A 52178-nucleotide genomic window follows, 5' to 3' on the forward strand; every position below is an offset into this window, starting at 1 on the left:
GTCTTCGACGGCACCGCCGAGGTGCATGACGAGGACGAGCCCCTCAGCCCGCTTTCCGTCTACGGCCAGACCAAGGCGGCCGGCGACATCGCCGTGGCCGGGTGCCCGCGCCACTACATCATGCGCTCCAGCTGGGTCATCGGCGAGGGCCGCAACTTCGTCAAGACGATGAAGGGGCTGTCCGAGCGCGTCGCCGACCCCGAGGATAAGCTCACGCAGGTCACGGTCGTTGACGACCAGCTGGGCCGCCTGACCTTCACGCGCGACATGGCCGAGGCCATCTTCCACGTGCTGGGGACGCACGCCCCCTACGGCACCTACGACTGCACCGGCTCCGGCACCGTCAAGTCCTGGGCCGATATCGCCCGCGCCGTCTTCGAGGCCGCCAACGGCAACGGGGACAGGGTCGTGCCGGTATCGACCGCCGACTACTACGCGAGCGCCGAGGGCCCCGTCGCCCCGCGCCCGGTCCACTCCGCGCTCGACCTGTCCAAGCTCGAGGCTGCCGGCTTCCACATGCCCGACTGGGAGGAAGAGCTGGGGGAGTACATCAAGACGCTCTAGCCGCTATTAACTTTTCGAGAGTAAAAGCCGCCGTTCTTTAACGGCGGCTTTTCTTGTTGGTGGCTATCTGCGCAGTGGTGCCAATAGTATTTTGCGGAAGATCTACCTCTCGCTTGGCATGGAAGTAGGGTGGCCGGGCTGGTCGTCGTAGGCGTATTTGCTGTACACGTTGACCTCCCACTGCTTTTTTTCGACCTTTGCTACAGAATCTAGGATGAAGCCGGTCGCAAGGCTCAGGCCGCACAGGAACATAAACGAGGCGGCGAGCACAGCGGTGGGGAAGCGCGGGACGAGGCCGGTCTGGAAATATTCGACAACGATGGGCATGCCCAGGGCGAGGCCGAATACCGCGAACAGAAGCGCAACGAGGCTGAAGAACTTCAGCGGGCGGTAGTCCTTGAACAGCGTGCCGATCATCGCAACGACTTTAATGCCGTCGCTCACGGTGTTGAGTTTGGACTCGGAACCCTCGGGACGGTCGCGGTACTCGATGGGCACATCTTTGATGCGCCAGCGGTGGTCGACGGCGTGGATCGAGAGCTCGGTTTCGATCTGAAAGCCCTCGGAAAGCACTGGGAAGGTTTTAACGAACGGGCGGCTCATGGCGCGGTAGCCTGTCATGACGTCATCGAAGCTGTAGCCATAGATCCACTTGATCATGGCGCGGACCAGATTATTGCCAAAGCCGTGGAAGGCACGCTTGTTCTCCTCGGCGTAGGTGCCGTTGGAAAGGCGATCGCCTACGGTCATGTCGGCCGTGCCGTTAAGGATGGGCTCGCAGAGGGCCTTGGCCGCCTCGGCGGGGTAGGTGTCGTCTCCGTCGACCATCAGGTAGCAATCGGCGTCGATATCGCGAAACATCTGGCGGCACACGTTGCCCTTTCCCTGACGGGGCTCAAAGCGGACTGTGGCGCCGTGCTCGGTGGCAATGCGTGAGGTATCGTCCGACGAGTTGTTGTCATAGACATAGACCGTCGCCTGCGGAAGCTCGCGGTGAAAGTCGTCGATGACTTTGCCGATCGTGAGCGCTTCGTTGTAGCAAGGGATGATGACGGCGATGGATTCAGAATTCACTTATTGCTCCTTATACATTCAATCCTAGAAAGTATAGCCGTTTGGGCCTGGCATCCTAAGATGTGGGTTAGTTCTCCAGTTTTGTTGCGCGAATCGTTTGCATGGCCGTCGGGTCTATACTGTTCGTTTGTCAACGATTACGAGTAAAGGAGTTGCATCCGTGTCGGATCAGACAAAGCAACAAGAAACTCGCAGTCTGCCTGCGACGTTTGCTAAGAACGAATTTGAGAAGGACGCGTTTATCCTTCGTCAGCTGGTTACCAAGGATTTTAAGATCAAGTATCGCCGTAGCGTTCTGGGCGTCGCATGGTCGGTGCTCAACCCGCTGCTGATGATGATCGTCATGGCCATCGTGTTCTCGACGATTTTTGGCCAGGGCCGCAATGGCTCAATGACGCCCGAGATGTACCCGCTGTACTTGATCGTGGGTAACATCACCTTTGCCGTCATGTCTGAGTCTACTAACCAGGCCCTGACGTCGATCGTGGGCGCTGCCCCTCTGCTCAAGAAGGTTAAGGTGCACCGCTGGGTTTTCCCGGTGCAGAAGGTGCTCTTCTCGCTGGTCAACTTTGCCTTCTCGCTGGTCGCCGTCGCCATCGTCATGCTGTGGTTCCGCGTTATGCCTTCTTGGCACCTGATTCTGTTGCCGGTCTGCCTGCTGCTGCTTATGTGCTTCTGCATGGGCCTGGGCATGATGCTCTCTGCCCTTACGGTCTTCTTCCGCGACGTTATGCATCTGTGGAGCGTCGTCATTACGGCGTGGACTTACATTACGCCCATCTTCTGGACGACTGACTATATTGCGCAAATGCCGCATCTCGTGCGTATCTTGATGTATGCGAACCCCATGTTCAACTACCTGCAGTTTATGCGCGATATCTTCCTGTTCCAGACTACGCCCTCGCTTATGACGTTTGGTATGTGCGTCGCTTGGGCGGTTCTTGCGCTTATTATTGGCTATACCGTGTTCCATAAGTCCGAGCGCAAATTTATCCTCTACATCTAAGGAGTGCTGTGATGACTGAATCTGTTGTTGATTACAGCGAGCAGCCTCTGGCTGTCGAGGTCGACGACGTCACCATGATCTTTAACATGGCGTCCGAGTCGCTGACCAACCTCAAGGAGTACTTCATTAAGCTTGCCAAGCACGAGCTGTTCTTTGAGGAGTTTAGGGCGCTTAAGCACATCTCGTTTGATATTCATCGCGGCGAGGTTGTGGGTCTGGTCGGCACCAATGGCTCCGGCAAGTCTACGATGCTCAAGATTATCGCTGGCGTTCTTGAGCCTAGCGAGGGCAGCGTTAAGGTGCACGGTAACATCGCGCCGCTGATTGAGCTTGGCGCCGGCTTTGACCCCGAGCTGACCGCCCGCGAGAACATCTATCTGAACGGCGCCCTGCTCGGCTATACCAAGGAGTTCATCGACGCCAACTTTGACGGCATTATCGAGTTCGCTGAGCTGCAGAACTTTGTCGATATGCCGCTTAAGAACTACTCTTCGGGCATGGTGGCGCGTATCGCCTTTGCAATCGCGACGATTACCGAGCCCGATATTCTGATCGTTGACGAGACGCTGTCCGTCGGTGATGTGTTCTTCCAGCAAAAGTGTGAGGCCCGCATCCAGCACTTTATCCAGAGCGGCGACGTGACGGTTCTGTTCGTTTCGCACTCTATGGAGCAGGTTGAGCGCATCTGCCAGCGTGCCGTTTGGATTGAGAAGGGTGACCTTCGCATGGACGGCCCGGTCGATGAGGTCTGCAAGGCGTACCGCGAGCAGTTCAACTAGGTTATAATTACTTGCGCCTGACAGGCTTGTGCTTGCTTGGGCGTGCGGTTATTTGCTCCATTAGCTCAGTTGGATAGAGCAGGGGACTTCTAATCCCAAGGTCGACGGTTCGAATCCGCCATGGAGCACCATCGTTTATTAAGCCCAGACCGCTTGGTGGTCTGGGCTTTTTTCATCTTGTGTGTTGCTGGAGCCGAGCGCGAGCAAGCCGCTGCTGTTTGTTGGGGTTGGCATTTTACTTTTCGAGATGCTCTTTCAGCAGTTCCAACGCGTGGGCGTAGCCCTTCAGGCCCTCTCCGGTGATGGTGGCGAAGCAGGCCAGACGGGCGTAGCTCACCTGGCGGAAGTCTTCGCGGGTCTCGACTGCGCTAATGTGGACCTCCACAGCCGGGATGGCGACGGCTTTGAGCGCGTCCAGGATGGCCACGCTTGTGTGCGTGTAGGCGGCCGGGTTGATGACGATGCCGTCGACCTTTCCGTAAGCCTCCTGGATCTTGTCGACGATGCTGCCCTCGTGGTTAGACTGGAAGACCTCGACCTCGTCGAAGCCCTGTGCGGCACCCGCTTCCTGGCAGATCTGCACTAAGCGATCGTAGTTGTCGCTGCCGTAGATGCCTGGCTCGCGAATGCCGAGCATGTTGAGGTTGGGGCCGTTAATGACGAGTGCTTTCATGGTTGCTTCCTTTGCAGTTGAAAAACCACCACAAAGGTGCCTGCCCCCTTTGTGGTGGTTTTGGTTAGAGAGCGGGTGGGAGGGTGTCGAGGAGGGCATGGGCGGTGTTGGCGGCGCAGTCGCGTGAGTCGATGATGTAGTCGGCCCAGGCGCGGTAGCGCGGCATACGCTGCTCGGCCAGCTTGTCGATGCCGTCGCGCGCGGTGATGGGGCGGCCCTTGTGGGCGAGCTCGTCGAGCTTGCGGTTGAGCATCACGATTTGGCTGTTTTGGTGCAGCAGAGGGTAGTTCTCGTCGCGCGTAACCACGCCGCCGCCGGTGGAGAGCACCAAGCCGCTGCGCCTGGAGATGTCGGCCAGCGCTGCCGTCTCCTGCTCGCGGAAGGCCGCCTCGCCGCACTTGATGATAAAGTCGGCGCAGGGCATGCCCAGGCGCTCCTCGAGGGCGCGATCGAGATCGATGTGCTCGCGGCCCGTGAGCTGGGCGATCTGCTCGCCCACGCGGGTCTTGCCCGAGCCCGGCATGCCGATCAGCGCGATGTTCTGTTCGCGGCGTGACAGGCGCTCCGTTACGTCCAGGATCCTCTCGCGCGGGGTGGCTTTGCCGGTATAGCGCTCGACAGCTTGTGCCGCCTGGGCAACAAGCATAAGCAGGCCGCCGATGCAGGGGATGCCGCGGCGCTCGGCCTCGAGCATCAGGCCCGTGCGGGCGGGGTTGTAGACAATGTCGATGACGCCCTCGAGCGCATCGAGGCCTTCGAGCGTGCAAGGCGCGTCGGGGCAATGGGGGAACATGCCGGCGGGCGTGCAGTTGACGAGTAGGGAGGCGTCGGACTGCTGCGCGATATTGTCGTAGTTGACCTCGCTCGTGCGACCCACGGGTACGACGATGGCGCCCATGTCTCCCAGCACCATACTTGCCGTGGTGCCGGCGCCGCCGGTGGCACCGAGTACGAGGGCCTTCTTGCCGGCAACCTCAACGCCCAACTCCTCGACCAGGCACTGGAAACCGAAGTAGTCAGTATTATCGCCGTGCAGGCGGCCGTCGGGCAGGCGCGTGATGGTGTTGACGTTGCCCATGCGCTCGGCGAGCGGGCTCAGCTCGTCCAGGTATTCCATGACGGCGCGCTTGTAGGGGATGGTCACGTTGGTGCCCTCCCATTCGTCGCCGGTCATAAAGGCCGCGAGGTCCTCGGGCTCGCGCTCAAAACGCACGTACTCAAGCCCCGCCAGCTCCTTGTAGATGGTCGGGGTGTAGCTGTGGCCCAGCACGCGGCCCAGCACGCCGTAGGGGCGGGTTGCGGCGGTATCGGTCATCTAGAGCACCTCCGTGTAGCTGCCAAAGTAGGTGAAGCTCTCGCATACGTCGTCGATCGAATCGAGCAGGTCGTCGAGGGCCTTGCTGCCAAAGGGACAGTCCAGGTCAAAGTAGAACATAAACTCAAAGTCGCGACCGGGGATGGGGCGGCTCTCGAGCTTGATGAGGTTGATGTTGAGTGCGTAGAAGCGCTCGAGCACGCGATAGAGGGCGCCCGGCTCGTTGGCCGTGGTGATCATGAGCGAGGTACGGTTGGCACCGGGATAGACGCGTGGCTCGCGGCTGATGACGACAAAGCGCGTGTAGTTGTTGTCCGAGTCCTGGATGTTGGACTCCAGCACCTCCAGGCCATAGAGTGCCGCGCAGCTGCGCGATGCGATGGCGGCAACATCGGTGCGGTCGGAATTGGCGACCATCTCGGCCGACATGGCGGTGTTGGGGTACTTGGTGGCGTGCAGGTCGTGGGACTCGATAAAGCCCACACACTGGGCAATGGCTTGGCCGTGGCTGTAAACCTCGCGCACGTCGGCGAGCTTGGTGCCGGGCTTGACGAGCATGTTGTGGTCGATCTTGAGGCGAAGCGAGCGCACGATGTGGAAGTCGAACTGGGCGAGCAGGTCGTAGACGGCGTTGACCGAGCCGGCGGTGGAGTTCTCGATGGGCAGCACGCCAAACTCGCAGAAGCCGTCGCGCACAGCGCGCATAACGCCTTCGAAGGTCTCGAAAAACGCGATGTCGGGCACGTCGAAGAGTTTGCACGCGGCGATCTGGCTATAGGCACCTTCCACGCCCTGGCAGGCAACTGTGGCCGTTTGAGGGAAGGGCGTGTCAAAGGCTGCAGCCGTGGCGTGGGCCTTTTGCGAGACGGTGATGCCCTTGAGCTCGTTGATGTAGCGCTGCTGCTCGGCCTTGCTCATGCTCATAAGGAGGCGGAACAGGGTGATGGTCTGCGCCTCGTAGCGCTCGGGCGCGCGGCTGGCGAGGTTGTTGAGTTTTGAGCGCTCGCGGGCGGGGTCAAAGACGGCCTTGCCCATCTCGATCTTTGATTTGGCGACCTCGGTGGCAATGTCCATACGCTCGACAAAGCTATTGAGGAGCGTGGTGTCGATGCCATCGATGGTCTGGCGAATATCGGCAAGGTCCATGGAGGCCCCTTTCACGTAATGGCAGAGTTGACAGGCAACCCAGGTGAGTCGGGTTAGAGCTGGCCTGCGTCCTCGAGGAGGGCGTCCCAGATGGCCAGCGCTGCGGCTGCTTCGGCTACGGGGACAGCTCGGGGGACGATGCAGGGATCGTGACGACCGTGGACCGAGAGTTCGACATTTTCCATGGCGTCCATGTCCACGGTCTGCTGCTCGAGGCCGATGGAGGGCGTCGGCTTCACGGCCATGCGCCACATGACGGGCGCGCCGGTGGAGATGCCGCCCAAGATACCGCCGGCGTTATTGGACTCGACTTCGATCTTGCCGTTCTCGGCATCGATACGATACGGGTCGTTGTTCTCGCTGCCGCGCATGGCGGCCACGGCAAAGCCCATACCAAACTCCACGCCCTTTACGGCGGGAATGCCAAACGCGATGTGCGCGATGCGGTTCTCGATGCCGTCGAACATGGGGTCGCCGATGCCTGCAGGCAGACCGTAGATGCCGCACTCCACGATGCCACCGATGCTGTCGAGCTCGTCGCGCGCGGCCAGAATCTCCTCGCGCATGCGGCCGGCAGCAGCGGCGTCAATGCAGGGCAGGTCATTTGTAAGGATCGCCTTGCGGTCAGCCTCGCGATAGACCATATCATCCATGGGCAGGTCGGAGATGCCACCGATCTGCGCGACGTGCGCCATGACCTTGATGCCACGGGCCTCGAGTGCCTGCAGCGCAATACCGCCGGCGATGCACAGGGGGGCCGTCAGGCGGCCGGAGAAGTGCCCGCCGCCGGCGACATCGTGCATGTTGCGGTACTTCACACGCGCCGGGTAATCGGCATGTCCCGGACGGGGCTTGCGGCGCAGCTCGGAATAGTCCTTGGAGCGCGTGTTGGTGTTCTCAATGATCGCTGCGATGGGTGCGCCGGTGGTGTGTCCATCGACCACGCCGGCGATGATGTGTGCGGCGTCGGCCTCGCGGCGCTTGGTTGCGGTCTCGTCGCGACCGGGGGCGCGACGATCCAAAAAGGCCTGTAGCTGCTCCTGGTCAACGGCAATGCCAGCGGGTATGCCATCAAGCGAGCAGCCGATGGCGGGGGAGTGCGACTGGCCGAAGATGCTCAGGTGCAATACGTTGCCAAAGGTCGAGGACATGCTATTCCTCCTCGAGCGTGACTTTGCCGCCCAGCAGGCGGTAGTGGTCGAAGAAATCGGGATAGGACTTGTTGACAGCCTCGGCGCCGTGGATCACGACTTCGCCGGTGGCACGGCTCGCGGCGATGGCGGCCATCATGGCGATGCGATGGTCGTTGTGCGAATCGACCTCGCCGCCGGTAAAGGCATCGACGCCCTTGATGATGAGGTCGTCGCCGGCAATGCGCACCTGTGCGCCCAGCGCGGTGAGCTCGCGGGTGGTGGTGACCAGGCGATCGGATTCCTTGATGCGCAGGCGGGCGCAGTCGCGGATGAACGTGCGGCCCTGGGCCAGCGATGCCACGGCAGAGATGACGGGTACCAGGTCGGGAATGTCGTGGGCGCTCATCTCGAAGCCGGCGAGCTTGTCGGACTGCACGGTGGCGGCGTTGGTGGAGCGCACGATGCGGGCGCCAAAGCGCGAAAGCGCGGCGAGCACGTTGCGGTCGCCCTGCGCGGAGCTCAGCGATACGCCTTCCACGGTGATGGGGTCGGAGCCGATGGCGCCGGCGCACAGCCAAAAGGCCGCATTGGACCAATCGCCCTCGACGGCCACGCTGCCGGGCGTGCGGTACGAGCCGCTGCTCACTCGGAAGTTTGTGACCTCGGGCTTGCCATTCTTGGCGGGGATGCGCTCGACGTTGACCTCGACGCCGAAGGCCTTCATGGCCTGGATCGTGAGGTTGATGTAGGGGCGGCTTTCGATGAGCCCGGTCACCTGCACGCAGGAGGGCTGGGACAGCAGCGGGGCCGCCAGCAGCAGGCCCGAGATGTACTGCGAGCTCACATTGCCCGGCAGCACAAAGGTGCCCGGGCGCATGCGGCCGCTCGTCTTGAGCGGAAAGCCGCCCAGACCCTGCAGGTCGCAGCCGGCGGCGATGATCTCGTCCGAGAGCGGGGAGAGCGGGCGGGCGCCCAGACGGCCCTGGCCCACAAATGTGGCCTCTGCTCCCAGCGCGCAGGCGACGGGCAGCATAAAGCGGAGCGTGGAGCCGCTCTCGCCGCAGTCGAGCGTGCCGCCGGCAAGTGCCTTGAGCAGGCCAAACTCAATACTCTTCATGGTTGGATGGACCTGGAATCCGTCCTCGACGGTCTCGATGCGGGCGCCGAGTGCCGTAAGGCAGCGGACCGTGGCCTCGATGTCGGCGCAGGTGGTATTGCAGGCGACGTGTGTCTCACCGTTGGCGAGTGCTGCGCAGATGATCAGGCGGTGCGCCATCGACTTGGACGCGATGGCGGGAACGGTGCCCTTGAGCGGGGACGGGGTGATGCGGGCTAGCATGCGGAAGCGTCTCCCTTCTGGCCGAGGCCCTCGGCAATTAAATCGTGGAAGGTGGAAAGCGGCGTGCGGTCGATGCTGCAGCGGCCGATGCCGTGCGGAATCACCAGGTCGATCGTGTCACCGGTGCGTTTTTTGTCGTGCAGCGCCTCGGCAAAGACGGCGTCGGCATCCAAGTCGCAGCGGGTCTTGAGACCGTGGCGCGCACAGAGCTCTTCGATGCGCCCCGGCAGCTCGGCGTCGCAAATGCCATGCAGCGCTGCGGCGCGCGTGATAATGCCCATGCCGATCGACACGCAGTTGCCGTGGCCGAGCTCAAAGTGCTCGCAGGCTTCGACAGCGTGTCCGGCGCTGTGACCAAAGTTCAGGAGCTTGCGCTGGTTGGTCTCGCGTTCATCGGCGACAACCACGGCGCGTTTAATGTCGATATTGCGGGCGATGATGAGCGCCACACGGGCCACGTCCTGGTTGAGGAGCTCCAGCGTGAGCGGGGCCTTCTCCAGCTCGGTGAAAAGCTCGGGGTCGGCGATCACGGCGTGTTTGACGACCTCTCCGCAGCCGTCGGCGAACTGCTCGGGCGTGAGGGTGGCTAGGCATCCCACGTCGGCAATGACCACGCTCGGCTGCCAAAAGGCGCCGGCCAGGTTTTTGCCGGCAGCGAGGTCGATGGCCGTCTTGCCGCCCACCGACGAATCAACCATAGCGAGCAGACTCGTGGGGATCTGCACAAACTTGCAGCCGCGCATGTAGGTGGCGGCCACAAAGCCGGCCACGTCGCCCACAACGCCGCCGCCGAGTGCCACGATCACGTCGGAGCGGGAAAGCTCATGCTCGGCCACAAACTCCAGGATGGCAATGTAGGTCTCGGCACGCTTGCGTGCCTCGCCAGCCTCGAAGGTGCAGATGCTCACCGCATAGCCTGCGGCCTCCAGGCTCTGCTTAACGGGCATCTGGTAGAGCGGGCCCACGTTGGTGTCCGTCACAATGACGGCGCGCGACCCGCCAGCGGTGGCGCGGACGAGTGGGCCCGCCTGCTCCAGCAAAAACGTGCCGACATGCACCTGGTAGGGGCGTGCGGTGTCGATATCGATGGTAATCGCCATAAGCTTCGGTCCTTTCGACCTGGCGTGGTAGATGATCTAGCGGGAGGCCTCGTCGTCGAGCGCGCGCTTGATGCGGTCGCCCTCGGCAAGGAGATTTTCCAGATAGCGCTGGTCGCGGTCTTTGAGCGCACGGCTGTAGGCTCCGAGTGCCTCGATCAGATGGTCGATCTCGAAGGCGAGCGCGTCGGCGTCGTCGATCATGAGCTCCGACCACATCTGGGGGTTGAGGTGCGCCACGCGGGTAAGGTCGCGGTAGCTACCGGCCGAAAAACCGTGGTGAACCTGGGCGGTCGGGCTTTTGACGTAGGCGTTTGAGACGACGTGCGCGAGCTGGCTCGTAAAGGCGATGACGCGGTCGTGCTCGGCAGCGCTGGTCACGCTGAACTTGCCAAAGCCCAGGGGGCGCACCATTTCGCGCACCTGGCCTAAAAGCTCGAGCTTAAGGGCGTCGTCCACCGCGGGCGGTACGAGCACCAGCGGGGCGTCCTGGAACAGGTCGGCACGGGAGTGGGCGTAGCCCGAGAACTGGGTGCCTGCCATGGGGTGAGCGCCCACAAAGTAAAAACCGTGCTCGCGGGCGAGCTCAAAGGCACGCTCGCACACGATGCCCTTCACGCCCACGGTGTCAATCACCACGGGCCCCATGATGGCCTCGGTATCGGTGGCGTCGGCGAGCGCTTGGGCGTGCGCCTCGAGCCACTCGATGCAGGCCTCGGGGTAACAGGCCAGCACGATGATGTCGCACTCGCCGAGCGTCTCGTCGTTGAGCTCGCCGGCGACGGTGCCCATGCTGGCGGCCGTCATGACGTCATCGTCGGGGTCCCAGGCCAGCACGCGGACGCCCGCCTGCGCATAGCCGCGGGCAAAGCTGCCGCCGATGAGGCCCAGGCCCACGATGCCGGCGCATTTGGGACCGCCCTGGTTAACGCGCGCGTTTCTCACCGTACCCATGGGCTACTCCATGGTCTCTTGGCAGACGACCTCGCGGATGGCGCGGATACGGCGCATGGTGTCGTCGAACTGGTCGGGGGTGAGGGCCTGAGCGCCGTCGGACCATGCGCGGCTGGGCTCGTCGTGGACTTCGATCTCCAGACCGTTGGCGCCGCAGGCGGTCGCCGCGAGCGCCATGGGCTCAACGTAGCGGGTGTAGCCGGTGGCGTGGCTGGGGTCGGCAACGACGGGCAGGTGCGACAGGTGGTGCAGCACCGGCACGGCGTTAAGGTCGAAGGTGTTGCGGGTGCGGGTCTCGAAGGTGCGGATACCGCGCTCGCACAGGATAACGTTGTCGTTGCCCTCGCTCATGATGTACTCGGCAGCCATGAGCAGCTCGTCGATCGTGCCGGACATGCCGCGCTTGAGCAGAATCGGGGTCTGGGTCTTGCCGACCTCCTTGAGCAGGGGGAAGTTCTGGGCGTTGCGGGCGCCGATCTGCATGACGTCAATCTTCTTGTCCAAGAAGACCTGCACGTCGCGTGGGTCCATGATCTCGGTGACGATCGGCATGTCGAGCTCGGCCGAGGCCTCGCACAGCAGGTCCAGACCGGCGGGGCCCATGCCCTGGTAGGCGTACGGGGACGTGCGGGGCTTGTAGGCGCCGCCGCGCAGCATCGTGGCACCGGCGGCCTTCACGCGACGGGCGATGCGGATGAGGTTCTCGCCCTCGACGGAGCAGGGGCCTGCGATGACCTGGAACTGGTCGCCGCCGATTTTGACGCCGTGGCCGCAGTCGATGACGGAGTCCTCGGGGTGGAACTTGCGGTTGGCGCGCTTGAACGGCTCGGAGACGCGCTGCACGCGCTCGACGACGTCCATGGACTCGAGCAGGAACGGGTCGATCTTGGTCGTATCGCCCACCAGGCCGATGATCGTCTCGTTCTCGCCGCGCGAGACATCGGTCTTCAGACCCTTTTTCTCAATCCAGCTGACGATATGGCTTACGGCCTCGTCGCTGGCGCTCTGCTTTAAAATTGCAATCATGGTGTGCCTCTCACCTCGATGGATAACTTTTGCAAAAACGGCCCGCATCGCGAGCCGTGTATATGGTGCATGTGAGTTTATACTATCTGACTCGCTTTTGCCTTCTAAAGTGGGCCGTTGCGCCTCGTCTCCCACGGAATTGCAAAGCTTTTTCTTTTCTTTTGTTAGCCCATGACGCACTTGGGTATAATGCCAGTCGTTCGCCCTATTAGCTCAGGGGATTAGAGCGTCTGCCTCCGGAGCAGAAGGTCGTTGGTTCGAATCCAACATGGGGCACCATTCCAATTTTGCTCGAACCCGCTGGATGTCCAATCTGGCGGGTTCGCCCTTTTTGTCGTAGTTCAGCGTGACCAGTATCTCGTCCTCCGAGACGACAGCCTGCCACACGAACGCCTTCAGCAGCGTCGCGTCGTCGAGCGCCGTCCCGCACTGCAGGAAGTCGGCGAAGCGCTCCGGGTCTATCCGCTCGTCCGTGATGGCCTCGAGGTCGTACCTCGCGCGCGCCTGCTGCTCCTCGAGCTCGGCTATGCGCTCGTTCACGCCCGGCGCTATCACGCCCTGCTCGATGGCGTTGAGGATGTTCCTCAGGCCCCTCTCCGCGGCCCTGAGCGAGTCCTCCGCCTGCCTGCGGCGCGCCCTCACCTCGGCAGTGTCCGCGCGCTCCGCTACCATGTTGGCTATCTGCAGCGCCTCGCCGCGGTCGCGCAGCAGCTCCCTCAGCGCCGAGGCTATGGAGCCCTCGAGCTCCTCGCGCCTGATGTTGCGGACGCACGACCCCGGGCAGCTGTAGTACTCGTACTTCACGTTGTTGCGGCCCCTGCCGCTCACGCCCTGCAGGTTCCTGCCGCATTCCGCGCACAGCGCCGCCCCCGCGAGGGCGAAGTCGCCCCAGTTCTCGCTCGAGCGCTGCTTGCGGCACTTGATTCCCTGGACCTCCATGAACGTCACCTCGTCCACGATCTGCGGCATCCCGCCCTCGCGGACGATGCCTCCCCACTCGTACCTGCCCGTGTACCTTCGGTCGCGCAGCATCTGCTGCACCATCGCCTGGCCGCACGGGTTGCCCTTGCGCGTCCTGAGGCCGCGCCGCGCGAACTCGCGCGCTATCGCGTTCATGGACATGCGCTCGAGCCTCAGCGCGAAGGCCTCGCGCACCCACGCCGCCTGCGCCTCGTCGACCTCGTACTCGTCGTCCCCGTTCCTGCGGTATCCGAAGATGCGCACGCCGTTGGTCTTGCACTTGAGGGCGTTGCCCTCCATTCCGCGCTTGGTCCTGATGGCGGTCTTCCTCGACTCGCAGGCGGCGAGCCCCTCGAGCAGCTTCTCGTAGATGATGCCCTCAGGGCTGTCGGGTATCTGCTCGAGCGCCGAGACCAGCTTGACCCCGTGCGTGGCGAGCTCGCGCTTGTATATCGGCGCGTCGTACTCGCCGCGGCTGAAGCGGTCCATCATGTAGACGAGGACGATCTCGCTCTCGCCGGCGTTGGCTATCATCCGCTGGAACTCGGGGCGGTCGTCGGTGCGCCCCGACACGGCGCGGTCGCAGTACTCCGCCGCGACCTCGTAGCCCTCGCGCGCGCACCACTCGCGGCAGACGCGCAGCTGGTCCTCGATGGATGCCTCGCGCTGCCTGTTGCACGAGAATCTCGCGTATATCACTGCCCTCTTTGGCATAATAGATATGTCACCCTTCCTTCAAGTTGAGTTTGCATGGGTGCACTGGTTAGATGCCCCGTCGGCAGCGCTGGTACCGCTTTAGCCGACGGGGCTCTTTTATCTTCCGAGATAGACAACGGTCACCCTCCATATGGGAAAGCCGTCGTGACCTTCTCGCTTTTGGCAGCAGGCGAAATAGGGGCGTTCGCCGGCATGCTCGGCGAGGGTCTTGTAGTGCACGCACCTCGCGCTGACATCGGCCGCCATCGCCCCATCCACAAAGACGGCGACATGCGGTTTCGCCGTTGACCCGCGAGGAGTCGGGATCAGCTCCGTGGAGACCTCGACCGGAAATACCCCGCTTTTTCTCATGCCGGTCCACTTGTCATCCTCGATGTAGACGCAGTCTCCGTCCACGCCCACCGGCAGTTCTCGCCCGCACGCCTTCGACAGTTCAAGCCTGGTGCGCTCCGATAAGGCGGCCGACTCGCATTCGGGGGAATGCCTTTCCTCGAAGCTGACGTCGCGTCCAAGGCCCTTGCAGGCATCGAGCCACGCGAATATCTCCTCGGGCTCGTCGATCATCATGACGACGGTTGGGATTCCCTTGGCGTACCATCCCGTCATTCTGCACGACACGGTGATCCTGAATCCGAGCTCCGTAATGTCCTTGAACGTGTTTCCGAGAGCCGACGCTGCCCCAAACACCTTTCCTTTGTACGCGAGCGCGAAGCCATTGTCCGTAGTGTCCCATACGCCACCCGTGAGCTCGCTTCTCAGCCGCATTGACTTCGTCACGACTTCGGCATCGAACACATCACCTTTACGAATCTTCCTCAACGGCTCGCCGTAATAGACGTATACGGTGCGCTCGCACTCACCGCGAAACGATATGGACTTGCCAACGCCAACCTGCTGGCCAATCTTAGCGGCAGCAGCGTCCCCTATCATATCTTTCGCCGTGCTGAGAGCGGCGTTAGCGGCGGCTCTCGCAATGTCACCGAACAGACCCATAGGTCATTCCCCCTCGTCCCACGAACCAGTCCCAAGCAACTCATCGACAGAGCACCCATAGAATCTGGCGAGCTTCACAAGCTTCGTTCCATTTATCTCGCGCTGCCCGTTTTCAATCATCGAGTACATGGGTACGCCGATGCCGAGTGCGCTGGCAACCTCTGGCTGCTTCTTCTTGTATTTGAGCCTCGTTTCTTTGAGGCGAAACTTCATGCCCACGGTTACCTCCTGTTTCTAAGCGTGAGCATATTGTACAAAAAGATTTACAAATAGTGAAATCATGCTTGCAAACAGCTGGGCACTAATCTATATTCACGTATTGTGAAGTTCACAAATAGTGAAATGGAGGTGCAAATGAATCCCATTGCTAGCGAACGTGTCCGCATTGGTCTCAGTCAAGAGGACCTGGCAGAGAAGATCGGCCTCAAGAGTCGAGCTACTGTCGCCAGTTATGAGAATGGAGGAGAGATCCCCGGCTCGAAACTGGTGGCGATGACTCGCCTGTTTAAGTGTTCGGCTGACTACCTACTCGGTCTTACCGACAACCGGACGGTGTCCTAAATGGACGCCAAAGAACACGAGGAGAAGCCCAAGACCCCGCGCGAGATAGCGCTCGACACCATGTGCTCGACGCTTCGGGCGGCATACCGGGAATGGGAGAGGAAGGAGGGGAGCAAGAGACAGTGAGGCCATGGTCGACACGTGAGATCCGGTACCTGAGGGAGCACGCCGGCGACGGAGCCAAGGAGATAGCCAAGGCGCTCGGACGGACTACCGAGGCCGTGAAGCTCCAGGCGAGGAAGTGCGGCATATCGCTCCGGCAGCGCTGGATGTGCCCGAAGTGCGGGCGCATGACGTTCAAGCCGCTCAACAAGGCGAACGGCTGGTGCGCGGAGTGCACGAAGGAGGGCCACGTGGCAGACCTCAGGGAGCAGGCCAGCGCGATGCGCGAGGAGGCTGCGAGGTCCAAGCGGAACGACCGCGAGCGGCAGAGGTGCTACAGCGCCAAGAGCCGCGCGAAAAAGTCCCAAAAATAAAGACCCTAAAAAGCACCCTAGCCCTGACCTGCGGAAACATCAGAAGGGAACACAAGATGTACACATACAAAGAAGCGAGCGCCCCCAGCTACCAACTTGTGAGCACTCGCCGAAACAGCCCCAGACATGAGGCTCAGACCATCATAGCACCCAAGCCATATCGACCGACCGTCCGCGAGCAGCTCGACTCCGATGCGTTCAGGGCGGGGGCCATGGTCGGCTTCATCGCCGCCGCGGTCCTGTTCGCGGCGATCCTGACCGTCTTCGTCCTCCCGACGATGGACGGCGCGGTCCAGGCGGCAAAGGCGGCATGCGCGGCGGGAGCGGTCAATGCGTAACGACGAGAGGTACCGCCAGAAGCCGATGAGCAACCAGCTCGAGATATTCGGCCTCGGCGCGGACGGCGAGCAGGACATGGCGGACGCGCGCGCGTGGATAGGCGAGCACCCGCGGGCGTGGGACTTCATGGTCGAGCAGGCCACCCGCCTCAACCGCAAGGGCTACGTCTCGATCAACTACCTCATCCACATGGTGCGCAACGAGCTGCACGTCGGCGTGAAGAACGGCCTCGCGCCGAGCCTCGCCCGCATCATGGAGGCGCGCTACCCGCACCTGAGGCACGCATTCAACAAGCACCGCTCGAAATCGGACGGTTTTGTCGATGAGTAGGAGCAGGAGGACCGCCAAGGACGCGGGCACGAGGTTCGAGCGACTGGTCGCCGACTACCTCGCCGGGAGGCTGGGGAGCGACATCGACAGGCAGGTCAAGACCGGCTCGCACGACACGGGAGACATCCGCGGCGTGTCGATGGCCGGGCGGGGCATCGCGATCGAGTGCAAGGACTACCAGGGAAGGCACGAGCTGCCCAAGTGGCTGCGCGAGGCGGAGACCGAGCGCAGGAACCGCGGGGCCGAATACGGCGTGGTCGTCTGGAAGCGCCGCGGGACCGCCATCCCCGGCGAGCAGTTCGTGACCATGACATTGGAGACGTTCGCGGCGATGCTCGCGGGCGCAGGCAGGGAGGAATAGCAATGGAGAGCACAAACATACCGGTGGAGATCGAGGCCAAGTTCAAGCAGGCCACCGTTAAGGGCGGCGTCGCCGTCCTGCAGTTCGAGGTCGACACGGAGGACAGCGCGGCGTTCGAGGCCATCCGCAAGAGCGGCGAGGAGGTCTGGCTGTCCATCCAGAGCAAGCAGCCCCAGATCCTGTTCGTGAGCCACGACGGGGAGGTGACCGAGTGATGGAGGACTACAAGGGAATGTTCGCCGAGCTGGCCGACCTCGCCACGGAGGAGCAGGCGATGTTCACCATCTCGGTCATAACGAAGTCCGACGAGGCGTTCGACAAGTTCATGGACGCGCGCGAGAGGCTCGCCAAGTGGATCGTCGAGCACGCGGTGGTCATCGACGAGGCGCTAACCGAGAGGAAGTACAACCGGATGCTCAACGAGGAGGTCAGGTAATGTCCGAGGAGAACGGGGCCGAGGAGGTCGTGGCCGAGGTCATCGAGGAGCAGGGGGCGCCCGACCTCGTCGTCACGTACTCGCCGTCCGTCATCAGCGCGAACTTCGACGCGATGGAGGACAGCATCCGCGCGAAGGTCGCGGACTACGAGGGCGCCAAGTACGACCTGACCAAGGACGAGTCCATCAAGGAGGCCAAGAACGACCGCCTCTACCTCAACGGCCTGAAGAAAGAGATAGAGGAGCGCCGGAAGGCCGTGAAGCGCGAGTACAACAAGCCGCTCGCCGCCTTCGAGAAGCGCTGCAAGGAGATCACGTCCATCATCGACGGCGCGTCGGACGGCATCAAGGCGCAGCTCGACCAGGCCGAGGAGGACCGCAAGTCCCGCGCAATGGCCAAGCTCAAGGAGCACTACGAGACGTTCGCGGAGCTGCTCGCGCCGGTCGTGCCGTACGAGCGCCTCCACGAGAAGCAGTGGCTCAACAAGGGCTTCGGCGAGGTCAAGGCGAAGAAGGCGCTCGAGGCCAAGGTCTCAGCCGTCGCGCGCGACTGGGACACGCTCAAGGCCCAGCGCGACTCCATGGCCCACTACGAGGTCGCCGAGCGCGAACTGTTCCGCACGCTCGACCTTGGCTCGGCGCTCAACGCCGCCCGCGCCGCCGACGAGGAGGACGCCCGCATCGCCGCCATGCGCGAGGCGGTAGAGTCCAAGCCCGCGCCGCGCCCCGCGCCGAGGCGCCGGGCGGAACCCGCCGTCGCGGCGCGCCCCGAGCTGTCCTGCGCGTGGACGGTCGAGATTCCGTCCGCCACGCGCTCGCAGATGGAGCTGCTCGCCGCGGCGCTGCGCGAGCGCGGCATCACCGGCACCATCAAGTGCAAGGGGGTGTGCTAGATGGACGACGAGAAGATGACGCTCTCCCAGGCGATAGCCAAGGTTCAGCGCTCCGTGACCGTCCCCAAGGCGCGCTACAACGCGTTCGCGAAGTTCAGCTACCGCTCGTTCGAGGACATCGTCGCCGCGCTCAAGGAGCCCTGTAAGGAGGCGGGCGTGGCGTTCACGCTCCACGACAACATCTGCAAGGTGGGCGACCGCTACTACGTCGAGGCCACGTGCACCCTGTTCTTCGTGGACGGGCACGGCGAGAAGAAGGAGTTCAAGGCCTACGCCCGCGAGGCGGAGCACAAGAGCGGCTCCGACGACGCGCAGGTGACCGGGATGGCGTCGAGCTACGCGCGCAAGTACGCGCTTTGCGGCCTGTTCGCCATCGACGGGCAGAGCGACCCGGACGCGCTGTCGGACAAGCCCGAGAAGAAGCCGCCCGAGAGCGGCGGCTTCACGGCGAAGTGCAAGGCCTGCGGCACGGCCTACGCCTTCGAGTCGAAAGAGCAGTACGAGGAGTTCAAGAAGCATCCCGGCTGCTGCGCCACCCCGACGTGGCGCGTCCTGTAGGCCATGCAGGACATGTACGCGCAGCGCGAGGAGCTGTTCGAGCGCCTCATGGCGGAGCTGGACACGCTCAGGCGGACCGGCCAGCAGTACGCCGAGAACGAGGCGGACTACCGCAAGGCGCTGCGCATCGCCATCCTCGAGGAGCGCTCCAAGGGCACGCCGGTGACTATCATCGGCGACCTGTGCCGGGGGCGCGAGGAGATAGCCGAGAAGAAGCAGCTGCGCGACTGCGCCGAAGCCCTCTACAAGGCATCGAGCGAGGCGATCATGGCGCTGAAGCTGCGAATCAAGACAGTAGACGCCGACATCCAGAGGACATGGACGAGCGGCGGAGAGGAGACATACAGATGAGCATCAACAGAGTGGTCGTGTCGGGCAATTTGACCCGAGACCCCGAGCTGCGCGTCACGCCGGGCGGCACGCAGGTGCTGGGCTTCGGCGTCGCGGTCAACGACCGCCGCCGCAACCAGCAGACGGGGGAGTGGGAGGACTACCCCAATTTCATCGACTGCACCATGTTCGGCAACCGCGCCGAGGCGCTCTCGCGCATCCTGCGCAAGGGCATGAAGGTCGCCATCGAGGGGAAGCTTCGCTACAGCTCCTGGGAGGACAAGAACGGGGGCGGCAGGCGATCGAAGGTCGAGATCATCCCCGACGAGGTCGTCCTCATGAGCCAGAACCCCAACGGGCAGCAGGCGCCTCAGCAGTACGCGCCGCAGGGCTACCAGCAGCAGGCGTACCCGCCCCGACAGGCGCCGCAGCCCGCGCCGCAGGCGTACGCCCCGCATCCGGCGCCCCAGCAGCCCGCGCCGCAGTGGAACGCCCAGCAGGCCTACCAGCAGGCCCCGCAGGCGGTACCGCAACCGGCACCGCAGCAGGCAGCGCCGCAGCCGGCACCCGCCCAGCAGCAGCTGGACGTGTACGACGAGGACATCCCGTTCTGATGGGGCGCTTACCCGACACCATCCGTGACCACTGGGAGGCGGCCCTTTTCGCCGCCTCCTTCTCCTCGGGTTTCCTGTTCTTCTCTTCGCTTCTTTGGGGGTGGTTCTGATGGCAAGCAAGTTCACGTGGTTCCCGAAGCTCACCGCCGCCCTCGAGCGCGTGCCGGAGGGGCCGCGCGGGGAGCTGTGCTGGGCCATCATCCAGTACGGCACCAACGGCATCGAGCCGGAGTTCGCCGACTGGGCGCTCAGTGCCGTGTTCGAGAGCCTCCGCGAGGACATCGACAACAGCCTCGCCGCCCGCAACAAGAACAAGGGCGGCAGGCCGCCGAAGTCCAGTAAGGCCGAAACGGGGGTTTCGGAGGATGCGGAAACCTCGGAAACGGGGGTTTCGGAAAACGGAAACGGGGGTTTCGAGGTTTCGGAAACTACCGAAACGGGGGTTTCGGAACCTGAAAACCCCTCCTTATATACCAATCCATACCAGTCCATACCAAGCCAGGCCATTCCAGTGCAGGGCAGTGCGGACGCGTGCGCCGCGCCCGAGGGCTTCGAGCCGCCGACCGCCGAGGAGGTCGCCGCGTACTTCGGGGTCAACTGCCTCAACGGCGACCCGCAGGCGTTCTTCGACTTCTACGCGTCTCAGGGCTGGCGCAAGTCGAACGGTATGCCTATCTCGGACTGGCAGCCGCAGGCCCGGCAGTGGCACCGCCGCCAGCGCGAGCTCGACGCCGAGGCCCGCAGCCGCGGCAAGCCCACCGCCTCGGAGGTCGAGGCCGCGACGTTCAGGCCGACCAGGACGCCCGAGGAGGCACTGGCCGAGCAGGAGCGAAGGTGGGCGTCCGAGCACCCGGGCATCGACCCGGCCAAGGTCGAGGCCCCGCGGGGCACGACCGCGGGCAGGGCGGAGTTCGGGCTATACCAGGACGCGCGGAGGCTGCTGGCCGCACGCGCCGCGTGCGAGGGGAGACCCCGATGACGGTCGACGCGGGAGTCCTCAGGGGCTGGTCCAAGGAGCGCGCCGAGCTGTACGGCAAGCCGCACCTCGGGGCGAGGTACACGCACGACACGGCATACGAGCCGACGCAGGCCCGGTGCGCGGTGTGCGGCAGGCGCGCCTCCAACTGCCACCACGTCGCCCGCAGGTCGTGGGGAAAGACGTTCAGGCTCGTCACGCTAAACGGGGTGTGGGAGCTGCGCAGCCCGCTGTTCGCCCTGTGCGGCTCCGGCACGACCGGGTGCCACGGGAAGTTCCACGACGGCGGCCTCAGGGCCGAGTGGGTATGGCGCACCGGGGCGGCCGAGGAGGCATGGTGGTCCGGCACGCTGCTCAGGGAGTATCCGCCGCACAGCCCCGACCTCTACGAGTTCGGCTACTGGGCCATCACCGACCGTTACGGAAACGAGATCATCCGAGAGGTGAAATGACGATGGAGATCACCAACTGCGAGCAGTACGTGCTCGCCGAGCTTGACTGCGAGCAGCGCCGCAACGAGCGCCTCGCGGCCGAGAACAACAAGCTGTCCGAGCAGCTCGACGCCATGACAAAGAGGGCGAACGGCTACAGCCGGATCATCAACCGCCCCAAGACGCCCATCGAGGCGCTGGCCGACAAGGTCATGCGCGAGGAGATGCTGACCCGCTTCACCTACGCCGAGGTCACGGACGTCAAGAGCGCGTTCAGCGGAAGGCTGCTCGACTTCGACGAATGGTGCCACGATGCGATGCGATATGTGGCGCTGGCGGACGACGTCGGCGAGGAGGAGTTCACCCGGTTCATGCACCGGGACCTCAAGAAGATCTACGACGAGAAGGTGGCCGGATGTTCCAAGTAGGGGCCGCCGCCCACGGCAGGGGCGAAGGGGCAGGCCGATGAATGACGAGAGGGCCGTCGCCGCGGCCATCCACGCCGGGCTCCGGAGCGACGACGTGACCGACCTCTACACGGGCGACTGCAGGGGCTGCGGCGAGTGCTGCTCGCGCTTCCTGCCCGTGAGCCCGTTCGACCGGGTGCGCCTCGAGGCGTACGTGCGCCGGAACGGAATCGAGCCCGCCGAGCCCAGGGCGGAGTGCGACCTGCTGTGCCCGTACCTGACGGAGGGGCGCGAGTGCGCGGTCTACGCCGCTAGGCCCGAGATCTGCCGGGCGTACCGGTGCGACAGGCACAAGAGGGGCGAGCTCGGCATGTTCTTCGGCGCGGAGTGCGCCGAGGTGACCGACATGCGCGAGCTCGCGGAGGCGATGGCCCGCGACGTCTACAGGAAGGAGCAGGGGAATGGCTAGGAACGTCTACGGCGGCTACTGCCGCGAGTGCGCCAGGTGGACGCCTCCCGGGTTCGGGCACTTCGAGCGCTACCGCGGCGGCTGGCGCGTCCACTGCGTCGAGTGCGCGAGCGGGCGGAAGCTGCCGCCCGAGGGAGACCAGGCGGCGCAGGACATGCGGCGCCACGTAAGGAACATGGTGAACGACGGAAGGTACGGGAAGAGGGGATACAGATGACGGGGAACGAGAGGCCGAACATCTATGCGGACGGACTCCGGGAGGAGCGCTGTGAGAACTGTCTGCACTGCTGCGCGACGGTGCTGCGCACCGTCCACGGCGTGGAGCGCACCGAGTACGAGTGCGGGCGGCGCCCGGAGTTCGTGCACCGCACGCAGGGGCTCGCCAGGTGCAACTACTGGGAGTCGCGATGAGCGTATGGGATGAGCTCGGCCGCGAGCAAGACATGGCCGCGGCGAGGGCCGTCGGCTACCTCGAGGGCATGTACGACGTGGCCGTCGTCAGGAAGAGGGTGGCGTAGATGCGAGTTCTTATCGCCTGCGAGGAGTCGCAGCGCGTGGCGCTTGAGTTCCGGAAGATGGGGCACGAGGCTTACAGCTGCGACCTTGAGGAAGCGGGGGGGGGTCACGACCTCATGCACCTCAACGTCGACGCTCTCCAGATGCTCAAGCTCAGGTGGGACCTGGTGATCGCGCACCCGCCATGCACGTATCTCACCGTCACCGGCAACCGCTGGTTCGACGAGGGGAAGTACGGCGACAGAGCGCGCGAGCGCAAGGCTAACCGTGAGGCCGCCGTCGAGTTCTTCATGGCGTTCGCCAAGTGCGATGCGCCGCACGTCGCAATCGAGAACCCCGTCGGCTGTATGAGCACAAGATGGCGCAAACCGGACCAAATCGTGCAGCCGTACATGTTCGGCGACCCGTTCGAAAAGAAGACGTGCCTGTGGCTGAAGGGGCTCGAGCCGCTCAAGCCGACTGATGAGGTCGAGCCTGAGCCGCGCAAGGTCTTCAAGTCAGGCAACTCCATGCCGGCATGGTACGCGGACGCCTGGCATCTGCCGCCACACGAACGCGCCAAGGTTCGCAGCCGCACGCTCCCGGGCATCGCAAAGGCGATGGCCAACCAGTGGTGCGAGCAGATCGGGATGGAGGGCGTATAACGCCAGATAAGGAGGAATGATGATTCAACTGCCAAAGGATGCCGACGGTCGAGAGATTCCGCTAGATACCAAGGTGCTGTACGGCAGCGGCGGCACGGCCCGAAACATCGTGTACTGGGTGTACACGGTCGATTCCGACCTCGAGAAAGAGTGGGGGAACTGCTGGCGCGCGGTCACGGACGCGGGCAGGAAACTCGACGCCGAGCTCATGTACCTCACCGAACCCGACAGCTGGGAGAAGCTGGAAGAGGACTTGGACAAATGCGTCGCAGAAGGCACCGCTTGCACGTACTTCAGCAAGGATGGAACCTGTCAAAGTTGTTCTCTCAGCAATATAACAACTGGTTGCTCTCCGAAAGTGATTGAGGACATCGTATCCCGCATCCGCAAGCTGAGGGGTGAGGCCTGATGGCGACGCACAGGCTCAAGATTCAAGAGCAATACGCCGACGCCGTCCTGAACGGCACCAAGACGTTCGAGATTCGCAAGAACGACCGGGGTTACAAGGTCGGCGATGAGATCGTATTCGACGTTGTCACGAACGAAGGCTACGCCGTCGGGGAAGCAGCCAGGCATCCGCTCAACGGTGAAGTCTACCGAATCGACTACATCCTCGACGACTTCGAGGGCCTTGCCCAGAAATACGTGGCGCTGGCCATATCCAAGGTGGACGAATGATTACCGATGAAAAGCGCCGCGAGGCGGCGGCGAAGGAGGTATAGCCATGGCATACAGCGACTACGGCGCGTTCGTGTACCTCAACGGCGAGCGCAGAACCGACAAGGAGGACGTAGGCGTATACGACACCGACGAGGGTTCCCTGCCTACTGGACTCCGCGTGTACGCGAACATCATGAAGCACCATGACGGATTCGAGTGGTTCGAGTTCTCGCACCATGGAGTCATGGGCGACGGCAATGTCCGCGTCGGGTGCTACAAGCAGGGTTGGCCGGAGGTCTACGAGTGGGAGGACGGCGAGGACAAGCCGACCATATACACGTTCGATGTCCTTTCCCGCAGGTTCGGGTGGGACGGTTACGAGGAGTACGGCGACACGAGGTACGCCGCAGACGAGTACGACGAGGAGTTCGACTTCCTTGGATGGCACTTCCACTTCTGGGGCGACGATACCGGCGGTACTCCGAGGTACGGGGCGACCATGAGCCGCGACGGAGAGACCTGGGAGTGCGACTACGACTGTATGTTTGGAGCTGGTTTCGATGACATTCACTAGCGAAGAGCGACGCGAGATGGCTGAGAACCTGCGACACCTGACCATCGGCCACTCCATCCAGTACAAGGAGCAGTTCTTCGACGAGCTTGCCGAGGTGGTGGTCGGCTTCGAGGACTACCATGACTTCGATGTTGTCCTCGATAAGCTCGCTGATCTCATTGACCCGGAAGGGGGAGACGATGATTAACGACGAGGAGCGCAAGCGAGCGGTGGCTGAGTTGCGCGAAGCATCGACCGGGGCATACCGCCACGTTGATTCACTCGACGTGATTGCAAACTCAATCGGCGTCGAGGTGGACGGCAAGTTCATTCACGAGGTTGAGAACGAGACGTACGCGGCCCTTGCAGACCTAATCGACCGTCCGACATGTCACAACGTCGCCGACTACACCAAGGAATCATTCAAGTGCTCAGAGTGCGGGTGCAGCGTGCTGGTGCCCGGCGACAGGCCGGACGGTGTGCTCGTCGTGACCTCCGAGGCGTTCCCAGTCGACTGGTACTCATGCCCGGTCTGCGGGGCGGTGGTGGTGGAAGATGAAGCGTATTAAGTTCGCAAGGCCGGTCGATTGCCCGACGTGCGGTGCGACCCCGTCGCACCAGAAGTGGAAGCCGCGCAAGCTGGTCTACACCAACGAGATGGTCGCGATAGGGGACGTCGACCCAGTCGACGCCGTCCACTGCCCTAGGTGCGACCTCGTCTTCGGCGTCGTGCATTACGAGCATGACGACACGTACATCACGAGCTGGACCGAGTTCGAGACTGTCCCACGGTATTGCCCGTGGTGTGGGGAGGATTTGACTGATGATTAGCGACGAGCAGCGCCGCGAGGCGGCGGCGAGCCTGCGCGGGTCGAGGGGCTTCTTCAACAGCCTGCCGAGGACCGTCCTCGAGCCGTTCATATTCGACATCTTCGAGCGCGTGCTCGAGTGCGTCGGCTATACGGAGGGCAACGTATTCGACTATCTCGCCGACCTCGTCGACCGCGGCGAGTGCGAGAACGTCTACGACGGGAGCGTCCAGGACTCGTGCGACAACGGCTTCCTGTGCTCGGTCTGCGGCTGCAAGGTCGAGGACGAGGAGCACTACCGCGTGAGCGGCGTCTGGAACTATTGCCCGCAGTGCGGGAGGAAGGTGCGGCATGGCTGACGAGATGAGGCCGGCGCCGTCGCCGTCCGTCGACCTGTGGAGACCGGATGGCCCCGCCGCGAGGGCCGCGGCCGCCATCATGGCCAACGCGGTGGCGAGCTTCAACGAGGCCCTCGTGCCCGCGCTGCGCGGCGTGAGGCGCGAGGCGAGGGCGCTCTGCAAGAGGCTCGACCCGAAATGGAGGCGCGCCCGGATTCGCGCGCTCAAGAGGTCCCGCCGCAACGTGGAGACGCTCAAGCGCGAGGGGAGGTGCAGGTGATGGCGACCGAGTACGTTCTGGACGCCGACAAGATCGCCCATTGGCGCATCGACAACCACGTCCCGCTGAAGCAGCTGGCGCGCGCCGCCGGGGTGAACCTCAGCAGCCTGAGCCATGCCATCAGCAACGGCAGGGAAGTGAAGATGAACCTGCTGCTCAATCTGGCGGAGGCGATGGGCGAAGACCCGCGCGACATCGTGAGGAAGAAGGTGGAGAGATGAGATTCGAGATAATCGAGCGCCACATCATCGACGTGCCTGACAGCGAGCTCACGGACGGCGAGCGCCCCTTGGGCAAGATGGCGCTCGTTGAGGTTCTCGACGTCATCGCGGAGAACCCGCGCAGGTTCATCGAACGGTACGAGATGTACCGCGAGGAGGTGATCCGCCTTGGGGGCAAGCTGTGATCCGGGCTACAACCTCCCGGACGGATGCACCGGCGCGGCAATCGACAGGCACTTCGGCGAGGGCAAGCCCACTTGCGCCGAGTGCATCAAGATGTACGAGTGCTGCTGCGACTACGGCATCTGCGAGGTGGAGTTCGACGACGCCTTCCGGGAGAAGTTCGACGGGGCGGACGCGGAGCCGGGCGACGTCGCCTATTGGGCGCTCCCGTGGATAGCGGACCACATGAGGGACATGCAGGAGGAAGCGTGCGCCATGTTCTGTGGCTGATGCCGCTGGCGGCGCTCACCGCGCTGCTGGCGTGGGCGGCGAGGTCCGCATGGGCGCTCGCCGTGGTTCTGACCGTTCTCGTGCGCATGGCGTGCGGGTGAGATTGGAGGATTGAATGGACGAGATTGGAAGGCTGATCGGCAGGCTCATCGGGTGCCTCATCATGACGGTGCTCGTGTTGCTGTGCGTCGCCGCAGTGCTGTGGTGCATGCAGCTGGTCGTGGGGCTGGTCGCATGAGTGCGGGCGAGAGGGTGGCGCGGCAGCTCCGCGACGCCGCGGCCCTGCTGGAGTCCATGGCGGAAGACGTGGCGGGGGACATCGACGAGAGGTTCGTGCTGCCGCCCATAACGCTCACCATCAAGATAGGAAGCACCGACGAGACCCCGACCCTGTCGGTGAAGAAGGACTACCTCGCGAGGAAGCGCCTGGCATGACGTGGAGCTCCAACGGCAACGCCGAGCGCAAGCTCAAGGCGAGGCTCCGCGCCGAGGGCAGGCCGTGCCACATATGCGGACAGCCCATAGACTACAGCCTGCCGCCCGGCACGCCGTGGAGCTTCGAGGCCGACCACGTGGTGCCGAGGGCGAGGGGCGGCGCGGTGCTGGACTACGCGAACCTCGACGCGGCGCACCGCATCTGCAACCAGAGGAAGGGCAAGCACATGCCGGGCGACGCGAGGCCCGTCGAGATAAGGCGCACGAGGCTGTTCTGAAGGCTCGAGACAACTGAATAGGCGGGGCTGAAAAGCCAAACTGGAGGCGCGGTCGTTTGCTCGGCTGCGCCACACTGCTTTTTGGGGCGCTGAGCCGCCGATGGCGGGGGCATTGCCCCTCCCCGGGGGTGCACGGACACCCATGCTTGCCAGTGCCGATTTCCCCCCGCCCCATGACCCCAGGGCGGGGGTAGGCCGCGAATCTCACCCGCGTCGCACAATGCGGGCACGAGAAAGGAGGCCGGGATGCCGGAGATGCCGGAATCGGTCGCATCCGACGACTATCAATCGCAGATCTGGGCGAGCGTCACCGCATCGGGGCGCTTCTCCGACGAGGACGCGCCGAACCTCGCGCTGCTGTGCTACTGGCACGCCGTGGCGAAGGCCGCGGAGGATGCCATGAGCAAGGGCAAGTCCGTGAAGGTGCTCGACCCCGTCGGCTACAAGCCCGTCAAGGCGAAGAACGGCAGGCACGCCATCATGGAGCGCCCGCACCCCGCCGTGTCCGTGCTCAAGCAGGCGACCGCCGAGATACGCGCGCTCAACGAGCTGCTTGGGCTGTCGCGCAAGGCGGTGCCCATCCAGGTGCAGCAGGCGCGTCCGCAGAGCGATGGCGCTAGGGTGCTGAGCCTCATGTTCGCCGACCGCGAGCGCAAGGCCAAGGCGGCGGGCGCCTGATGGAGCCCAGGCAGACGCCGACATACGAGGCGAACGTCCCGGAGGACCTCAGCGGCGACGGCGGGATGGCGTGCGAGCTCGCGACCGCCTACTTCGGCGACCCGCTCCCGTGGCAGCCGCACCTGCTCGACGCGATGCTGGCCCGCGATGCGCGCGACAAGTACCTGCTGCGCACGCTGGGCATCTCCATCCCGCGCCAGAACGGAAAGAGCTGGGTCGTGCGAGCAAGGTGCTTCTACGGCGCGCTCAACGGCGAGAAGATCCTGTACACCTGCCAGCACGGCGACACATCCGACCAGATGTTCAAGGAGCTGTCACAGCCGTTCGAGGACGAGGACGAGACCGATCTGCGCAACCTCCTGCTCGCCGTGCGCAAGACGAACGGGCAGCAGGCCATCAGCCTCAAGAACGGCGGACTCATCCGCTTCACCACCCGCACCAACTCGCTGGCGCGAGGCAAGACCTACGACGTGCTCATCTACGACGAGGCGCAGGAGCTCACGGACACGCAGCAGGCGGCGTCCCTGCCTGCCATCTCGGCGAGCGCGATGCACAACCCGCAGACCATCTACCTCGGAACGCCGCCAGGCCCCGACAACGTCGGCACGGTGTTTCGCGACCTCCACGACGACGTGCACGACGGCGAGTCCGAGATGGCGTGGATCGAGTGGGGCGCGGACGAGATAGGCGACGTCCACGACGAGTCCCGCTGGTACGAGTACAACCCGTCCATGGGCACCGTGCTCAACTACGAGGCCGTCAAGGGCGAGTCCGAGCAGATGCAGCCCGACGTGTTCGCGCGCGAGCGCCTCGGGTGGTGGGCGAAGACGGGAGGCTCGCTCCTCTACGCCCTGTCCTCCAAGAAGTGGGACGGGTGCCGACGCGACTCAGCGCCCACTGACGGAAAGCTCGCCTTCGGCGTGAAGTTCTCCGCAGACGGCTCCAACGCCGCGGTGTCCTGGGCGCTCGCCGACAGGGACGGACCGTCCTACGTCGAGCTGTACGACGTGATGGGCGCTTCGGGCGGAACGGTCGCGATCTCGGACATGCTCCTGCGCAACCGAGACGAGATCGCGTGCGCCTGCATCGACGGCAAGTCCGGAGCGGACGCGCTCAAGCGGCGGATGCTCGACGGCGGCTTCAGCAAGTGCGCGCTCGTGATGGGCACGCCCGCAATCGTGCAGGCTGCGGCGTCGATGCTCAAGGACGAGGTCGACTCGGGCACGCTGTCTCACATCGAGTCGCCGGCGCTCGACGACTCGGCGCGCAAGTCGCTCAAGCGCGACATAGGCAGGGACGGATGGGGCTTCGCGGACGGCCCCGACTCCATCGCCGCCCCCATCGAGTCCGCATCGCTCGCCCTCTGGGCGGCGAGAACCACGAAACGAGACCCGCGAAGGGAACAGGAGGCCAGCTTCTGATGGCAGCAGTGAACATGGAACTGGCGGGGCAGGTAGCATCCGCCGCAGGCTTGGAGCCGGGCGACGCGGCGCTCGTCCGCGAGCTCATGACCGTCTGGCGCGAGCATCGAGCCAGCAACCTCGAGCGCGAGGACTACTACCTCGGGCACGTGTCGGTGAAGGACCTCGGCATCGCCATGCCGGCGAGCCTCGCCAAGAAGATCAACCCGCGCGTGGACTGGCCCCGCAAGGCCGTGCACGCACTCGCCGACCGCTCCATCTTCAACGGTTATACGTGCGCGGATGAGCAGACGAGCAAGGCCCTCCGCGCCATCTGCGAGTCGAACCAGCTAGAGCGCCTCTACCGCAAGAACCTCATCGGCGAGCTGAAGCACTGCTGCGGCTTCTGGACCGTGACAGACGGCGGCGGCTACCCGGTCATCTCGGCGTACCCCGCCACCGCGGCGGCGGCGCTCTGGGACGACGCTCGCAAGGCCATCAGGGCGGGACTCGTCGTGGCTGAGTCCAAGAAGATGCCCGGCGACACCGAGCGCGTGCCGACCGTGGTGCACCTGCTCACCGACGACAGCCTCGTGGTGCTCACGCGCGACGGCGGCTCGTGGGTAGCCGAGTACCGCGAGCACTCGATGGGGCGCTGCCTCATGGAGCCGATGGCACACGGCGCGACTCTCGAGCGCCCCTTCGGCACCTCGCGCATCAGCCGCTCCGTGATGAGCATCACCGACGACGCCATCCGACAGCGCGCCCGCATGGAGGTCGCCGCCGAGGCCGCGACCCTGCCGCAGACGTGGCTTCTGGGAACCTACAAGAAGATGCTCAACGATGGCAACAAGTACGACGCGAGCATGGGCGCTGTCAACGAGATCACCAAAGACCCCGACGGCGACAAGCCCACGGTCTGGCAGTCCGCGCAGCTGCAGATGGCCCCGCTCACCGAGTACCTTCGCCAGCTCGCCTGCCAGATGTCCGCCGTGACCAACGTGCCGGTGAGCTTCTTCGGAGTGTCCAACGACAACCCGTCCTCCTCGGACGCCATCGCCGCGTCCCTCGAGCCTCTTGTCATCGACGCCAAGAACCTCAACCGCGACAACGGCACGGCGCTGCGCAACGTGGCCTACATGGCGCTCGCCGTGGCGAACGGCACCGATTTCGCCACCGAGCGCGATGCGGGGCATGAGATCAACCCGCGATTCCTCAGCCCGGCGTACCCGTCCACGGTGAGCCTGTCCGACGCGCTGCTCAAGCAGGTGCAGGCGCTCCCGAAGCTCGCCAACTCCACGGTCGCCTACGAGATGCTCGACTACACGGACGAGCAGATCCAGCGCATCGAGTCGGATGCCAAGAAGGCGCAGGCGGGCGCGGCTATCGCATCGCTGTTCGAGCCGAAGGAGGGCGAGAATGGCGGCGGTGCCGACTAGCCTGCTGGACGAGCTGACCGATGAGGTGAACGCGCTGTCGGCAGACGCCCAGGCGAAGGTGAGGCCGGCGCTCGAGTCCCTGCTGTCGAGCTGGGAGCGCGGTGGTGGCGGCGATGTCGCCGCTCTCCGCGAGAGGGCGTACGAGACGATCGAGGCGGTGCTCGGGTACTACGCCGACACGTGCGCCGCCGCCAGGGCAGCCGAATACTACGACGCGGTCAGGGCGTCGCAGGGCTTCCCCGGGAAGTATCGGGCGGTCGCCGAGTCCATGCGAGACCCGGACGCCACGCTCGGCGCGGTTAGGTATTTCATCGGCAAGGTCGTCGAGGGCGCCCCCGAGGTCTTTGTCTCGCGGTGCGTCACGAGGGTCGACGAGGAGATCAGGCGCGCCGCCAACAGGTGCGTCGCCCACAACGCGCGCAAAGACCCGGCGAAGCCGTGGTACGCCCGCGTTCCCCGTGGCGAGACGTGCGGGTTCTGCCTCATGCTCGCGTCGTTCGGCTTCTACGCCAAGACCGAGGCGGCGGCGGAGCACTCGCACGCGCACTGCGACTGCCGAATCGTTCCCGGCTTCGACGGGGTGACCACAGTCAAGGGATACGACCCTGACGGGATGTACGAGAGGTATAACGACTGCCTGGCCGCGCTCGGAGGCCGCGACGGCATCGCCTCCGACTGGTACGCAATGCCGGAGGACGAACGCGAAGCGCTCGTGAGGCGCCACGGCAACAAGGAGGGGAAGGCGTACACCGCCTACCTCAACAACCGCGTCGCATCCGAGATAGAGCTACGCGACCCGTCCTGGTACGCCGGCGGCGAGCATAAGGGCATAACGTTCACGGACGATGCGGTGAGGCGCGACAAGGTAAAGAGGTGGAGGGTAGACCCCGGAGAGAGGAGAACCGCAGAGAAGCTGGCGGCACTGGGCTACAAGACCGAGTTCTGGGAAGACGAGGTGCACCTGAAGAGCGAGAACGCGCAGGGAAAAACGACCGTAAGCCGCGCCGACCTGTCCACGGGCATCGAAATCAAGACCGTATACACGTCGAAATCGGAGAACACGTTCAAGTCGCACATGAAGTCCGTGGCCAACAAGAGCGGGGTGCGGTTCGCCGTCTTCGACGTCAGCGAGAACAAGTCGGTTACCGACAGCCAAGCCGAAGCGTGGATACGCAAGTACATGAAGAGGTACGGAATCGCCGAAGTGCGGATGCTGGGGCACGACGGGTCGCTCCAAACGATAAAAAAATAGGCGGGAGCTGCATGTCTCAATAGGTGAGTCAAACAGCTTCCGCCTAATCTCATCATACCGCATGGCCGCCCACGGGCGGCGTTTTTCATGCCGAAAAACGCCAAACAGGCCAAATCTCACGCCCGTAGGACACTGCCGCGCGACATGGCCGCACGGCCCGAAACGCACATCTAAGGGGCTCGGCCGCACGGCTGGCCCGACGGGCCGCACGGTCCGGGAAAGGACGCGATATGGCAGCAGAGACCAACACGGAGCCCACGGGCGGTACGGAGCCGACCGGGGGCGAGGAGCCCGACTACAAGGCGCTCTACGAGGCCGAGAAGGCGCACTCCCGCAAGTGGGAGAAGCAGGCCAAGGCCAACAAGGGCGCGGCAAGCGCACTCGACGAGGCCAACCAGGCGAAGAAGACCGCCGACGAGAAGGTCGCGGAGCTCGAGAAGCGACTCGACGCCAAGGAGAAGGCCGAGGCGCGAGCCAAGACCGCCGCCAAGGTCGCGCAGGAGAAGGGAGTCCCCGCGGACCTCATCGTCGGCGAGGACGAGGAGAGCATGGCCGCATGGTGCGACAAGATGCTCGCCGCATTCAAGACAAAGCCCGCGCCGCGAGTGGAGAAGCCCGGCAGCTTCGACAAGGGCGGCAAGGGCGGGGACGAGGCGCTGCGAGACTTCGCCAAGCGCCTCCTGAAGTAAGCCAAACCCGAAGAAAGGCACAGAAATGGCTGCAAACGACACCCAGAAAATCAAGCTGCCGTCCAGCGTGGTATCCACCATCATCGGCAAGGTGAAGGACACCTCCACCATCGCCACGCTGAGCCCCAGCACCCCGCAGAAGTTCGCGGACACGACCTACCTCGTGTTCAACCCGACCGCAGAGGCCGAGGTCGTCGCCGAGGGCGGCAAGAAGTCCGGCTCCGAGATCTCCACCGACCCCGTAGTCGCAAAGCGCGCCAAGATCGTCACGACCACGCGCGTCTCCGACGAGCTGAAGTGGGCCGACGAGGACAACCAGCTGGAGATCATCTCCAACATCATCGCCGACCAGACCGCCGCCGCGGGCCGCGCGCTCGACTACATCGTCTACCACGCCATCAACCCCAAGACCGGCCTCGGCCTCACGGGCTACACCGCCCTGACCGCTGACAAGGACGTCCACAGCGTCGCCAAGACCGACTCCCCGGTCGACGACATCGACTCCCTCTCCGACGCCCTGCTCGACTACGGCATCAACGGCATCGCCATGAGCCGCCAGTTCGCCTCCGAGCTGCGCAAGCTGCGCGTGCCCGCCACCGGGCAGCGCTTGTACCCCGAGGTGCCGCTGTCCCTCAACGTGGGCAACCTCGACGGCATCCCCGCCTCCGTGTCCGGCACCGTGAACGGCCGTCTCGCCAAGACCCCGACCAAGGTCTCCGCGATCATGGGCGACTTCTCCGCCATCAAGTGGGGCATGGTCCGCGACATCACCGCCGAGGTCATCGAGTACGGCGACCCCGACAACACCGGTCAGGACCTGAAGGGCTACAACCAGATCGCCTACCGCACCGAGGCCGTCCTGGCATACGCGGTACTCGACCCGAAGGCCTTCGCCGTCCTCAAGAGCGCCTAGGGGGTACCGAGATGGCTCAGCTAGTCCAGAAATTCATCGTGGAGGACGCGGGCAAGGCGTCCAGCATCCTCCCGCAGCACGTGGCGCTCGTCTCGCCCGACGGCAAGCCGCTCGTCGTGCCCAAGAAGGTCGCCAACCCCGGCGCCAGCCCGACCGTCGCGAAGGTCGTGCAGGCCCTCGTCGACGCCGGGATCATGGAGGCCGAGTAGCCATGGCCGCGCTCGCCAGCGTGGACGACTACAAGGCCCGCTACGGCGAGCCCGCGGACGAGGCCCGCACCGGGGTGCTGCTGCAGGACGCATCGGACCTGATGCTCGCGGCATTCGAGGACCGAATCGGCGAGTACACCGAGGGGGCGTGCCCGGCGTTCGACCGCGCCGCGCCCGCCGTGTGCTGCCTGCTCGTCAACCGCGTGCTCTCGGCACCGTCCGCGATGGCGGGCGCCACGCAGTACAGCCAGGGGGCCGGAATCTACACCGCATCGGTGACCTACGGCTCGGCGCTCGGCGAGATGTACCTCGGGAAGAGCGACCTCAGGCGCCTCGGCCTCACCGGTCAGGCGCTCGGGGCGCTCACGCCTCTGGAGAGGGGAGGGGTGGCCGAATGACGTGCCTCATCTCCGGCGAGACCGTGACCGTGCGCAGTGCGGCCCAGTCGTTCGACGAGCTTGGCGAGCCCACCGGCGAGACGGTGACCGAGGCGGCGGTCGACAACGTCGTGGTGTGCCCCGGCGCGACCGCCGACCTCGACTCGACGCGCCCGAACGGCGTGACGGTCGCCTACACGCTCTGCTTCCCGAAGGGCGCGGACGTTGACCTCAGGGACGCGACGGTCACGGTGCGCGGCACCGACTACAAGGTGGTCGGCGACCCCAAGCGATACACCGCGGCCAATACGCCCGGCCCCTGGGACCTCACCTGCGAGGTGACCCGAACCGATGGCTAAGGCTAAGTGCGAGGTCAAGATCAAGTGGAAGGGCTGGAACCGCGGCGGATACGCCGAGGTCATGAACGGCGGGGGCGTGCAGGCCATGCTCGACCAGAAGGCAAACGCTGTCGTCGCGTCCGCCAACGCATCGTTTAGCCCGAAACCGGGGGAGGGCGCAGGCTATGCCTCGGACGTCATGAGCGGCTCCCTCGCCAAGGGGCGCTCGCTCCACACGGAGAGCGTCCACGCCTTCCGCAGCGAGAAGAAGCACAACCGCTTGCAGGCAATCTTTGGAGGTGACTGATGGACATCGAGAGGGTTGTCGCCAAGCGGCTCATGGACGCGACCGGCATCAAGTGCGTGCCCGACGTGCCGCGCGAGAGACCCGATGAGTTCGTCCAGGTCACCCTCGCCGCCACGAGCGCGACACGGTTCATCCAGTCCCCGCGCGTGCTCGCCACGTCGTGGGCGAAGACCCGCAGGCGCGCACGCGAGATCGCCGAGGCCGTCGAGCGGGCGTGCTCCGCCATCGAGGACGAGCCTAACGTGTTCTCGGCCGTGTCCGACGGCACGTACCGATGGGACGACCCCGACACGGGGACTCCCAGATACCAGACGAACATCAACCTGACCATCTGCGAATAAGGAGCAATCATGGCAGAAAGCAACAAAAACAACGTCGCCAACGTCTCCAGCGCCAAGGGAGTAAAGGGCGGCTACATCTTCACCGCGCCCGCCGGAACGGCGCTGCCGAACGACTACAAGACCGCGCTGCCCGCTGCGTGGAAATGCCTCGGCTACATCAGCGAGGACGGCTACGTCGAGACGCTCGACAGCGACTCCGAGGACATCAAGGACATGAACGGCGACCTCATGGCGTCGCCGCAGACCTCCCGCGTCGAGAGCGCCCAGCTCACGCTCGCCGAGATCAAGGCCGCGACCCTCAAGGTCATGTACGGCTCCGGCAACGTCAAGGACGAGAACGGCATGATCACCGTCAAGCACAACGGCGACTCCACTGAGACGTGGCCCGCCGTGCTCGAGCTCGTGCTCAAGGACGGACGCCGCTGGCGCAAGGTCGTGCCGCTCGCCCAGTCCTCCGAGCTGGACGACCTCACCCTCGCCGTGGGCGAGCTCGCCGCGCGCGCCCTCACGGTCAAGTACCTCACCGACGATGCCGGCAACACCTGCTACGACTACATCCAGTCCACCGAGACCGCGGAGGGCAAGTAATGACCGAGCTCACGTTCACCATCCCCGGCATCGACGGCGAGTTCACTGCCGACCTCGACGAGCTGCTCAGCTACAAGACCAACAAGCAGTTCGCCAAGAGCGAGACCGAGCCGGGCGGGATGTTCGAGGCCTTCGAGCGCGTCTTCGCGGGCCGCGACGAGGAGTACATGGAGCGCCTCGGCGGCTCCGTCGAGTCCACGGGCACGCTCATGCAGGCCGCATTCGAGGCGGCGAAGGCAAAAAACTCCCAGGGTTCGTCCTCGAGCTCGAAGGGCACCGCGCAGAAGTCGTAGCGGACTTCCGCCAGTACTACGGCATCGACCTCCCGCTCGAGGGCGGACCGGACGACCTCCGGCGCGCCGCCCTCCTGTGGGAGCAGCTGCCGAAGGGGTCGAGGTGCGCACGCCGCATGTACCCGGAGCTCAAGTGGAGCGAGGAGACGTACATGCTCTGGCGCATCGAGCACCAGCTCAGGAGCCTCGCGTGGGGGCTGAGCGACAAGAAGCACCGACCGCCGCAGGAGCCGCAGCCGCTCAAGACGCCCGGGCAGCTCGCGGAGCTCAAGAGGCACCAGCGCAACGCCCTCGCGAACAGGGCGGAAATCGACGAGATTCTAGGATTAGGAGGACGGGATGGCGACTAGCGTAGGCTCGGCATGCATCACGCTCATGCCGTCCATGAAGGGCTTCGCCGGCAGCATCTGCTCGGAGTTCGGCGACACGGGCTCCAAGGCCGGAAAGTCATTCGGCGACTCGATGACCTCCGGCGTGGACGGCGGGGTCAAGCGCTCCAGCGGGCTGCTGAGCGGGCTTGGCACCGTCGCCAGGGGCGTGGGCACCGTCGCCGCCGCTGGCATGGGCGCGCTCACCACGGCGGTGACCGCAATCGGCGGCGCTGCGGTATCCGCATACGCCGACTACGAGCAGCTGGTCGGCGGCGTCGATACGCTCTTCGGCTCCGCGTCCGGCAAACTGCAGGGATACGCCGCGGAAGCGTACAAGACGTGCGGCATGAGCGCAAACCAATACATGACCCAGGCGACCAGCTTCGCCGCATCGCTCGTGAGCTCGTGCGGCGGCGACGTGGCGAAGGCCGCCGAGTCCGCCAACACGGCGATGGGCGACATGGCGGACAACGTCAACAAGATGGGCTCGGACATGGCCGACGTCCAGAACGCCTACCAAGGTTTTGCCAAGCAAAACTACACGATGCTGGACAACCTGAAGCTGGGCTACGGCGGCACGAAGTCCGAGATGGAGCGACTTATCGCGGACGCCAACAAGCTGCGCGCGGCGCAGGGCAAGACCGCCGACCTCACCATCGACAGCTACGCCGACGTGGTCGAGGCTATCCACACCGTGCAGTCCGAGATGGGCATCACCGGCACGACCTCCAAGGAGGCCGCGACGACCATCTCCGGCTCCATCGGCATGGCCAAGGCATCGTGGGAGAACTTCCTCACCGGTCTGGGCCGAGACGATGTGGACTTCTCGCAGCTCACCGAGCAGCTGCTCACGTCCGTCGGCGCGGTCGCCAAGAACATCGCGCCGCGCGTCGCGCAGATCGGGCAGGGCATCATCGAGGCGTTCCCCGCGGCGCTTTCCGGCATCGCGTCGGTGCTCGCGCCCATCGTGTCCGAGGCGCTCGCCACGGCGTGGAACATCGCCGTCGGGGCGCTCGCCGGCATCGGGATCAAGCTGCCGAAGGTGGACTCCTCGCAGATCTGCTCGGCGCTTCAGGCCATCCTTGGCGTGGCCACGTCCGTCGGTAACGGCATCAAGGCGGCAATCGGGTTCATCGCGCCGCTCATCGCGCCAATCGGCACGGCGCTGCTCAGCATCGCGCAGGCCGTGCTGCCGGTGCTCTCCACCGGCATACAGGTGGTGCTCGGCATCGTGCAGGCGCTGTCGCCGGTCATCGGCTTCCTGGTCGGTGTCATCGCGGACGTAATGACGACCGTCTCGCAGCTCGTCGCCATCGCCATGCCCGCCGTGCAGTCCGTGCTGTCCGCCGTGCTGGCGGCGATGCCGCTCATCCAGGGCGCGATTCAGGTGGCGATGGGCATCATCTCCGCCGTCTGGAACGCGGTCTGGCCCGCGATCTCCGCTGTCCTGACTGGCGTGATGGGCACAATCTCCACTGCCGTCCAGGTCGCGATGGCCGTGGTGCAGACAGTCATCTCCACGGTCACCGCCGCGATAAGCGGCGACTGGGATACGGTCTGGAACACCATCAAGTCGGTAGCCGAGCTCGTCTGGTCTCAGATTGAGTTCGCCGTGCGGGCGGCCATCGGGGTCGTCGAGTCCGTGATAACGTCCGCGCTCAACGGAATCAGCTCGGTTTGGTCGAGCGTGTGGGACACCGTCCGCGACTTCGCCGAGGTCGTATGGGGACGCATCAAGTTCTCCGTCAACTCGGCGATAAATCAGGTCAACGGCGTGATCAGCTCCGTGCTCAACAGCATCAGCTCCACGTGGTCGAGCATGTGGGGGAGCATCAAGAGCGCCTGCTCGTCCATCTGGGAGGGCATCAAGAGCGCAGCGTCAAACGGAATCAACTCCGTCTACAGGACCGTCACGAGCATAAAGGGCAAGATCACCGGGTTCTTCTCGGGTGCGAGAAACTGGCTCTTCAACTCCGGCAAGTCGATACTCAACGGCCTGAAGGACGGCATCATGTCCGCTATCGGCTCGGTGACCTCGGCGGTCTCCGGCGCAGTCTCCAGAATCCGCTCCTTCTTCCCGTTCTCGCCGGCAAAGGTCGGCCCCTTCTCCGGGCACGGCTACACGACCTTCTCGGGCAAGGCCCTCATGCAGGGCTGGGCGCAGGGCATCGGCTCCGGCACCGGCACCGTGGTCTCCGCCATCAGCGGCGCCATGGACACCGCGCAGGGGATGCTCTCGACGGGCCTGACCGTCGCGCCGTCCGCTGTCTACACTCCGGCGCGTCCCGAGGAGGATTCCGACGACGCCCTCGCCGGCATCCTGTCCGTCCTCGAGCAGATCCGGGACAAGGACGGAAACCTGTACATCGACTCGGAGCGCGTCTCCTCCGCCATCGCGATGCGCGGCAGGCACACGCTCGCCGCAAGGGGGTTCGCATGATATTCGGCGGAATCGACCTCACGCCGTACCTGCTGGTGACCAAGGTCACGAGACCGATTGTCCCCAAGGTGCGGCTCGATGAGACGGAGGTCCCGGGCATGGACGGCTCGCACGTCCGCGCCTCCGGCCTAGAGCCGGTCGAGGTCTCGGTCGACTGCAACATCGTCGGCGGCTCCCTCGACGAGGTCGCCGAGGCAAGGGCCGTGCTCGCCTCGGCGCTGTCCGGCGGCGAGAAGGCCCTCGTGCTCGACGACGCTCCCGAGCGCTACATGCTCGCGCGCTACAGGGGAGGGGCGGAGCAGGGGCGCAACGCACACATGCCGAATCTCACGCTCGGGTTCTACTGTGCAGACCCCGCCGCCTACGGGCAGCGGCGCTCCGAGCAGGTGACGGCATCCCAGCGCGCCGTCGCCGCCGGTGGCAACTACAGGGCCTACCCTACGGTCACGTGCAGGCCTCCGGCAGGCTCGAGCTGGACAATCACCAACGTCTCGACCGGGCGGTTCGTCCGCGTCGAGGCGTCGTTCACGGGCGCACAGACCGTCGTGCTGGACATGCGCGCCGAGCGCTGCACAGTCAACGGCGCGGACTGGCCCGTGACCGTCGCGAGCGACTTCTTCTCGCTCGACGGCGTGCAGCAGATCAAGACGAGCGGCGGCACCGCGACGCTCGAATGGGAGGAGAGGTGGCTCTAGGTGCGAATTGACGTATACACGTGGCAGGACGCTTACGTATCGACAATCGGCCCCGAGGAGCTGCTCTCCCTCACCCATACCGACGAGCTCAACGGCGAGGACAGCGTGGACATCGTCACGACCTTCGCGCTCAAGCAGGGCTACCGCCTCGTGTGGGCCGACCGACTCGGCAAGGTCCACGAGCACGTCTGCCAAGACCCCAAGGGCCTCCACGCTGGAGGCGATACGGTCTACACGGACACGGCGATCAACTCAATCTGCGAGACGTACGGCGACTATATCGAGGACAAGCGCCCCTACGGCTACGGCTTCTTGCAGGCGCTGAACGTCTGCCTTGGGCCGACCCGCTGGACCGCCGGAACGGTCGACCAGACCGGCACCGTCGACAAGGGCCTGACCTTCTACCACACCTCGGCGCGCGAGGCGCTCCAGTCAATCTTGAAATGCGGCGGCGAGCTTGAGACTGAAATCACCGTATCCGGCGGAAAGGTGACCTCTCGCAGGGTAGGCATCCGCTCGCACCGAGGCGCGAAGGGCGGCCACCGCCGGTTCACCTACACCAAGGACCTGGCATCCGTCTCCCGCACCGAGCATTACGGGGCGATAACGGCCTGCTACGGGTATGGAAAGGGCATCGAGACCGACACGGGCGGCTACGGGCACAAGCTGACGTTCGGCGACATCAACAACGGCAAGAACTACGTGGAGGACGCGACCGCGCTCAAGCTGTACGGGCGACCCGACGGCAGGGGCGGGCACGCCCACGTGTTCGGGCAATATGAGAACTCGAACTGCGAGGACGCGGCGACGCTGCTCGCCGAGACCCGCGCGTACTTCGCCTCCCGCAAGGAGCCCGGCATGACCTACGAGGCCGACGCCGTCGACCTCGTGCAGTTCGGCCGCGACTGGGAGGGCGTCGCCGTGGGAGACGACGTGCAGATCGTCGACACGTGCTTCAGCCCGGCGCTGCGCTGCGAGGGCCGCGTGACCAAGCTCGTCACCGACGAGCTGGGCGGCTCCATGCGCGTGACGCTCGGGAACGTGACCGAGACAATCACGGACATGTTGCTGGCGCAGCAGCAGAAAGTGTCCAGCCTGTCGAAGCGCTCGTCCAACTGGGACGTGGCGGCATCGACGCCGCCATCGTACCTCCAGCAGGTCATGGACAGCATGAATACGCAGTTCAACCTTGCGGGCAACAGCTACGTCCACACGAGCTTCGAGCGCGGCCTGATCTTCGGCTCCGTGCCCCTCGACGCGGACGGCCGCTCGACGACCGGCGACGGCATGGCCATGCAGCTGTGCTCCCAGGGCTTCCGCATCGCCTCCGGCTGCAAGGCCGACGGCTCGTGGGACTGGCGCACCTTCGGCACCGGAAAGGGTTTCTTCGCCGAGTTCATCTGCTTTGGCACGATGCTCGGCGACCTGATCAAGGCCGGCACCATCCAGGACAAGACGGGCAAGAACTACTGGAACCTCGACGAGAGCGAGGTCCATCTAGGCCCCGGCGCCAAGCTCGACGGCAAGGACATCGCCGTCGCCGATGCCGTGATAGCGTCGGTGGACGTCGAGTACGCCCAGGGAACGTCGCGCGTCACCGAGCCGCAGGGCGGATGGCAGACAACTGCGCCGCAATGGGTGTCGGGTAAGTACATCTGGACGCGCACCAAGACCACCATGCAGTCCGGTGACATCAAGTACAGCGAGCCCGTGTGCATCAGCGGCATCGATGGCGCCAAGGGCGACAAGGGCTCGACCGGTACCGGCGTGCGCGGCATCGTCGAACAGTACTACCTGTCCACGAGCTCCACGGCGCAGTCCGGCGGCAGCTGGTCGGAGGCTCAGCCCACGTGGGCGAAGGGCAAGTACATCTGGACGAGGAGCAAGGTCACGTGGACGGACGGTTCGGTCACGTACACCGCGCCGTGCCTCGCCAAGGCCATCAACGGATCAAACCAGATGGCCGGCAGTGCCATCGTCTCGCGCGTGAAGCTGTACGCGAGGAACCAGTCGGACAGCGTGCCGCCAATTAATGCGCAGAACCCAGAGCTGGGATGGTCCGAGGACCTCCCGCAATGGTCGAACGGATACTTCGTCTGGTCGATGGAGCGCGTCACCTACGGCGACGGCAGCGTCACCCACACGGCGCCGGTGCTGGAAGCCGCGTACAACAAGGCCTATCAGAGCGCGCACGACCTGACGGGCTCGCTCAACGGCCTCGACACGACGGTGCAGGACCTCGCCAAAGACGGTGTGGTGACCGAGGCGGAGAGGGCGGCGGTCAAGAAGGCCAAGCAGGACGTGGACAAAGAGCGCGAGGAGCTCACGAGCCAGTACAACGCGCTGAAGTCGAACAAGGCCCTCAGCGCCCAGTTCCTCTCGTCCGTCCTCGGCCCCCGCTACACCAAGGCCTTCGGCACGACCGATGAGGGCGGCACGTACGGCTCCTATGCCGACAAGGTCGACAAGGTGCTCATATGCAAGACCGCCGAGGAGCTCAAGGCTGCCATGCACGAGTACGACGCCGCATTCGGAGCCTACTCGAGCGCGGTCAAGGACTACGCCGATGCCGCGACCGGGGCGCGCCACGCCATCGAGCAGAAGAACGCGTCGGACTACGCCGACGGCATCCTGAGCGCCTACGACGAGCAGATGGACCAGAAGGCCATCTTCGACCGCCTGACCAACAACGGTGCCGACCAGGGGCTCTACATGAGCAACAACAGGGTCTACGTCAACGCGACATACATCGCAACCGGGACTCTCGCGGACGCAAAGGGGCGCAACTCGTGGAACCTCAAGGAAGGCGTGCTGACGACCAACTACATGACGGCGAAGAACATCACGGCGACCGGAAGCTTCACCGGTGGAAACCGCAGCAGCGGGTACGCCATGGAACTCGACTCGAGCGGGAAGCTGGCTGGGTTCAAGGACGGCACGCAGTACGGATACATCGAATGCTCCTCAACGTCACATGACATCGACAATCCGTCGATTATCTACCACGGACTGCAGCTGCAGGGACAGGGCGTCGTGCGAGTCTCGACCCCGAGGCTCAGCGTGAGCGGCAGCGCCGACACGAGCGTCACGACGTGGTCAGGCCTGACGACCAAGGTCGGAGCGGCATACCACCCGCTTTACACGGAGAACGGCAAGAAATATTTCAACGACCAGTCCCAGACATCGTCGGTGCTCGAGTTCAGGAACGGCCTGCTGATCGGCGTGTCGACCATGCCGTCCGGGTGGAGCGGATAAGAGATGAAAGGACAAGAAGGAATGGAAGCAAGCAAGAAAATCGTCGTGGGCTACGCGGTCCACGACATCATCGGCAATAACGAGCAGTGCCTGACGGAGTACGACCCGGATGTGCTCCAGCGCGCCGAGGACGCCGGACTCATATTTGTCGCCCAGTACGACGACGGCTCGCGCGAGGTCGTCAAGGCCGCGGACGTCCGCAAGCCAGACCCCACGGTCAACGGCATCCCGCTGGCGACCGCCGGGTACGTCGACAAGCGCACGGCTGCCACCGTGGCGTGCTTCGACGCGCTCTCGGCCATCGTCGACCCGCAGCCGGCCACGGCCGACGAGACGGGGGAGGGGGCCGAGGCCGTCGACCCGGTCGAGGCCTTCAAGGCCGCGCTCGCCGCGCTCAGGGCGCTGGAGGCCAAGGAATGATCAACCACGCCATATCACTCGACATGCATAAGCGCCCGGGCACCATCCCGCAGCGCGTCACCGTGCGCCGGGGCGAGACCCAGACCCAGCGGGTGACCGCGACACTCACCACGGACGGCGCCGCCTACACGCCGACCTACCAGTCAGCGCGCCTGTGCGTGCTCCATGCCGACGGCACGTGGGCTCGCTGCGCCGCCACCGTCGGCACGGTATCGGTGAGCGCCACGCTGGCGCCGGAGTCCGTCAACGGCACCGGCAGGTGCAGGCTGGCATACTTCGAGTTCTACAGCGCCAACGGGGCCTCCGAGACGACCGAGGACTTCGCGCTCGTCATCCTGGGAAATGTGGACGGGACAACAGGGCCTGCCGTCAGCTACGACCAGGAGCTCGACGAGCTCTATAGGAAGTGGAGCACTGAGCTATCTCGGCTCGGTCAATCCGCGTTCGATGCGGCATCCGCCGCTAGCGGTGCGGCGTCGAGGGCCGATGCGGCGGCAAGCGCGGCATTGCAGATCGCGAACGCGGCGGCGCAGGGCGCCGCCGGCGAGTCCGACATCGCCGAGCTGCGCCGCCAGAACGGCCAGCTCGCGACGATGCTCGCCGACGCGACAGACAAGTTCATCTACATGGACGGCACGGTCTACTGCCCTGCCGGCAAGGCGTCGGTATCCGGGGACACGGTGACGTTCGGCGGCACGTGCTCGGTATCGGGCAGCACGGTAACCCTTTCCTAAGGAGGATAAATGGCAAATGCAAAGACGCTGGTCGTAGGCGGCCAGCCGCTCAACGTCATCGACGATACCGCGCGCAGCAACGCGCAGACGGCGCTCAACAACGCCGAGTACAACCGCCAGGGCCAAATCGGCAAGTACGGCGGGCAGAACATCGCCACCATCCTGGCGGGAGAGATCGGCAGCGGCAGCGTGTACGACGCGCTGCACAAGCGAGCCGCCAACGGCAACTTCGCGGGCCTGCGCGTGGGCGACTACCTGGACGTGCCGCTCGTGAGCGCGTCCGCCGTCACCACACAGCAATCTGTGCGGTTCCTGCTTGCCCACATCGGCCCGTACCTTTACTGCGGCGACAACAGCAAGGGACACCATATCGCGTTCGTGGCGTCCGCTCCTGTGTCCGTGGCCAAGACCGTGACCGGCGTTGCCAACGACAGCTTCCTGATGTGGAACACGACCAACACGAACCAGGGCACCGCCGACCGGAAATGCCCCTACCCCAACAGCAACCTCAAGGCGTGGGAGACGGCCTTCGAGGCGTGCCTGCCCGAGGGGCTGACCAAGTACCTGCTGACCCAGCGCGTCCTGCTTGAGGAGCGGTACAGCGCCAGTGGCGCGCTCAATGACTCCAACTCGTGGAGCTGGCAGGATATCGGCAAGGTGTTCTCGCTGTCGGAGATGGAGGTGTACGGCTGCCCCGTGTGGGGGACGAAGGGCTACAGCGTCGGCTTCGACTGCCAGTGGGACCTGTTCCGCGACACCGCTCACCGAGTCAACGGAAATCGGTGCGGCTGGTGGCTGCGTTCCGTCATGGGTGGCTCGTCGTCCGGCGTGTGCTGCGTCGACAGCAGCGGCAATGCCTACTACGACTCCGCGACGTACGTCTGGGTTCGCCCCCGCCCCGGCTTCCTCGTCGGCTAGCCAGCCGAGTGCTCTATACTCTGCTTCTAGGCGACCGCCTTGCGCGGTCGCCTCCTGCCCGCGAAGCGGGCCGGGTTTTTCGCCAGTTTCCCCAGGAGGTGCACGTGAGCGGCGTCTACCAGCGCAACCGCGAGGTGTCCGAATACAAGTTCTTCACGCAGGCCATCGCCATCCGCGTGGAGGTCAACAAGCTGATGGCGTCCTCCTCGGTAGTGCCCAAGGCCTACAGGCTGCTGAACGCGGTGCCGACCGTGGAGACGGCGCGCGGCTTCACGTGGCTGAAGAAGCGCATCTTCTACACGGAGACGGGCCGCATAGTCGTGAAGCCGTGCCGCGACTCCATCACGCGCGAGCGCCGCAAGCTGAAGAAGATGGCCCGCATGGTCGCCGATGGCGTCATGACCCCCGAGCAGGTTGAGCGGAGCTACCAGAGCTGGCGCGGCGGCATGAAGCGGCTGGACGCGCACCGCAGCGTTTTGGCCATGGACGCGCTGTACCACAGCCTGTTCGAAAATCTCGCGCGGGAAGGGGGGGGGGGGGTGCTCAATGCAGGCCAACCCGAGGGACGATTCAAGCGGAGGCAAGCCCTCGCAATAGCGGAGAACCGGCAACTCAAAGCAGCGGCCTAAGCGAAGCGGCCGCGAAATAACAGAAGCATCGAAGGCGTGCCGCGGCGCGCCTTCTTTCTTTGCACCCATCGAAGCGGCCCGGCAATCTCACGGCGCCAATACGATGGCGACACATTCCCCGACAAGAGAGGAGTCCGCATGGACACTGAGGAAGACATGCCGCGCCCCGACGAGCTTCGAGACGGCACCCTGGCCGAGGTCAACGCCCTGCGCGACTTGCTGTCGCAGATCGGCGACCCCGACGCGGCGCACGACGCGGGCGTTATCGACGATGACGAGTACGTGGAGCGGAAGGCGCGAAAGCTCGCCTACACCTCCGCGCTCGCCGCCTACGCCAACGGCGAGGTGCCCGACCTCCCAGCGCTGCTCGAACAGATGCGCGAGCAGGCGTCCCAGCCGACGCAGACCGAGACCAACACGGCGAACATCGACTACCTGCTCATGACCGTGGGAGGTGACCAGTAATGGCTACGAAGAAAACCGTTGAGCATTCCAAGCACTTCGCGAAGGTCAAGAAGTACTACGACAAAGACCTTTGGAGCAAGGCGCGCGTCTACAAGGCTGTCGAGTGCAAATGGATCACCGCCGACGAGTACAAGGAAATCACCGGCGAGGAGTACACGGCCGAATAGGCGGAAGGAGGGCGCCCAGGATGGAAGTGCTCAAGCTTTTTGCGCCTTACGGACCGGCTTGGCTTGGCGGCGTGCTCCTGACGCTCGTTGCGTTCTACTTCGGGAAACAATTTCTTGAGGAGTACAAACGCCAAAACCAGCGGAAGGGCGAGCTCGACCTCAAGCGCGAGGAGCGCAAGCAGGCCGAAGTCGACGAGCGCGCGCAGCGGGACCGCGAGCGCTCGCAGATGGAGGGCCGCATCGCCGCGCAGATGGAGCGCAGCAACAGCCTCATGGAGGCGATGAAGACGCTCATGGAGTCCGTCGTGGCGTCCAACGAGGTCTTGCACGCGGACTTGGCGCACAGCCAGGCGAGGAGCCAGGGGATGGCCGAGAAGGTCGACCACATCTGCGACCGCGTCGACCTTATCTACAGCAAGGAATCCGACAGATAGGAGCAATCGAATGAATGAGATCCAGGCGGGCCTCACGGTGTGCACGGTCCTGGTCGTGCCGTACATCGTGCAGGCCATCAAGACGAAGGCGATGACGGGCAACGTCGCCCGCTGGACGGCCATCGCCGTCTCGGCGGGATGCGGCGCCCTCACGGCCATGTCGGGCGGCGTCCCGACCGAACCCTCGGCGTGGGTCACGTCCATCTTCGCCGCTGTCGGCGGCGTGCAGGTGGCCTACGCGGCCTTCAAATCGGTCGGCATCACGGAAAAATGGCTGGACGCCCTGCTGGCGCTCGGCGACATCAAGGAGGACTAACATGGCAGACTTCGCGAACGTCCAGCCGGACGAGTACAAGCTTCTGGGGCGCAACTTCTCCGCAGGCCGCCCGTTCGGCATCAAGGGCGTGACCATCCACCACATGGCCGGCGACCTCAACGCCGGCCAGTGCAACGGCATCTGGGGTGCCAACGGCTGTTCTGCCCACTACTCGGTCGACCGCAACGGCCACATCGTGCAGCACGTCAACGACACCGACCGCGCCTACGCCTGCGGCGACGGGATCGGCACCGGACGCGGTAACGACACGACCATCTCGATTGAGCACGCCAACAGCGGCAGCAACCCGTGGACCGTCCACGAGAAGGCAATCGAGAGCGGCGCTCACCTTGTCGCGGCCCTGTGCCTGTACTACGGCCTCGGTCGCCCCGAGTGGTGCAAGAACGTGTTCCCGCACCGCTACTGGAGCGCCACGGCCTGCCCCGGCGAGCTTGCGGGCTCCCAGCGCGACCATTACATGCAGCGCGCTCAGGCGTGGTATGACGCGATGAAGGGCGGCAAGGCACCCGCCCCCTCCACCGCCGCTAAGCCTGCCGCGGCAAAGCCCTCTCAGGCGGCATCCGGCGGCTTCACGAAGGCATCTGGCAAGCGCATCCCCGTCCACTACTCCCTCCACCTCAAGGGCGGCGGCTGGCTGGACGAGGTGACCGACTTCGGCGCCGGGGACAACGGCTTCGCGGGCTACCCGTGCCGACAGCACGACCTCCTTTGCGCCCGAGTCGATCGCGGCACGCTCAAGTATCAGGTCCACACCATCGAGGACGGCTGGCTTGACTATGTTTCCAAGGGCGACCGCAACGATACCGTGAACGGTTGCGCCGGCATCGCCGGCCACACCATCGACGGTGTACGCATGTACTACGTGACCCCGGGCGGCGAGGAGTACAAGCAGGCGTGGTATCGCTCGCAGACCACCGCGCGCGCCGGATGGCTCGACACCGTGTGCGACGACGGCTCCACCTACGGCGGCGACGACTACGCCGGTTTCTACGGCGAGCCGCTCGACCGACTCCAAGTCTGCGTCACCGACGGCAACCCGTACTAGCATGATCGCGCTGGCTTTCGTCCTCGGCGCGCTCTTCGGCGGCACCGTGGCGACAATCGGCCTGTGCCTCGTGAGCATCAACGGGCGCTAGCCGCGGCCCGCTCGGGTTATCCCGGGCGGGTTTTTTCTCGAGAAAAGGTGTTGCTACGCCGCCCGTGGTATCCTGAGCAGCACGACGGTCCCAACGGCGCAGATCTCGGTTCTAGAATCTAGGCAGACGGGGCACCATCGAACGTAAGACCGTCCGAACCTCGCATGGTCCGGGCGGTTTTTCTTATACCGACGCGACGTGATGGGACGTGGTATGGCAGTAACGGATATCGAGCGCGGACTCTCGACCGCCGAGGTCGAGGAGCGCATCGCCGCCGGTAAGATCAACCGCAACATGGAACTTAAGACCAAGTCGGTCAAAGAGCTCATCATCGAGAACCTCTGCACGCTGTTCAATTTGATCAACGTGATCTTGGCGTTCCTGGTCATTTTGACCGGTTCGTTTAAGAATCTGACGTTCCTGTTCGTGGTGTTCCTCAATACCGCTATTGGCGTCATTCAGTCCATGCGTTCCAAGAAGATGGTCGATAAGCTCACGCTGCTGACCTCCAAGAAGGACATCGCGGTGCGCGACGGCGTCGAGGTGGAGCTCGACCTGGACCAGATCGTGCTCGACGATATCATTCGCCTGGGGCGCGGCGACCAGATTCCCGCTGACGCCGTGGTGGTCTCGGGCGAGGCACTCGTGAACGAGAGCCTGCTGACGGGCGAGAGCGACCTTATTAAGAAACAGCCTGGTTCCGAGCTCATGAGCGGCAGCTTTATCGACTCGGGCCTGCTGCGCGCCCGCGTGATTCATGTCGGCGCCGACAACTACGTGGCTAAAATTAATAACGAGGCCAAGTACGTCAAAAAGGTCAATTCCGAGATCATGAACGCGCTTAACGCCATCGTGCGCTTTGCGAGCATCATCATGATCCCGCTCGGTTTGGCGTTGTTTGCCTCAAGTGTGAGCGAGCTGTGGGATGCCGCGGGAACCCCGGGCGATAGCGCGCTTTCGTGGTGCTTCTCCGAGTTGTTGGCTGGTCATGTGCCTTCGTCGGCGCTGCTGTCCACGGTGGGCGCCCTGCTGGGCATGATCCCGCAAGGCCTGGTGCTGCTGACCTCGTCGGTGCTCGCCATCGCCACGGTGCGCCTGGCTCGCCGCAAGGTGCTGGCACAGCAGCTCTACTGCATCGAGACGATCGCTCGCGTCGACGTGCTGTGCCTGGACAAGACGGGCACCATCACGTCGGGCCGCATGGAGGTCGAGGGCACGTATCCGCTGCCGGTTGAGGGCGTGAGCCTAGGCGCCGGCTCGGACGAGGCGGTCGTTCCCGTCGATACCACGGTACTCGATTTTGCGCTGGCTAACGTCGCGCGTGCGACTTCGGCCGATGCCAACGAGACCTGCCAGGCGCTTCTCAACTATTACGCCGATCGCCCGGTCGAGGTGTCTGAGCCGCTGTCGGTCATTCCGTTCTCGTCCTCCAAAAAATGGAGCGGCGCGTCGTTTTCGCAGGGCTCCTATGTGATGGGTGCGGCGCAGTTTGTGCTCTCTGATCATGTGTTTTCGCAGGTCGAGAACCGTGTCGCCGAGCTTGCCGATACCTGCCGCGTGCTCGTTGTGGCGCGCGTGGACGGCTTTACGCCCGATGGCGATATGGTGGGCGAGGCCGAGCCCGTGGGCTTTGTGACCATCCGCGACGAGATTCGTACCTCGGCGGCCGAGACCATCGGCTACTTCAACGAGCAGGGCGTGACCCTCAACGTGATCAGTGGCGACGACCCGCGTACGGTGTCGTCGATCGCGCGCGTGGTGGGCGTGCCGGGGGCGGACGCTTATGTGGACGCCACGACGCTCGATACGCCGGCCAAGCTCGATGCCGCAGTGGACCGCTACCATGTCTTTGGTCGTGTGACCCCGCAGCAGAAGCGCGAGCTCGTGCAGGCGCTCAAGCGCCGCGAGCACACCGTGGCCATGACGGGCGACGGCGTCAACGATGTGCTGGCGCTCAAGGAAGCCGACTGCTCCGTCGCCATGGCGGCCGGCTCCGATGCCGCGCGTAATGTGGCCGAGATCGTACTCGTCGACAACGACTTTGCCTCGATGCCCGCCGTGGTGGCCGAGGGCCGTCGCTCCATCAACAACCTGCAGCGTTCGGCCTCGCTGTTCCTGACCAAGACGCTGTTCTCGATGGGCCTGGCGGCGCTGTGCATTGCGCTGCCGCCGTACCCCTTCGAGCCCATCCAGATGACACTCATCAACTTCTTTTGCATCGGCGCGCCGGGCTTTGTGTTGGGCCTGGAGCCCAACAATGCTCGCGTGAAGGGTGCGTTTTTGACGAATGTACTCAAGCGTGCACTGCCGGCGTCGATTGCGGTCATTCTGGCTGCGGCGCTCGATATCTTTGTGGCGCGCGTGTTTGGCTTTAGCCAGCTCACGCTGTCTACGATGTGTCTGCTTACGTCGTGCGCGGCGAGCGTCAGCCTGATCTGGCGCATCTCGCAGCCTCTCACGCCCTTACGTGTGGTGCTCTTTGTGTTTGTAGTCGCCGGCATCCTGGTGGGCGTTATCGGATTCCCGGGGCTGCTGTCTATTGCCAACCTGTCGATGGGCCAGATGGTTATCTTGGCTGTCATCGTGGTCTTTACCTGCTCGGTGTTCTTTAAGCTCGCCACGATGATGGATTCGCTCAAGCCGCGTCGTCGTCATGTCGCAACTGGTTTTGGCCGCGGTGTGCACGTCCGCCTGGGTCGCGGTGGCGGCAAGGTGAGCTCGACGGGTTCGACGGCCGAGCGTTTTGCCAAGCGCGTCGCCGCCGACATGGCGCAGCGCCGCGAAGATCGCACCGCTCGCGAGGCCGAGGCCCGCGCACTCGAGGGCGTGGGCCAGGCCCAGCCCAAGAAAAAGAAGAGTACCGGAGCTAAGCGCTCTCGTGTGACCAAGTCCGCCCAAGGCATCAAAGTCTCGATGCCAAGCAAAAAGAAGAAGTAGCTACGCGCCCTGGCGATGTTGAATTGGTGCCTTGTTCCTGTGGGGCCGTGGCGATGTTATGCTCTAACCTCGATTGTTTGAATTGCTTCGAAAAGAGGATGCCGTGATCTGCCCGCATTGCCTTAAGACTATCGAGGACGGCGCCTCGTTCTGCCCCTACTGCAACGCCTATGTGGGTCCGGGCGATGGTCCCGAGCACACCGAGTTCGTGTTCTGTGAGGGCTGCGGTGCCCGTCTTTCTCCGCATGATCGTACGTGCCCCAAATGCGGACGCCCCGCTCCGGGTATCCTCTCCGAGGACGCGGCCGCATCCGACCTGGCAGCGGGCCGCACGGCGGGCTTTCCGCGCCTAACGCAAGAGCAGATCGATACCGAGGTGCCGCATGCGCCGGCCTCTGCCGCTGCGGTGCTTTCGGATGCCGCTGATCCTAACGAGACCTGCGTGCTGCCGGCTTTCGATAAGGATTTCGGTATCCCCAAGGTCGATATTTCCACGCCCGTTTCCCTGCATGACGATGCTCAAAAACCCAAGCGCAAGGTGCACCCCGACGAGGACGCCTATCACAAGCACAAGCGTCATATCCCCAAGCCGCTCATCGTCATCGCGGTTCTTGCCGTCGTGTGCGGTGGCGCCTATTGGTTTGTGACGGCCGACCCCATGGGTGTTATGCCCGGTTTCTATGACCAGTTTGGACAGGCTGCGCAGACCACCTTCCCCACGCGTCAAAAGGGCGAGGCGACCGAGGACGACGCCAAACAGGACGATCCTGCCGAAGTGGTCCAGGAAGAAACCGTGCTCACCGATGACCAGCTCTATACCAGGCTCGATGGCCTGTATCAGACCATCGTGTCCTACGGTGACGAGGACCAGATCGGCGAGGTCATCGATTCGTTCAACAACGGCTATCTCCGCTCTCCGCTCTCCACGCGCCAGGAACTCTCGCAGAGTGCCTATGCGCTGCGCGACCAGATTAAAAAGACGCAAGACGAGCTCAACAACCTTAAGTACCAGGACGATACGGTCTATGCGGATGACATCGCCCACTTAAAGCAGCTTGCCGAGTGGATGTACGAGCGCGTCGACGTGATCTGCCAGAGTTGGGATATCTCGCTTGCCATTCCCGATGGCGAGTCGATGAGTTCGCATCAAAGCGAGATCTTGGCACCCATAGCGCAGGGCGGAAGCAGCGCCCTTAACCAGTACGATGCCAACGTGGGCGCTTGGAAGCCGCAACAGCGTTCATAGAAATTAGTTCGCCCTGGACGGTATTA

The 52178-nt window shown here is 64.3% G+C and carries 75 protein-coding genes, 2 tRNA genes and 1 pseudogene; 66 read left to right on the forward strand and 12 right to left on the reverse strand.

Features of this window, described 5'->3' with window-relative positions:
* Window positions 1–564: SDR family oxidoreductase (locus I1969_RS06490; RefSeq protein WP_195233996.1), on the forward strand; the 564-nt coding region annotated here is incomplete at its 5' end.
* A 102-nt stretch (window positions 565–666) separates the two neighbouring features.
* Here I1969_RS06490 and I1969_RS06495 read toward each other — a convergent pair.
* Window positions 667–1638: a glycosyltransferase family 2 protein gene (locus I1969_RS06495; protein WP_117654851.1), complete on the reverse strand. Its 972-nt coding sequence runs from the start codon at window positions 1636–1638 to the stop codon at window positions 667–669.
* A 160-nt stretch (window positions 1639–1798) separates the two neighbouring features.
* Between I1969_RS06495 and I1969_RS06500 the strand changes: the two genes are divergently transcribed.
* The 3 genes from I1969_RS06500 to I1969_RS06510 all read left to right on the forward strand — a co-directional run bounded on the left by I1969_RS06500 (window position 1799) and on the right by I1969_RS06510 (window position 3554).
* A complete protein-coding gene (locus I1969_RS06500) occupies window positions 1799–2644 on the forward strand; it encodes an ABC transporter permease (protein ID WP_022094778.1) in 846 nt (281 codons plus the stop codon).
* An 11-nt stretch (window positions 2645–2655) separates the two neighbouring features.
* Complete coding sequence (locus tag I1969_RS06505; protein ID WP_195233998.1) at window positions 2656–3423, forward strand: ABC transporter ATP-binding protein; 768 nt, start codon at window positions 2656–2658, stop codon at window positions 3421–3423.
* A 54-nt stretch (window positions 3424–3477) separates the two neighbouring features.
* Window positions 3478–3554, forward strand: a tRNA-Arg gene (locus tag I1969_RS06510).
* A 104-nt stretch (window positions 3555–3658) separates the two neighbouring features.
* Here I1969_RS06510 and aroQ read toward each other — a convergent pair.
* From aroQ to aroF, 8 genes are all read right to left on the reverse strand, one after another.
* Window positions 3659–4096: a type II 3-dehydroquinate dehydratase gene (gene aroQ, locus I1969_RS06515; RefSeq protein ID WP_099431841.1), complete on the reverse strand. Its 438-nt coding sequence runs from the start codon at window positions 4094–4096 to the stop codon at window positions 3659–3661.
* A gap of 64 nt (window positions 4097–4160) precedes the next feature.
* On the reverse strand, window positions 4161–5411 hold the full coding sequence (locus I1969_RS06520; RefSeq protein ID WP_195234000.1) for a shikimate kinase: 1251 nt from the start codon (window positions 5409–5411) through the stop codon (window positions 4161–4163).
* Window positions 5412–6557 (reverse strand): prephenate dehydratase, encoded by a 1146-nt coding sequence (gene pheA / locus I1969_RS06525; protein ID WP_195234002.1) that lies wholly within the window; start codon window positions 6555–6557, stop codon window positions 5412–5414.
* A 53-nt stretch (window positions 6558–6610) separates the two neighbouring features.
* Window positions 6611–7708, reverse strand: a complete 1098-nt coding sequence (aroC, locus tag I1969_RS06530) for a chorismate synthase (RefSeq protein ID WP_195234011.1) — start codon at window positions 7706–7708, stop codon at window positions 6611–6613.
* Window position 7709: 1 nt separating this feature from the next.
* The gene (gene aroA, locus I1969_RS06535; protein WP_195234019.1) at window positions 7710–9029 is read right to left on the reverse strand and encodes a 3-phosphoshikimate 1-carboxyvinyltransferase; all 1320 of its coding nucleotides are present in this window, start codon (window positions 9027–9029) and stop codon (window positions 7710–7712) included.
* On the reverse strand, window positions 9023–10129 hold the full coding sequence (gene aroB / locus I1969_RS06540; protein ID WP_195234021.1) for a 3-dehydroquinate synthase: 1107 nt from the start codon (window positions 10127–10129) through the stop codon (window positions 9023–9025). The genes aroA and aroB overlap by 7 nt, the downstream gene beginning before the upstream one ends.
* Before the next feature lie 36 nt (window positions 10130–10165).
* On the reverse strand, window positions 10166–11080 hold the full coding sequence (locus I1969_RS06545; protein WP_195234023.1) for a prephenate dehydrogenase: 915 nt from the start codon (window positions 11078–11080) through the stop codon (window positions 10166–10168).
* 3 nt (window positions 11081–11083) lie between these two features.
* Window positions 11084–12106, reverse strand: coding sequence for a 3-deoxy-7-phosphoheptulonate synthase (aroF, locus tag I1969_RS06550; RefSeq protein WP_022094767.1), 1023 nt, complete (start codon window positions 12104–12106; stop codon window positions 11084–11086).
* 202 nt (window positions 12107–12308) lie between these two features.
* On the opposite strand from aroF, the gene I1969_RS06555 reads away from it, so the two are divergent.
* Window positions 12309–12385 (forward strand) — tRNA-Arg (locus I1969_RS06555).
* A 702-nt stretch (window positions 12386–13087) separates the two neighbouring features.
* On the opposite strand, the pseudogene I1969_RS11325 reads toward I1969_RS06555, so the two are convergent.
* The 3 genes and pseudogenes from I1969_RS11325 to I1969_RS06575 all read right to left on the reverse strand — a co-directional run.
* A pseudogene (locus I1969_RS11325) lies at window positions 13088–13780 on the reverse strand (recombinase family protein); the annotation flags it as partial.
* Between the two features lie 99 nt (window positions 13781–13879).
* Window positions 13880–14776 carry a hypothetical protein gene (locus tag I1969_RS06570; RefSeq protein WP_195234025.1) on the reverse strand — a complete coding sequence of 299 codons (897 nt, stop codon included), beginning with the start codon at window positions 14774–14776 and terminating at the stop codon, window positions 13880–13882.
* A 3-nt stretch (window positions 14777–14779) separates the two neighbouring features.
* Window positions 14780–14989: a helix-turn-helix domain-containing protein gene (locus I1969_RS06575; RefSeq protein ID WP_229028311.1), complete on the reverse strand. Its 210-nt coding sequence runs from the start codon at window positions 14987–14989 to the stop codon at window positions 14780–14782.
* A 141-nt stretch (window positions 14990–15130) separates the two neighbouring features.
* Between I1969_RS06575 and I1969_RS06580 the strand changes: the two genes are divergently transcribed.
* The 61 genes from I1969_RS06580 to I1969_RS06865 all read left to right on the forward strand — a co-directional run bounded on the left by I1969_RS06580 (window position 15131) and on the right by I1969_RS06865 (window position 52152).
* Window positions 15131–15337 carry a helix-turn-helix transcriptional regulator gene (locus tag I1969_RS06580; protein WP_195234029.1) on the forward strand — a complete coding sequence of 69 codons (207 nt, stop codon included), beginning with the start codon at window positions 15131–15133 and terminating at the stop codon, window positions 15335–15337.
* Window positions 15338–15463 carry a hypothetical protein gene (locus I1969_RS11180; protein ID WP_267471226.1) on the forward strand — a complete coding sequence of 42 codons (126 nt, stop codon included), beginning with the start codon at window positions 15338–15340 and terminating at the stop codon, window positions 15461–15463.
* Entirely contained in the window at window positions 15430–15813 is a 384-nt protein-coding gene (locus I1969_RS06585) for a hypothetical protein (RefSeq protein WP_195234031.1), read from the forward strand. The genes I1969_RS11180 and I1969_RS06585 overlap by 34 nt, the downstream gene beginning before the upstream one ends.
* 212 nt (window positions 15814–16025) lie before the next feature.
* Entirely contained in the window at window positions 16026–16151 is a 126-nt protein-coding gene (locus I1969_RS11185; RefSeq protein ID WP_255413799.1) for a hypothetical protein, read from the forward strand.
* Window positions 16144–16482: a hypothetical protein gene (locus I1969_RS06590; RefSeq protein WP_195234033.1), complete on the forward strand. Its 339-nt coding sequence runs from the start codon at window positions 16144–16146 to the stop codon at window positions 16480–16482. Before I1969_RS11185 ends, I1969_RS06590 begins: the two co-directional genes overlap by 8 nt.
* Window positions 16475–16843, forward strand: a complete 369-nt coding sequence (locus I1969_RS06595; protein WP_195234035.1) for a hypothetical protein — start codon at window positions 16475–16477, stop codon at window positions 16841–16843. The genes I1969_RS06590 and I1969_RS06595 overlap by 8 nt, the downstream gene beginning before the upstream one ends.
* Window positions 16844–16845: 2 nt before the next feature.
* Window positions 16846–17058: a hypothetical protein gene (locus I1969_RS06600; RefSeq protein WP_195234037.1), complete on the forward strand. Its 213-nt coding sequence runs from the start codon at window positions 16846–16848 to the stop codon at window positions 17056–17058.
* On the forward strand, window positions 17058–17279 hold the full coding sequence (locus I1969_RS06605) for a hypothetical protein (RefSeq protein WP_195234039.1): 222 nt from the start codon (window positions 17058–17060) through the stop codon (window positions 17277–17279). The genes I1969_RS06600 and I1969_RS06605 overlap by 1 nt, the downstream gene beginning before the upstream one ends.
* On the forward strand, window positions 17279–18172 hold the full coding sequence (locus I1969_RS06610; RefSeq protein WP_195234041.1) for a DUF1351 domain-containing protein: 894 nt from the start codon (window positions 17279–17281) through the stop codon (window positions 18170–18172). The genes I1969_RS06605 and I1969_RS06610 overlap by 1 nt, the downstream gene beginning before the upstream one ends.
* A 15-nt stretch (window positions 18173–18187) precedes the next feature.
* Window positions 18188–18730, forward strand: coding sequence for an ERF family protein (locus I1969_RS06615; protein WP_195234043.1), 543 nt, complete (start codon window positions 18188–18190; stop codon window positions 18728–18730).
* Window positions 18731–18733: 3 nt separating this feature from the next.
* Window positions 18734–19081 (forward strand): hypothetical protein, encoded by a 348-nt coding sequence (locus I1969_RS06620; protein ID WP_118205802.1) that lies wholly within the window; start codon window positions 18734–18736, stop codon window positions 19079–19081.
* On the forward strand, window positions 19078–19674 hold the full coding sequence (locus I1969_RS06625) for a single-stranded DNA-binding protein (RefSeq protein ID WP_195234045.1): 597 nt from the start codon (window positions 19078–19080) through the stop codon (window positions 19672–19674). The genes I1969_RS06620 and I1969_RS06625 overlap by 4 nt, the downstream gene beginning before the upstream one ends.
* Before the next feature lie 109 nt (window positions 19675–19783).
* A complete protein-coding gene (locus I1969_RS06630; protein ID WP_195234047.1) occupies window positions 19784–20653 on the forward strand; it encodes a DUF6291 domain-containing protein in 870 nt (289 codons plus the stop codon).
* On the forward strand, window positions 20650–21102 hold the full coding sequence (locus I1969_RS06635; RefSeq protein WP_161160810.1) for a hypothetical protein: 453 nt from the start codon (window positions 20650–20652) through the stop codon (window positions 21100–21102). Before I1969_RS06630 ends, I1969_RS06635 begins: the two co-directional genes overlap by 4 nt.
* A 2-nt stretch (window positions 21103–21104) precedes the next feature.
* Window positions 21105–21509: a hypothetical protein gene (locus tag I1969_RS06640; RefSeq protein WP_195234049.1), complete on the forward strand. Its 405-nt coding sequence runs from the start codon at window positions 21105–21107 to the stop codon at window positions 21507–21509.
* Window positions 21510–21546: 37 nt separating this feature from the next.
* Window positions 21547–21957, forward strand: coding sequence for a YkgJ family cysteine cluster protein (locus tag I1969_RS06645; RefSeq protein WP_195234051.1), 411 nt, complete (start codon window positions 21547–21549; stop codon window positions 21955–21957).
* Window positions 21950–22174 carry a hypothetical protein gene (locus I1969_RS06650; protein WP_195234054.1) on the forward strand — a complete coding sequence of 75 codons (225 nt, stop codon included), beginning with the start codon at window positions 21950–21952 and terminating at the stop codon, window positions 22172–22174. The genes I1969_RS06645 and I1969_RS06650 overlap by 8 nt, the downstream gene beginning before the upstream one ends.
* The gene (locus I1969_RS06655; RefSeq protein ID WP_195234056.1) at window positions 22171–22368 is read left to right on the forward strand and encodes a hypothetical protein; all 198 of its coding nucleotides are present in this window, start codon (window positions 22171–22173) and stop codon (window positions 22366–22368) included. The genes I1969_RS06650 and I1969_RS06655 overlap by 4 nt, the downstream gene beginning before the upstream one ends.
* 107 nt (window positions 22369–22475) lie before the next feature.
* On the forward strand, window positions 22476–23117 hold the full coding sequence (locus I1969_RS06660) for a hypothetical protein (RefSeq protein ID WP_195234058.1): 642 nt from the start codon (window positions 22476–22478) through the stop codon (window positions 23115–23117).
* A gap of 16 nt (window positions 23118–23133) precedes the next feature.
* On the forward strand, window positions 23134–23526 hold the full coding sequence (locus I1969_RS06665) for a hypothetical protein (RefSeq protein ID WP_195234060.1): 393 nt from the start codon (window positions 23134–23136) through the stop codon (window positions 23524–23526).
* Window positions 23526–23795, forward strand: coding sequence for a DUF3850 domain-containing protein (locus I1969_RS06670; RefSeq protein WP_195234062.1), 270 nt, complete (start codon window positions 23526–23528; stop codon window positions 23793–23795). The genes I1969_RS06665 and I1969_RS06670 overlap by 1 nt, the downstream gene beginning before the upstream one ends.
* Before the next feature lie 46 nt (window positions 23796–23841).
* Entirely contained in the window at window positions 23842–24351 is a 510-nt protein-coding gene (locus I1969_RS06675; RefSeq protein ID WP_195234064.1) for a hypothetical protein, read from the forward strand.
* Complete coding sequence (locus I1969_RS06680; protein ID WP_147356478.1) at window positions 24338–24538, forward strand: hypothetical protein; 201 nt, start codon at window positions 24338–24340, stop codon at window positions 24536–24538. The genes I1969_RS06675 and I1969_RS06680 overlap by 14 nt, the downstream gene beginning before the upstream one ends.
* Entirely contained in the window at window positions 24531–24899 is a 369-nt protein-coding gene (locus tag I1969_RS06685; RefSeq protein WP_195234068.1) for a hypothetical protein, read from the forward strand. The genes I1969_RS06680 and I1969_RS06685 overlap by 8 nt, the downstream gene beginning before the upstream one ends.
* Window positions 24886–25161 (forward strand): hypothetical protein, encoded by a 276-nt coding sequence (locus I1969_RS06690; RefSeq protein WP_195234070.1) that lies wholly within the window; start codon window positions 24886–24888, stop codon window positions 25159–25161. The genes I1969_RS06685 and I1969_RS06690 overlap by 14 nt, the downstream gene beginning before the upstream one ends.
* Window positions 25154–25498, forward strand: a complete 345-nt coding sequence (locus I1969_RS06695; protein ID WP_195234072.1) for a hypothetical protein — start codon at window positions 25154–25156, stop codon at window positions 25496–25498. The genes I1969_RS06690 and I1969_RS06695 overlap by 8 nt, the downstream gene beginning before the upstream one ends.
* Window positions 25491–25757: a hypothetical protein gene (locus I1969_RS06700; protein ID WP_195234074.1), complete on the forward strand. Its 267-nt coding sequence runs from the start codon at window positions 25491–25493 to the stop codon at window positions 25755–25757. Before I1969_RS06695 ends, I1969_RS06700 begins: the two co-directional genes overlap by 8 nt.
* A complete protein-coding gene (locus I1969_RS06705) occupies window positions 25757–25978 on the forward strand; it encodes a helix-turn-helix domain-containing protein (protein ID WP_195234077.1) in 222 nt (73 codons plus the stop codon). Before I1969_RS06700 ends, I1969_RS06705 begins: the two co-directional genes overlap by 1 nt.
* Window positions 25975–26163: a hypothetical protein gene (locus I1969_RS06710; protein WP_161160824.1), complete on the forward strand. Its 189-nt coding sequence runs from the start codon at window positions 25975–25977 to the stop codon at window positions 26161–26163. Before I1969_RS06705 ends, I1969_RS06710 begins: the two co-directional genes overlap by 4 nt.
* Window positions 26147–26431, forward strand: coding sequence for a hypothetical protein (locus I1969_RS06715; protein WP_161160825.1), 285 nt, complete (start codon window positions 26147–26149; stop codon window positions 26429–26431). Before I1969_RS06710 ends, I1969_RS06715 begins: the two co-directional genes overlap by 17 nt.
* Before the next feature lie 115 nt (window positions 26432–26546).
* Window positions 26547–26669: a hypothetical protein gene (locus I1969_RS11190; protein ID WP_256441494.1), complete on the forward strand. Its 123-nt coding sequence runs from the start codon at window positions 26547–26549 to the stop codon at window positions 26667–26669.
* Entirely contained in the window at window positions 26666–26866 is a 201-nt protein-coding gene (locus tag I1969_RS06720) for a hypothetical protein (protein WP_118205784.1), read from the forward strand. The genes I1969_RS11190 and I1969_RS06720 overlap by 4 nt, the downstream gene beginning before the upstream one ends.
* Entirely contained in the window at window positions 26863–27144 is a 282-nt protein-coding gene (locus tag I1969_RS06725) for an HNH endonuclease (RefSeq protein ID WP_118205783.1), read from the forward strand. Before I1969_RS06720 ends, I1969_RS06725 begins: the two co-directional genes overlap by 4 nt.
* A gap of 246 nt (window positions 27145–27390) precedes the next feature.
* Window positions 27391–27822 (forward strand): P27 family phage terminase small subunit, encoded by a 432-nt coding sequence (locus I1969_RS06730; RefSeq protein ID WP_118205782.1) that lies wholly within the window; start codon window positions 27391–27393, stop codon window positions 27820–27822.
* Between the two features lie 65 nt (window positions 27823–27887).
* Window positions 27888–29243, forward strand: coding sequence for a terminase large subunit (locus tag I1969_RS06735; RefSeq protein ID WP_161170677.1), 1356 nt, complete (start codon window positions 27888–27890; stop codon window positions 29241–29243).
* Window positions 29243–30661 (forward strand): phage portal protein, encoded by a 1419-nt coding sequence (locus tag I1969_RS06740; protein ID WP_195234079.1) that lies wholly within the window; start codon window positions 29243–29245, stop codon window positions 30659–30661. Before I1969_RS06735 ends, I1969_RS06740 begins: the two co-directional genes overlap by 1 nt.
* Window positions 30642–31913: a VG15 protein gene (locus I1969_RS06745; RefSeq protein ID WP_195234081.1), complete on the forward strand. Its 1272-nt coding sequence runs from the start codon at window positions 30642–30644 to the stop codon at window positions 31911–31913. The genes I1969_RS06740 and I1969_RS06745 overlap by 20 nt, the downstream gene beginning before the upstream one ends.
* 230 nt (window positions 31914–32143) lie before the next feature.
* Window positions 32144–32602, forward strand: coding sequence for a hypothetical protein (locus I1969_RS06750; RefSeq protein ID WP_161160830.1), 459 nt, complete (start codon window positions 32144–32146; stop codon window positions 32600–32602).
* Window positions 32603–32627: 25 nt separating this feature from the next.
* Window positions 32628–33515 (forward strand): phage major capsid protein, encoded by an 888-nt coding sequence (locus I1969_RS06755; protein WP_195234083.1) that lies wholly within the window; start codon window positions 32628–32630, stop codon window positions 33513–33515.
* Between the two features lie 11 nt (window positions 33516–33526).
* On the forward strand, window positions 33527–33724 hold the full coding sequence (locus I1969_RS06760; RefSeq protein WP_118205776.1) for a hypothetical protein: 198 nt from the start codon (window positions 33527–33529) through the stop codon (window positions 33722–33724).
* 2 nt (window positions 33725–33726) lie between these two features.
* Window positions 33727–34122 (forward strand): Gp19/Gp15/Gp42 family protein, encoded by a 396-nt coding sequence (locus I1969_RS06765; protein ID WP_161160832.1) that lies wholly within the window; start codon window positions 33727–33729, stop codon window positions 34120–34122.
* The gene (locus tag I1969_RS06770) at window positions 34119–34460 is read left to right on the forward strand and encodes a hypothetical protein (RefSeq protein ID WP_161160833.1); all 342 of its coding nucleotides are present in this window, start codon (window positions 34119–34121) and stop codon (window positions 34458–34460) included. Before I1969_RS06765 ends, I1969_RS06770 begins: the two co-directional genes overlap by 4 nt.
* Window positions 34453–34746 (forward strand): hypothetical protein, encoded by a 294-nt coding sequence (locus I1969_RS06775; RefSeq protein WP_161160834.1) that lies wholly within the window; start codon window positions 34453–34455, stop codon window positions 34744–34746. Before I1969_RS06770 ends, I1969_RS06775 begins: the two co-directional genes overlap by 8 nt.
* On the forward strand, window positions 34746–35087 hold the full coding sequence (locus I1969_RS06780) for a hypothetical protein (protein WP_161160835.1): 342 nt from the start codon (window positions 34746–34748) through the stop codon (window positions 35085–35087). Before I1969_RS06775 ends, I1969_RS06780 begins: the two co-directional genes overlap by 1 nt.
* 9 nt (window positions 35088–35096) lie before the next feature.
* Window positions 35097–35675 (forward strand): phage tail tube protein, encoded by a 579-nt coding sequence (locus I1969_RS06785; protein WP_195234085.1) that lies wholly within the window; start codon window positions 35097–35099, stop codon window positions 35673–35675.
* Complete coding sequence (locus tag I1969_RS06790; protein WP_195234087.1) at window positions 35675–35968, forward strand: hypothetical protein; 294 nt, start codon at window positions 35675–35677, stop codon at window positions 35966–35968. The genes I1969_RS06785 and I1969_RS06790 overlap by 1 nt, the downstream gene beginning before the upstream one ends.
* Window positions 35969–36084: 116 nt before the next feature.
* A complete protein-coding gene (locus I1969_RS06795; RefSeq protein WP_118205769.1) occupies window positions 36085–36318 on the forward strand; it encodes a hypothetical protein in 234 nt (77 codons plus the stop codon).
* A complete protein-coding gene (locus I1969_RS06800; protein ID WP_195234089.1) occupies window positions 36308–38779 on the forward strand; it encodes a phage tail protein in 2472 nt (823 codons plus the stop codon). The genes I1969_RS06795 and I1969_RS06800 overlap by 11 nt, the downstream gene beginning before the upstream one ends.
* Window positions 38776–39474 carry a distal tail protein Dit gene (locus I1969_RS06805; RefSeq protein WP_195234091.1) on the forward strand — a complete coding sequence of 233 codons (699 nt, stop codon included), beginning with the start codon at window positions 38776–38778 and terminating at the stop codon, window positions 39472–39474. Before I1969_RS06800 ends, I1969_RS06805 begins: the two co-directional genes overlap by 4 nt.
* The gene (locus I1969_RS06810; RefSeq protein WP_195234093.1) at window positions 39475–42729 is read left to right on the forward strand and encodes a phage tail protein; all 3255 of its coding nucleotides are present in this window, start codon (window positions 39475–39477) and stop codon (window positions 42727–42729) included. It begins immediately after the preceding gene.
* Between the two features lie 21 nt (window positions 42730–42750).
* Window positions 42751–43149, forward strand: coding sequence for a hypothetical protein (locus I1969_RS06815; RefSeq protein ID WP_195234095.1), 399 nt, complete (start codon window positions 42751–42753; stop codon window positions 43147–43149).
* Window positions 43146–43883, forward strand: a complete 738-nt coding sequence (locus tag I1969_RS06820) for a BppU family phage baseplate upper protein (RefSeq protein WP_195234097.1) — start codon at window positions 43146–43148, stop codon at window positions 43881–43883. Before I1969_RS06815 ends, I1969_RS06820 begins: the two co-directional genes overlap by 4 nt.
* Window positions 43884–43892: 9 nt before the next feature.
* On the forward strand, window positions 43893–44801 hold the full coding sequence (locus I1969_RS06825) for a DUF6273 domain-containing protein (RefSeq protein WP_195234099.1): 909 nt from the start codon (window positions 43893–43895) through the stop codon (window positions 44799–44801).
* Window positions 44802–44905: 104 nt separating this feature from the next.
* Window positions 44906–45430, forward strand: a complete 525-nt coding sequence (locus I1969_RS06830) for a hypothetical protein (RefSeq protein ID WP_195234101.1) — start codon at window positions 44906–44908, stop codon at window positions 45428–45430.
* A 138-nt stretch (window positions 45431–45568) separates the two neighbouring features.
* Window positions 45569–45895 (forward strand): hypothetical protein, encoded by a 327-nt coding sequence (locus I1969_RS06835; protein WP_035136723.1) that lies wholly within the window; start codon window positions 45569–45571, stop codon window positions 45893–45895.
* Window positions 45895–46062: an XkdX family protein gene (locus I1969_RS06840; protein WP_035136724.1), complete on the forward strand. Its 168-nt coding sequence runs from the start codon at window positions 45895–45897 to the stop codon at window positions 46060–46062. The genes I1969_RS06835 and I1969_RS06840 overlap by 1 nt, the downstream gene beginning before the upstream one ends.
* Window positions 46063–46082: 20 nt before the next feature.
* Window positions 46083–46496, forward strand: coding sequence for a hypothetical protein (locus I1969_RS06845; protein ID WP_161160240.1), 414 nt, complete (start codon window positions 46083–46085; stop codon window positions 46494–46496).
* A gap of 10 nt (window positions 46497–46506) precedes the next feature.
* Window positions 46507–46812: a hypothetical protein gene (locus I1969_RS06850; RefSeq protein WP_195234103.1), complete on the forward strand. Its 306-nt coding sequence runs from the start codon at window positions 46507–46509 to the stop codon at window positions 46810–46812.
* Between the two features lies 1 nt (window position 46813).
* A complete protein-coding gene (locus I1969_RS06855; RefSeq protein WP_161160242.1) occupies window positions 46814–47878 on the forward strand; it encodes a peptidoglycan recognition protein family protein in 1065 nt (354 codons plus the stop codon).
* A gap of 304 nt (window positions 47879–48182) precedes the next feature.
* Window positions 48183–50906, forward strand: a complete 2724-nt coding sequence (locus tag I1969_RS06860) for an HAD-IC family P-type ATPase (RefSeq protein WP_195234104.1) — start codon at window positions 48183–48185, stop codon at window positions 50904–50906.
* A 103-nt stretch (window positions 50907–51009) separates the two neighbouring features.
* Complete coding sequence (locus I1969_RS06865; protein WP_195234106.1) at window positions 51010–52152, forward strand: zinc ribbon domain-containing protein; 1143 nt, start codon at window positions 51010–51012, stop codon at window positions 52150–52152.
* Window positions 52153–52178 lie beyond the last annotated feature (26 nt).

It is taken from the genome of Collinsella aerofaciens, assembly GCF_015548375.1.
In the GTDB taxonomy this organism is placed as follows: Bacteria; Actinomycetota; Coriobacteriia; order Coriobacteriales; family Coriobacteriaceae; genus Collinsella; species Collinsella aerofaciens_AB.

Bases quoted from the DNA above. Each gene is read 5' to 3' on its own strand.
- I1969_RS06840 (WP_035136724.1), top strand. From the start codon at position 45,895: ATGGCTACGAAGAAAACCGTTGAGCATTCCAAGCACTTCGCGAAGGTC.
- I1969_RS06620 (WP_118205802.1), top strand. From the start codon at position 18,734: ATGCAGGACATGTACGCGCAGCGCGAGGAGCTGTTCGAGCGCCTCATG.
- I1969_RS06690 (WP_195234070.1), top strand. From the start codon at position 24,886: ATGAAGCGTATTAAGTTCGCAAGGCCGGTCGATTGCCCGACGTGCGGT.
- I1969_RS06625 (WP_195234045.1), top strand. From the start codon at position 19,078: ATGAGCATCAACAGAGTGGTCGTGTCGGGCAATTTGACCCGAGACCCC.
- I1969_RS06630 (WP_195234047.1), top strand. From the start codon at position 19,784: ATGGCAAGCAAGTTCACGTGGTTCCCGAAGCTCACCGCCGCCCTCGAG.
- I1969_RS06710 (WP_161160824.1), top strand. From the start codon at position 25,975: ATGAGATTCGAGATAATCGAGCGCCACATCATCGACGTGCCTGACAGC.
- I1969_RS06605 (WP_195234039.1), top strand. From the start codon at position 17,058: ATGGAGGACTACAAGGGAATGTTCGCCGAGCTGGCCGACCTCGCCACG.
- I1969_RS06720 (WP_118205784.1), top strand. From the start codon at position 26,666: ATGAGTGCGGGCGAGAGGGTGGCGCGGCAGCTCCGCGACGCCGCGGCC.
- I1969_RS06640 (WP_195234049.1), top strand. From the start codon at position 21,105: ATGGAGATCACCAACTGCGAGCAGTACGTGCTCGCCGAGCTTGACTGC.
- I1969_RS06675 (WP_195234064.1), top strand. From the start codon at position 23,842: ATGGCATACAGCGACTACGGCGCGTTCGTGTACCTCAACGGCGAGCGC.
- I1969_RS06730 (WP_118205782.1), top strand. From the start codon at position 27,391: ATGCCGGAGATGCCGGAATCGGTCGCATCCGACGACTATCAATCGCAG.
- I1969_RS06820 (WP_195234097.1), top strand. From the start codon at position 43,146: ATGATCAACCACGCCATATCACTCGACATGCATAAGCGCCCGGGCACC.
- I1969_RS06705 (WP_195234077.1), top strand. From the start codon at position 25,757: ATGGCGACCGAGTACGTTCTGGACGCCGACAAGATCGCCCATTGGCGC.
- aroC (WP_195234011.1), bottom strand. From the start codon at position 7,708: ATGTCCTCGACCTTTGGCAACGTATTGCACCTGAGCATCTTCGGCCAG.
- aroB (WP_195234021.1), bottom strand. From the start codon at position 10,129: ATGGCGATTACCATCGATATCGACACCGCACGCCCCTACCAGGTGCAT.
- I1969_RS06655 (WP_195234056.1), top strand. From the start codon at position 22,171: ATGACGGGGAACGAGAGGCCGAACATCTATGCGGACGGACTCCGGGAG.
- I1969_RS06845 (WP_161160240.1), top strand. From the start codon at position 46,083: ATGGAAGTGCTCAAGCTTTTTGCGCCTTACGGACCGGCTTGGCTTGGC.
- I1969_RS06650 (WP_195234054.1), top strand. From the start codon at position 21,950: ATGGCTAGGAACGTCTACGGCGGCTACTGCCGCGAGTGCGCCAGGTGG.
- I1969_RS06600 (WP_195234037.1), top strand. From the start codon at position 16,846: ATGGAGAGCACAAACATACCGGTGGAGATCGAGGCCAAGTTCAAGCAG.
- I1969_RS06505 (WP_195233998.1), top strand. From the start codon at position 2,656: ATGACTGAATCTGTTGTTGATTACAGCGAGCAGCCTCTGGCTGTCGAG.
- I1969_RS11180 (WP_267471226.1), top strand. From the start codon at position 15,338: ATGGACGCCAAAGAACACGAGGAGAAGCCCAAGACCCCGCGCGAGATA.
- aroQ (WP_099431841.1), bottom strand. From the start codon at position 4,096: ATGAAAGCACTCGTCATTAACGGCCCCAACCTCAACATGCTCGGCATT.
- I1969_RS06785 (WP_195234085.1), top strand. From the start codon at position 35,097: ATGGCAGAAAGCAACAAAAACAACGTCGCCAACGTCTCCAGCGCCAAG.
- I1969_RS06615 (WP_195234043.1), top strand. From the start codon at position 18,188: ATGACGCTCTCCCAGGCGATAGCCAAGGTTCAGCGCTCCGTGACCGTC.
- I1969_RS06610 (WP_195234041.1), top strand. From the start codon at position 17,279: ATGTCCGAGGAGAACGGGGCCGAGGAGGTCGTGGCCGAGGTCATCGAG.
- aroA (WP_195234019.1), bottom strand. From the start codon at position 9,029: ATGCTAGCCCGCATCACCCCGTCCCCGCTCAAGGGCACCGTTCCCGCC.
- aroF (WP_022094767.1), bottom strand. From the start codon at position 12,106: ATGATTGCAATTTTAAAGCAGAGCGCCAGCGACGAGGCCGTAAGCCAT.
- I1969_RS11185 (WP_255413799.1), top strand. From the start codon at position 16,026: ATGGTCGGCTTCATCGCCGCCGCGGTCCTGTTCGCGGCGATCCTGACC.
- I1969_RS06735 (WP_161170677.1), top strand. From the start codon at position 27,888: ATGGCGTGCGAGCTCGCGACCGCCTACTTCGGCGACCCGCTCCCGTGG.
- I1969_RS06595 (WP_195234035.1), top strand. From the start codon at position 16,475: ATGAGTAGGAGCAGGAGGACCGCCAAGGACGCGGGCACGAGGTTCGAG.
- I1969_RS06815 (WP_195234095.1), top strand. From the start codon at position 42,751: ATGGAAGCAAGCAAGAAAATCGTCGTGGGCTACGCGGTCCACGACATC.
- I1969_RS06850 (WP_195234103.1), top strand. From the start codon at position 46,507: ATGAATGAGATCCAGGCGGGCCTCACGGTGTGCACGGTCCTGGTCGTG.
- I1969_RS06780 (WP_161160835.1), top strand. From the start codon at position 34,746: ATGGACATCGAGAGGGTTGTCGCCAAGCGGCTCATGGACGCGACCGGC.
- I1969_RS06825 (WP_195234099.1), top strand. From the start codon at position 43,893: ATGGCAAATGCAAAGACGCTGGTCGTAGGCGGCCAGCCGCTCAACGTC.
- I1969_RS11190 (WP_256441494.1), top strand. From the start codon at position 26,547: ATGGACGAGATTGGAAGGCTGATCGGCAGGCTCATCGGGTGCCTCATC.
- I1969_RS06800 (WP_195234089.1), top strand. From the start codon at position 36,308: ATGGCGACTAGCGTAGGCTCGGCATGCATCACGCTCATGCCGTCCATG.
- I1969_RS06695 (WP_195234072.1), top strand. From the start codon at position 25,154: ATGATTAGCGACGAGCAGCGCCGCGAGGCGGCGGCGAGCCTGCGCGGG.
- I1969_RS06745 (WP_195234081.1), top strand. From the start codon at position 30,642: ATGGCGGCGGTGCCGACTAGCCTGCTGGACGAGCTGACCGATGAGGTG.
- I1969_RS06685 (WP_195234068.1), top strand. From the start codon at position 24,531: ATGATTAACGACGAGGAGCGCAAGCGAGCGGTGGCTGAGTTGCGCGAA.
- I1969_RS06755 (WP_195234083.1), top strand. From the start codon at position 32,628: ATGGCTGCAAACGACACCCAGAAAATCAAGCTGCCGTCCAGCGTGGTA.
- I1969_RS06585 (WP_195234031.1), top strand. From the start codon at position 15,430: ATGGGAGAGGAAGGAGGGGAGCAAGAGACAGTGAGGCCATGGTCGACA.
- I1969_RS06775 (WP_161160834.1), top strand. From the start codon at position 34,453: ATGGCTAAGGCTAAGTGCGAGGTCAAGATCAAGTGGAAGGGCTGGAAC.
- I1969_RS06855 (WP_161160242.1), top strand. From the start codon at position 46,814: ATGGCAGACTTCGCGAACGTCCAGCCGGACGAGTACAAGCTTCTGGGG.
- I1969_RS06570 (WP_195234025.1), bottom strand. From the start codon at position 14,776: ATGGGTCTGTTCGGTGACATTGCGAGAGCCGCCGCTAACGCCGCTCTC.
- I1969_RS06725 (WP_118205783.1), top strand. From the start codon at position 26,863: ATGACGTGGAGCTCCAACGGCAACGCCGAGCGCAAGCTCAAGGCGAGG.
- I1969_RS06805 (WP_195234091.1), top strand. From the start codon at position 38,776: ATGATATTCGGCGGAATCGACCTCACGCCGTACCTGCTGGTGACCAAG.
- I1969_RS06580 (WP_195234029.1), top strand. From the start codon at position 15,131: ATGAATCCCATTGCTAGCGAACGTGTCCGCATTGGTCTCAGTCAAGAG.
- I1969_RS06760 (WP_118205776.1), top strand. From the start codon at position 33,527: ATGGCTCAGCTAGTCCAGAAATTCATCGTGGAGGACGCGGGCAAGGCG.
- I1969_RS06835 (WP_035136723.1), top strand. From the start codon at position 45,569: ATGGACACTGAGGAAGACATGCCGCGCCCCGACGAGCTTCGAGACGGC.
- I1969_RS06750 (WP_161160830.1), top strand. From the start codon at position 32,144: ATGGCAGCAGAGACCAACACGGAGCCCACGGGCGGTACGGAGCCGACC.
- I1969_RS06740 (WP_195234079.1), top strand. From the start codon at position 29,243: ATGGCAGCAGTGAACATGGAACTGGCGGGGCAGGTAGCATCCGCCGCA.
- I1969_RS06770 (WP_161160833.1), top strand. From the start codon at position 34,119: ATGACGTGCCTCATCTCCGGCGAGACCGTGACCGTGCGCAGTGCGGCC.
- I1969_RS06590 (WP_195234033.1), top strand. From the start codon at position 16,144: ATGCGTAACGACGAGAGGTACCGCCAGAAGCCGATGAGCAACCAGCTC.
- I1969_RS06575 (WP_229028311.1), bottom strand. From the start codon at position 14,989: ATGAAGTTTCGCCTCAAAGAAACGAGGCTCAAATACAAGAAGAAGCAG.
- I1969_RS06680 (WP_147356478.1), top strand. From the start codon at position 24,338: ATGACATTCACTAGCGAAGAGCGACGCGAGATGGCTGAGAACCTGCGA.
- I1969_RS06765 (WP_161160832.1), top strand. From the start codon at position 33,727: ATGGCCGCGCTCGCCAGCGTGGACGACTACAAGGCCCGCTACGGCGAG.
- I1969_RS06660 (WP_195234058.1), top strand. From the start codon at position 22,476: ATGCGAGTTCTTATCGCCTGCGAGGAGTCGCAGCGCGTGGCGCTTGAG.
- I1969_RS06645 (WP_195234051.1), top strand. From the start codon at position 21,547: ATGAATGACGAGAGGGCCGTCGCCGCGGCCATCCACGCCGGGCTCCGG.
- I1969_RS06520 (WP_195234000.1), bottom strand. From the start codon at position 5,411: ATGACCGATACCGCCGCAACCCGCCCCTACGGCGTGCTGGGCCGCGTG.
- I1969_RS06670 (WP_195234062.1), top strand. From the start codon at position 23,526: ATGGCGACGCACAGGCTCAAGATTCAAGAGCAATACGCCGACGCCGTC.
- pheA (WP_195234002.1), bottom strand. From the start codon at position 6,557: ATGGACCTTGCCGATATTCGCCAGACCATCGATGGCATCGACACCACG.
- I1969_RS06700 (WP_195234074.1), top strand. From the start codon at position 25,491: ATGGCTGACGAGATGAGGCCGGCGCCGTCGCCGTCCGTCGACCTGTGG.
- I1969_RS06795 (WP_118205769.1), top strand. From the start codon at position 36,085: ATGTACCCGGAGCTCAAGTGGAGCGAGGAGACGTACATGCTCTGGCGC.
- I1969_RS06665 (WP_195234060.1), top strand. From the start codon at position 23,134: ATGATGATTCAACTGCCAAAGGATGCCGACGGTCGAGAGATTCCGCTA.
- I1969_RS06860 (WP_195234104.1), top strand. From the start codon at position 48,183: ATGGCAGTAACGGATATCGAGCGCGGACTCTCGACCGCCGAGGTCGAG.
- I1969_RS06790 (WP_195234087.1), top strand. From the start codon at position 35,675: ATGACCGAGCTCACGTTCACCATCCCCGGCATCGACGGCGAGTTCACT.
- I1969_RS06545 (WP_195234023.1), bottom strand. From the start codon at position 11,080: ATGGGTACGGTGAGAAACGCGCGCGTTAACCAGGGCGGTCCCAAATGC.
- I1969_RS06635 (WP_161160810.1), top strand. From the start codon at position 20,650: ATGACGGTCGACGCGGGAGTCCTCAGGGGCTGGTCCAAGGAGCGCGCC.